This is a genomic window from Pelobacter seleniigenes DSM 18267, from assembly GCF_000711225.1.
In the GTDB taxonomy this organism is placed as follows: Bacteria; Desulfobacterota; Desulfuromonadia; order Desulfuromonadales; family Geopsychrobacteraceae; genus Seleniibacterium; species Seleniibacterium seleniigenes.
The window spans coordinates 70,172-126,395 of the sequence record NZ_JOMG01000002.1 but is presented as its reverse complement, the minus strand read 5'-3'; the positions used below and the strand labels follow the sequence as shown (position 1 = coordinate 126,395).

At 54.3% G+C, this 56,224-nt stretch carries 60 protein-coding genes and 5 tRNA genes (1 of these 65 only partly in view); 56 read left to right on the top strand and 9 right to left on the bottom strand.

The genetic code is table 11. The features are described 5' to 3' along the window. The first annotated feature begins 142 nt into the window (after positions 1-142). Genes proC through N909_RS0103205 form a run of 3 tightly spaced genes read left to right on the top strand, consistent with a single transcriptional unit; the run spans position 143 to position 2,834 of the window. A complete protein-coding gene (gene proC, locus N909_RS0103215) occupies positions 143-955 on the top strand; it encodes a pyrroline-5-carboxylate reductase (protein ID WP_029911274.1) in 813 nt (270 codons plus the stop codon). After that, positions 952-1,593 (top strand): LysE family transporter, encoded by a 642-nt coding sequence (locus N909_RS0103210; protein WP_029911271.1) that lies wholly within the window; start codon positions 952-954, stop codon positions 1,591-1,593. Before proC ends, N909_RS0103210 begins: the two co-directional genes overlap by 4 nt. Further along, entirely contained in the window at positions 1,590-2,834 is a 1,245-nt protein-coding gene (locus N909_RS0103205) for an MFS transporter (protein WP_036682832.1), read from the top strand. The genes N909_RS0103210 and N909_RS0103205 overlap by 4 nt, the downstream gene beginning before the upstream one ends. A gap of 3 nt (positions 2,835-2,837) precedes the next feature. Here the strand turns inward: N909_RS0103205 and N909_RS0103200 are convergent, their stop codons facing one another. The 3 genes from N909_RS0103200 to N909_RS0103190 are packed head-to-tail and all read right to left on the bottom strand — an operon-like array spanning position 2,838 to position 5,294. Next, positions 2,838-3,638 carry an inositol monophosphatase family protein gene (locus N909_RS0103200; RefSeq protein ID WP_036682828.1) on the bottom strand — a complete coding sequence of 267 codons (801 nt, stop codon included), beginning with the start codon at positions 3,636-3,638 and terminating at the stop codon, positions 2,838-2,840. Positions 3,639-3,640: 2 nt separating this feature from the next. Continuing rightward, the gene (locus tag N909_RS0103195; protein ID WP_051689482.1) at positions 3,641-4,771 is read right to left on the bottom strand and encodes an AI-2E family transporter; all 1,131 of its coding nucleotides are present in this window, start codon (positions 4,769-4,771) and stop codon (positions 3,641-3,643) included. Beyond that, positions 4,764-5,294 carry a Crp/Fnr family transcriptional regulator gene (locus N909_RS0103190; RefSeq protein ID WP_051689481.1) on the bottom strand — a complete coding sequence of 177 codons (531 nt, stop codon included), beginning with the start codon at positions 5,292-5,294 and terminating at the stop codon, positions 4,764-4,766. Before N909_RS0103190 ends, N909_RS0103195 begins: the two co-directional genes overlap by 8 nt. A gap of 150 nt (positions 5,295-5,444) precedes the next feature. Here N909_RS0103190 and uvrC point away from each other — a divergent pair, with 150 nt between their 5' ends. Beyond that, entirely contained in the window at positions 5,445-7,292 is a 1,848-nt protein-coding gene (gene uvrC / locus N909_RS0103185; protein ID WP_029911258.1) for an excinuclease ABC subunit UvrC, read from the top strand. A 70-nt stretch (positions 7,293-7,362) separates the two neighbouring features. Here uvrC and N909_RS0103180 read toward each other — a convergent pair whose 3' ends face one another. The 5 genes from N909_RS0103180 to yedF form a co-directional block, all read right to left on the bottom strand. Next, a complete protein-coding gene (locus N909_RS0103180) occupies positions 7,363-9,186 on the bottom strand; it encodes a methyl-accepting chemotaxis protein (protein WP_051689480.1) in 1,824 nt (607 codons plus the stop codon). 130 nt (positions 9,187-9,316) lie between these two features. Next, positions 9,317-9,715: a hypothetical protein gene (locus N909_RS0103175; RefSeq protein WP_029911252.1), complete on the bottom strand. Its 399-nt coding sequence runs from the start codon at positions 9,713-9,715 to the stop codon at positions 9,317-9,319. Positions 9,716-10,089: 374 nt separating this feature from the next. Next, the gene (locus N909_RS25980) at positions 10,090-10,887 is read right to left on the bottom strand and encodes a hypothetical protein (protein ID WP_211253914.1); all 798 of its coding nucleotides are present in this window, start codon (positions 10,885-10,887) and stop codon (positions 10,090-10,092) included. Between the two features lie 91 nt (positions 10,888-10,978). Continuing rightward, positions 10,979-12,487, bottom strand: a complete 1,509-nt coding sequence (gene malQ, locus N909_RS0103165) for a 4-alpha-glucanotransferase (RefSeq protein ID WP_029911245.1) — start codon at positions 12,485-12,487, stop codon at positions 10,979-10,981. Positions 12,488-12,699: 212 nt separating this feature from the next. Further along, positions 12,700-13,293: a sulfurtransferase-like selenium metabolism protein YedF gene (gene yedF / locus N909_RS0103160; protein WP_029911242.1), complete on the bottom strand. Its 594-nt coding sequence runs from the start codon at positions 13,291-13,293 to the stop codon at positions 12,700-12,702. Positions 13,294-13,521: 228 nt separating this feature from the next. On the opposite strand from yedF, the gene N909_RS0103155 reads away from it, so the two are divergent. The 5 genes from N909_RS0103155 to N909_RS0103135 all read left to right on the top strand — a co-directional run bounded on the left by N909_RS0103155 (position 13,522) and on the right by N909_RS0103135 (position 19,700). Then, positions 13,522-14,430 (top strand): LysR family transcriptional regulator, encoded by a 909-nt coding sequence (locus tag N909_RS0103155; protein ID WP_029911240.1) that lies wholly within the window; start codon positions 13,522-13,524, stop codon positions 14,428-14,430. 267 nt (positions 14,431-14,697) lie between these two features. Further along, positions 14,698-15,474: a FadR/GntR family transcriptional regulator gene (locus N909_RS0103150; RefSeq protein ID WP_051689478.1), complete on the top strand. Its 777-nt coding sequence runs from the start codon at positions 14,698-14,700 to the stop codon at positions 15,472-15,474. A 95-nt stretch (positions 15,475-15,569) separates the two neighbouring features. Beyond that, positions 15,570-17,231 carry a choline dehydrogenase gene (gene betA / locus N909_RS0103145; protein WP_029911233.1) on the top strand — a complete coding sequence of 554 codons (1,662 nt, stop codon included), beginning with the start codon at positions 15,570-15,572 and terminating at the stop codon, positions 17,229-17,231. Next, positions 17,224-18,702, top strand: a complete 1,479-nt coding sequence (gene betB, locus N909_RS0103140) for a betaine-aldehyde dehydrogenase (RefSeq protein ID WP_029911231.1) — start codon at positions 17,224-17,226, stop codon at positions 18,700-18,702. Before betA ends, betB begins: the two co-directional genes overlap by 8 nt. Positions 18,703-18,752: 50 nt before the next feature. Beyond that, positions 18,753-19,700: an ABC transporter substrate-binding protein gene (locus N909_RS0103135; protein ID WP_029911229.1), complete on the top strand. Its 948-nt coding sequence runs from the start codon at positions 18,753-18,755 to the stop codon at positions 19,698-19,700. An 85-nt stretch (positions 19,701-19,785) separates the two neighbouring features. Here the strand turns inward: N909_RS0103135 and rlmD are convergent, their stop codons facing one another. Then, positions 19,786-21,225, bottom strand: coding sequence for a 23S rRNA (uracil(1939)-C(5))-methyltransferase RlmD (gene rlmD, locus N909_RS0103130; RefSeq protein WP_029911227.1), 1,440 nt, complete (start codon positions 21,223-21,225; stop codon positions 19,786-19,788). Positions 21,226-21,420: 195 nt separating this feature from the next. Between rlmD and ispG the strand changes: the two genes are divergently transcribed. From ispG to rplO, 47 genes are all read left to right on the top strand, one after another. Then, positions 21,421-22,488, top strand: a complete 1,068-nt coding sequence (ispG, locus tag N909_RS0103125; RefSeq protein WP_029911225.1) for a flavodoxin-dependent (E)-4-hydroxy-3-methylbut-2-enyl-diphosphate synthase — start codon at positions 21,421-21,423, stop codon at positions 22,486-22,488. Continuing rightward, complete coding sequence (locus N909_RS0103120; protein WP_245613566.1) at positions 22,475-23,659, top strand: tRNA-queuosine alpha-mannosyltransferase domain-containing protein; 1,185 nt, start codon at positions 22,475-22,477, stop codon at positions 23,657-23,659. The genes ispG and N909_RS0103120 overlap by 14 nt, the downstream gene beginning before the upstream one ends. Before the next feature lie 255 nt (positions 23,660-23,914). Further along, a complete protein-coding gene (locus N909_RS0103115) occupies positions 23,915-25,645 on the top strand; it encodes a proline--tRNA ligase (protein WP_029911220.1) in 1,731 nt (576 codons plus the stop codon). Between the two features lie 89 nt (positions 25,646-25,734). Then, a complete protein-coding gene (locus tag N909_RS23560; RefSeq protein ID WP_036682822.1) occupies positions 25,735-26,961 on the top strand; it encodes a DUF4388 domain-containing protein in 1,227 nt (408 codons plus the stop codon). Between the two features lie 6 nt (positions 26,962-26,967). Continuing rightward, the gene (gene pyrF / locus N909_RS0103105) at positions 26,968-27,699 is read left to right on the top strand and encodes an orotidine-5'-phosphate decarboxylase (RefSeq protein WP_029911217.1); all 732 of its coding nucleotides are present in this window, start codon (positions 26,968-26,970) and stop codon (positions 27,697-27,699) included. Beyond that, on the top strand, positions 27,699-28,442 hold the full coding sequence (gene rlmB / locus N909_RS0103100) for a 23S rRNA (guanosine(2251)-2'-O)-methyltransferase RlmB (RefSeq protein WP_029911215.1): 744 nt from the start codon (positions 27,699-27,701) through the stop codon (positions 28,440-28,442). The genes pyrF and rlmB overlap by 1 nt, the downstream gene beginning before the upstream one ends. 92 nt (positions 28,443-28,534) lie before the next feature. Continuing rightward, positions 28,535-29,119 (top strand): TetR/AcrR family transcriptional regulator, encoded by a 585-nt coding sequence (locus N909_RS0103095; RefSeq protein WP_051689477.1) that lies wholly within the window; start codon positions 28,535-28,537, stop codon positions 29,117-29,119. A 213-nt stretch (positions 29,120-29,332) separates the two neighbouring features. Then, positions 29,333-29,408 (top strand) — tRNA-Thr (locus N909_RS0103090). Positions 29,409-29,458: 50 nt separating this feature from the next. Further along, positions 29,459-29,543 (top strand) — tRNA-Tyr (locus tag N909_RS0103085). Between the two features lie 120 nt (positions 29,544-29,663). After that, positions 29,664-29,740 (top strand) — tRNA-Gly (locus N909_RS0103080). Between the two features lie 28 nt (positions 29,741-29,768). After that, positions 29,769-29,844: transfer RNA gene (locus N909_RS0103075), tRNA-Thr, on the top strand. A gap of 127 nt (positions 29,845-29,971) precedes the next feature. Then, positions 29,972-31,165 (top strand): elongation factor Tu, encoded by a 1,194-nt coding sequence (tuf, locus tag N909_RS0103070; RefSeq protein ID WP_029911209.1) that lies wholly within the window; start codon positions 29,972-29,974, stop codon positions 31,163-31,165. 64 nt (positions 31,166-31,229) lie between these two features. Continuing rightward, on the top strand, positions 31,230-31,379 hold the full coding sequence (gene rpmG, locus N909_RS25160; RefSeq protein ID WP_084167401.1) for a 50S ribosomal protein L33: 150 nt from the start codon (positions 31,230-31,232) through the stop codon (positions 31,377-31,379). A gap of 34 nt (positions 31,380-31,413) precedes the next feature. Continuing rightward, positions 31,414-31,490 (top strand) — tRNA-Trp (locus tag N909_RS0103065). A 39-nt stretch (positions 31,491-31,529) separates the two neighbouring features. Continuing rightward, entirely contained in the window at positions 31,530-31,715 is a 186-nt protein-coding gene (gene secE, locus N909_RS0103060; RefSeq protein WP_029911207.1) for a preprotein translocase subunit SecE, read from the top strand. 19 nt (positions 31,716-31,734) lie between these two features. Then, a complete protein-coding gene (nusG, locus tag N909_RS0103055) occupies positions 31,735-32,268 on the top strand; it encodes a transcription termination/antitermination protein NusG (protein ID WP_029911204.1) in 534 nt (177 codons plus the stop codon). Positions 32,269-32,305: 37 nt separating this feature from the next. Then, positions 32,306-32,728, top strand: coding sequence for a 50S ribosomal protein L11 (gene rplK / locus N909_RS0103050; protein ID WP_029911201.1), 423 nt, complete (start codon positions 32,306-32,308; stop codon positions 32,726-32,728). Positions 32,729-32,753: 25 nt separating this feature from the next. Continuing rightward, positions 32,754-33,455, top strand: a complete 702-nt coding sequence (gene rplA / locus N909_RS0103045; protein ID WP_029911198.1) for a 50S ribosomal protein L1 — start codon at positions 32,754-32,756, stop codon at positions 33,453-33,455. A 175-nt stretch (positions 33,456-33,630) separates the two neighbouring features. Then, entirely contained in the window at positions 33,631-34,149 is a 519-nt protein-coding gene (rplJ, locus tag N909_RS0103040; RefSeq protein ID WP_029911195.1) for a 50S ribosomal protein L10, read from the top strand. Between the two features lie 45 nt (positions 34,150-34,194). Next, positions 34,195-34,575, top strand: coding sequence for a 50S ribosomal protein L7/L12 (gene rplL / locus N909_RS0103035; RefSeq protein WP_029911193.1), 381 nt, complete (start codon positions 34,195-34,197; stop codon positions 34,573-34,575). A 258-nt stretch (positions 34,576-34,833) separates the two neighbouring features. Continuing rightward, entirely contained in the window at positions 34,834-38,937 is a 4,104-nt protein-coding gene (gene rpoB / locus N909_RS0103030) for a DNA-directed RNA polymerase subunit beta (RefSeq protein ID WP_029911190.1), read from the top strand. Positions 38,938-39,009: 72 nt separating this feature from the next. Continuing rightward, positions 39,010-43,164 carry a DNA-directed RNA polymerase subunit beta' gene (gene rpoC / locus N909_RS0103025; RefSeq protein WP_029911187.1) on the top strand — a complete coding sequence of 1,385 codons (4,155 nt, stop codon included), beginning with the start codon at positions 39,010-39,012 and terminating at the stop codon, positions 43,162-43,164. Positions 43,165-43,338: 174 nt separating this feature from the next. Continuing rightward, on the top strand, positions 43,339-43,710 hold the full coding sequence (gene rpsL / locus N909_RS0103020) for a 30S ribosomal protein S12 (protein ID WP_029911183.1): 372 nt from the start codon (positions 43,339-43,341) through the stop codon (positions 43,708-43,710). Positions 43,711-43,733: 23 nt separating this feature from the next. Beyond that, a complete protein-coding gene (gene rpsG / locus N909_RS0103015; RefSeq protein ID WP_029911180.1) occupies positions 43,734-44,204 on the top strand; it encodes a 30S ribosomal protein S7 in 471 nt (156 codons plus the stop codon). Between the two features lie 27 nt (positions 44,205-44,231). Beyond that, positions 44,232-46,310 carry an elongation factor G gene (fusA, locus tag N909_RS0103010; RefSeq protein WP_029911177.1) on the top strand — a complete coding sequence of 693 codons (2,079 nt, stop codon included), beginning with the start codon at positions 44,232-44,234 and terminating at the stop codon, positions 46,308-46,310. Positions 46,311-46,330: 20 nt separating this feature from the next. Next, positions 46,331-47,524, top strand: a complete 1,194-nt coding sequence (gene tuf, locus N909_RS0103005; protein ID WP_029911174.1) for an elongation factor Tu — start codon at positions 46,331-46,333, stop codon at positions 47,522-47,524. A 14-nt stretch (positions 47,525-47,538) separates the two neighbouring features. Next, on the top strand, positions 47,539-47,847 hold the full coding sequence (rpsJ, locus tag N909_RS0103000; protein ID WP_029911171.1) for a 30S ribosomal protein S10: 309 nt from the start codon (positions 47,539-47,541) through the stop codon (positions 47,845-47,847). Between the two features lie 33 nt (positions 47,848-47,880). After that, positions 47,881-48,504 carry a 50S ribosomal protein L3 gene (gene rplC / locus N909_RS0102995; protein WP_029911168.1) on the top strand — a complete coding sequence of 208 codons (624 nt, stop codon included), beginning with the start codon at positions 47,881-47,883 and terminating at the stop codon, positions 48,502-48,504. Between the two features lie 25 nt (positions 48,505-48,529). Then, positions 48,530-49,153: a 50S ribosomal protein L4 gene (rplD, locus tag N909_RS0102990; RefSeq protein WP_029911164.1), complete on the top strand. Its 624-nt coding sequence runs from the start codon at positions 48,530-48,532 to the stop codon at positions 49,151-49,153. Next, entirely contained in the window at positions 49,150-49,437 is a 288-nt protein-coding gene (locus N909_RS0102985) for a 50S ribosomal protein L23 (protein ID WP_029911153.1), read from the top strand. The genes rplD and N909_RS0102985 overlap by 4 nt, the downstream gene beginning before the upstream one ends. Before the next feature lie 33 nt (positions 49,438-49,470). Further along, positions 49,471-50,298 carry a 50S ribosomal protein L2 gene (gene rplB / locus N909_RS0102980; protein ID WP_029911150.1) on the top strand — a complete coding sequence of 276 codons (828 nt, stop codon included), beginning with the start codon at positions 49,471-49,473 and terminating at the stop codon, positions 50,296-50,298. A gap of 22 nt (positions 50,299-50,320) precedes the next feature. Continuing rightward, positions 50,321-50,599, top strand: a complete 279-nt coding sequence (gene rpsS, locus N909_RS0102975; RefSeq protein WP_029911147.1) for a 30S ribosomal protein S19 — start codon at positions 50,321-50,323, stop codon at positions 50,597-50,599. Positions 50,600-50,630: 31 nt separating this feature from the next. Next, positions 50,631-50,963, top strand: a complete 333-nt coding sequence (gene rplV / locus N909_RS0102970) for a 50S ribosomal protein L22 (RefSeq protein WP_029911144.1) — start codon at positions 50,631-50,633, stop codon at positions 50,961-50,963. Positions 50,964-50,980: 17 nt separating this feature from the next. Further along, complete coding sequence (gene rpsC / locus N909_RS0102965) at positions 50,981-51,631, top strand: 30S ribosomal protein S3 (protein WP_029911141.1); 651 nt, start codon at positions 50,981-50,983, stop codon at positions 51,629-51,631. A 16-nt stretch (positions 51,632-51,647) separates the two neighbouring features. Beyond that, on the top strand, positions 51,648-52,070 hold the full coding sequence (gene rplP / locus N909_RS0102960; RefSeq protein WP_029911139.1) for a 50S ribosomal protein L16: 423 nt from the start codon (positions 51,648-51,650) through the stop codon (positions 52,068-52,070). Further along, complete coding sequence (rpmC, locus tag N909_RS0102955) at positions 52,060-52,251, top strand: 50S ribosomal protein L29 (protein ID WP_029911137.1); 192 nt, start codon at positions 52,060-52,062, stop codon at positions 52,249-52,251. The genes rplP and rpmC overlap by 11 nt, the downstream gene beginning before the upstream one ends. A gap of 15 nt (positions 52,252-52,266) precedes the next feature. Then, positions 52,267-52,533: a 30S ribosomal protein S17 gene (rpsQ, locus tag N909_RS0102950; protein WP_029911135.1), complete on the top strand. Its 267-nt coding sequence runs from the start codon at positions 52,267-52,269 to the stop codon at positions 52,531-52,533. 11 nt (positions 52,534-52,544) lie between these two features. After that, the gene (gene rplN, locus N909_RS0102945; protein WP_029911131.1) at positions 52,545-52,913 is read left to right on the top strand and encodes a 50S ribosomal protein L14; all 369 of its coding nucleotides are present in this window, start codon (positions 52,545-52,547) and stop codon (positions 52,911-52,913) included. Between the two features lie 25 nt (positions 52,914-52,938). Beyond that, a complete protein-coding gene (rplX, locus tag N909_RS0102940; protein WP_029911128.1) occupies positions 52,939-53,268 on the top strand; it encodes a 50S ribosomal protein L24 in 330 nt (109 codons plus the stop codon). Positions 53,269-53,284: 16 nt separating this feature from the next. Continuing rightward, a complete protein-coding gene (gene rplE / locus N909_RS0102935) occupies positions 53,285-53,824 on the top strand; it encodes a 50S ribosomal protein L5 (protein ID WP_029911125.1) in 540 nt (179 codons plus the stop codon). Positions 53,825-53,846: 22 nt separating this feature from the next. Then, complete coding sequence (locus N909_RS25155; RefSeq protein ID WP_084167398.1) at positions 53,847-54,032, top strand: type Z 30S ribosomal protein S14; 186 nt, start codon at positions 53,847-53,849, stop codon at positions 54,030-54,032. A gap of 21 nt (positions 54,033-54,053) precedes the next feature. Continuing rightward, the gene (gene rpsH, locus N909_RS0102930) at positions 54,054-54,452 is read left to right on the top strand and encodes a 30S ribosomal protein S8 (protein WP_029911122.1); all 399 of its coding nucleotides are present in this window, start codon (positions 54,054-54,056) and stop codon (positions 54,450-54,452) included. A 23-nt stretch (positions 54,453-54,475) separates the two neighbouring features. Next, entirely contained in the window at positions 54,476-55,012 is a 537-nt protein-coding gene (rplF, locus tag N909_RS0102925) for a 50S ribosomal protein L6 (RefSeq protein WP_029911119.1), read from the top strand. 25 nt (positions 55,013-55,037) lie between these two features. Continuing rightward, positions 55,038-55,400 carry a 50S ribosomal protein L18 gene (gene rplR / locus N909_RS0102920; RefSeq protein WP_029911116.1) on the top strand — a complete coding sequence of 121 codons (363 nt, stop codon included), beginning with the start codon at positions 55,038-55,040 and terminating at the stop codon, positions 55,398-55,400. 11 nt (positions 55,401-55,411) lie between these two features. Then, positions 55,412-55,903 (top strand): 30S ribosomal protein S5, encoded by a 492-nt coding sequence (gene rpsE / locus N909_RS0102915; RefSeq protein WP_029911112.1) that lies wholly within the window; start codon positions 55,412-55,414, stop codon positions 55,901-55,903. Between the two features lie 27 nt (positions 55,904-55,930). Continuing rightward, a complete protein-coding gene (gene rpmD / locus N909_RS0102910; protein WP_029911110.1) occupies positions 55,931-56,110 on the top strand; it encodes a 50S ribosomal protein L30 in 180 nt (59 codons plus the stop codon). A 21-nt stretch (positions 56,111-56,131) separates the two neighbouring features. Continuing rightward, positions 56,132-56,224: the 5' end (the start) of a 50S ribosomal protein L15 gene (gene rplO / locus N909_RS0102905; RefSeq protein ID WP_029911106.1), read on the top strand. It continues 348 nt past the right edge of the window; 93 of the gene's 441 nt are visible here — the first part of the coding sequence; its start codon is at positions 56,132-56,134; the stop codon falls past the right edge of the window.

Below are 56,224 nucleotides of genomic sequence, written 5' to 3'. Positions count from 1 at the left end.
TTGCTGTGATAAACAAGACGGGGTTATCCTTTGTTACGGAAGTTCCTGCGATCATGTTCCCGGGTCGCAAGTCCGTGCCAAACGGTAACGCAGAGCAAAACTCCATCTACTATAACAAGAGATCTTCGAAAGGATAACCCGTATGACGAATATCCGGAAAATCGGTTTTATCGGTGGTGGCAATATGGCCGAAGCCTTGATCAAAGGGCTGGTCGCAGGATCGTTCCCTGCCACTCAAATTATGGCTTCGGAGCCGAGCGATGAACGCCGCGACCACCTGGTCCAGACCTTTGGTATCGAATTGAGTGAAAATAATCTGGAGTTGATGGAAAAATGCGATCTTATCGTGTTGGCCATCAAACCGCAGATTGCCACTGAAGTGCTGGAAGAGGTCGCCGGAGCTTATCGCGAAAACAAGCTGCTGGTCTCCATTCTGGCCGGGGTCACCTGCCGCACCATTGAAAAGTTTTTCCAGGGCGCACCGCGGGTGGTGCGGGTCATGCCCAATACGCCGGCCCTGGTCGGGGAGGCGGCCAGCGCCATCTGTCGCGGTCACCATGCCAGCCGCGAGGATCTTGGCGTGGTCCGCGAACTGCTGGAAACCGTGGGGCGGGTTCAGGTCATCGATGAGCGGCAGATGGACGCCGCAACCGGCCTGTCAGGCTCCGGGCCGGCCTACATTTACACCGTGATCGAAGCACTGGCGGACGGTGGCGTTCGGGAAGGGCTGCGGCGCGATGTCGCCCACGCTCTGGCCGTACAGACCGTGGTCGGCGCCGCCCTGATGGTCCGTGAAACCGGGGAGCACCCGGCCATTCTCAGGGATCGGGTCTGTTCGCCCGGCGGCACCGCCATTACCGGGGTCAGCACCCTGGAGAAAAACGGCCTGCGGACCACGCTGATGGAAGCGGTCTCTGCGGCGGCGGCCCGTTCCCGGGAGCTTGGTGGCAACTGATGATTGATCAGTTCTGGACTTTTTTTGTGGCCATAACCTTATTGACGCTGTTCCCAGGGGTCGATTCTTTGCTGGTGGTTCGAAACAGCAGCCGCGGCGGGCTGGCTGACGGCCTGCTGACCAGTACCGGTATCTGCTGCGGATTGTTTGTCCATGCCACGGTCTCTGCCCTCGGCATTTCCGCGTTGTTGCTCCATTCGGCGATGGCCTTCGGCCTCCTCAAAATGATCGGCGGCGGTTATCTGCTCTGGCTCGGTTGCGGCAACCTGTGGCAAGCCTGGCGCGGCACCGAGGTAGCGTCGCCGGCACTTAAGGGCTTGCCGCCGAGACTCTTTTGCTGGTACCGGTCGCTGCGCGAAGGGTTTGTCTGTAATGTCTTTAATCCCAAAACATTACTGTTTTATATGGCCTTTTTGCCTCAGTTCATCAATCCGCAGCGGTCGGCCCTGGTCCAGTCGCTGTCCATGGCCGCGATTCATTTTGTCATTGCCATGATCTATCAGGGCGTGCTGGCCGCGTTGGCCTGCCGGATCAGCCGCTGGTTCAAAACCGGGCGCTGCCGGCGCTGGGCGGAAGGTACGGTCGGGCTGCTGTTGGTGACTTTCGGTGTCAGCTTCCTGCTGGAAAGGCGGGCATGACCAAGCCCGGGCTATCCCCGCGCTCTGTGCTGGCCAGGCTCCCCTGTCATTACGGCTGGGTCATTGTCGCTACGGCCTGCCTGACCGTGTTTTCCTGCCTGGGGCTGGCCCGCTTCGCCTTCGGCATGCTGCTGCCGGGAATGCAGGCCGGGCTGGCCATGTCCTATGAGCAGATGGGCTATCTCGGCACGGCAAATTTTGTCGGCTACCTGCTCTCTGTCGCGCTGTTGCCAGCGTTGCTCAAGCGCTTGCGCCCCCGCCTGACCATCGGCAGCGGACTGCTCCTTATTGCCGTCACCATGGCCGTAATGGCACAAGCTGGATCGTTCAAGGAATTGCTGGTGCTTTACGCCTTGACCGGCGCGGGCAGCGGGTTGGCCAATTTAGGTGCCATGCTCCTTATCGCCCACTGGTTCCGCCGCGACAAACGCGGGCAGGCGGCCGGGCTCATGGTCGTGGGGAGCGGGGCCGGGATTATTTTTTCCGGCCAGTTGATCCCCTGGTTGAACCGGCTTTACGGTGTTGCGGGGTGGCGTTACGGCTGGCTGCTGCTGGCCGCTATTGTCCTCGGTGTCGTCGTCATCTGCGCCCTGCTGATTAGAAACGAACCGGCCGATCTCGGTCTCGAACCGGTCGGGCGCAAGCTCGCGGTCAGCGTCGAAGCGGTCGGGGCAGACGTCCGCGCCGGGCGGGCCGTTGTCCTGCTCGGGCTGCTCTATCTCGCTTACGGGGCCACCTATTCGATCTATGGAACCTTTGTCGTCACCAGTATGATCGAAGACTATGGCTTCAGTGAGGCCGCAGCCGGGCAGTTCTGGTCCTGGATTGGATTTTTCAGTCTGTTTTCCGGGGTGCTGTTTGGCAGCCTGTCCGACCGGATCGGGCGCAAAGGCGGATTGATGGCGGTGTTCGCGGTGCAGACCCTGGGCTATCTGTTGGCCGGTAGCGGTGGTGGAACCGTGGCCCTGTTGGCTTCGGTTTTCTTATTCGGCATTGCGGCTTGGGCCATTCCCGCCATCATGACCGCGGCCATCGGCGATTATCTCGGCCTGGCTCGGGCGGCCTGGGGTTATTCACTGATCACCTTCTTTTTCGCCGGCGGGCAGACCGTCGGTCCGGCTGTTGCCGGGGTCCTGGCCGAACATTACGGCAGCTTTGCCCCGGCCTTTCTGTTGGCCGCGGCCATCACCGCCGGAGCTTTTCTGCTGACCCCGGCCCTGCCGCAGCCGGCCCGGCACTAAAGTTCAGCAGTCGGCCGGATAATGCCGGGCGACGATCGTCAGCAACTCGGCGTGGACCGCCGGGCTGCCGCAGACCAGGATCCGATCCCGGTATGGAGAATAGGGCTCACCGCGCTGGTTGGTCGCCAGGCAGCCGGTTTCCGCCAGAAAGAGCCGCGCGGCGGCGACATCGTACGGTTGCAGATCGCTCTCCCAAAATCCCTGCAGAAATCCCCGGGCCACATAACAGAGATCCAAGGCCGCCGAACCAAACCTTCGCAGGCCGCGACTCCGGTAAAGAACCTCTTCGGCGCACGGAAAAAACGCGCCTTTGAGGTCTTCCGAACGGTAGGGGAAGCCGGTGCCCAGCAAGGCCTGGCGTAGGGGGAGGTCGGTTACCCGTGGGCAGTTGTCATTGTTATGCCTGAGCCCTGAGCCGCGGCAGGCGGTAAACCATTCCGCCGAAGCCGGCCGCAGTACCGCACCGAGCACGGCCTGCCCCTGTTCTTCCAGGGCAACGGAAATGGCAAACTGGTCGAGCCCGCTGAGGAAGTTGGTGGTTCCATCCAGGGGATCAATGACCCAGCGCAGTCGTTCGTCGCCGCTGGTCCCGGTTTCTTCGCCGTAGATCCCGGCCTCCGGCACCAGCTGTTGTAGCCCCTCGATCAACCGTTGCTCTGAGTGGACATCCACCGCGGAGACGAATTCCCTTGCCTCTTTTTCGGTTCCGCCACCGGGGGGGAGGGAGCGAAACGCTCGCAACTGGTCGCTGCCGACCTGCTGCATCAGCGCCATGACCTCAGTTAATAAAGGCTGCTCAGTCATAGTCAAAGCAACTTGCCGCGGCTGCTGAAATAACGGCTGTAGGGGTTGAAGGAACGCCGGTACTGGCGAATGCCGATAATGACGATATTGATGATGCTGGCGATGGGCACGCCGATAATCATGCCGAGGATCCCGTACAGCTTGCCGCCCATGACAATGGCCAGGATCACCCAGAGCGGATGCAGGTTGGACACTTTGGAGATCAGGATCGGAATGAGGATGAAGTTGTCGAGAATGATCTGCGCGATCAGCACATAGACGCAGAATATCCACCAGAACTGGGCACCCATGCCGAGGTCGACCAGGGCGATCACCAGACCGGGGATCAGCCCGATAATCGGACCGATATAGGGGACCAGGTTAGTGACTCCGGCTACGGCTGCCAGGATCGGGGCGTAGCGGATGTCGGTCAGGGACAAGCCCATCCAGACCACGATGCCAATGATCAGCGCTTCAATAATCCGGCCGCGGATGAAGTGGGCCAACTGCCAGCTGACATGGGCATAGATATCGAGGACCATTTCAAAGTAGCGGTTGGGGGTCAGCCCGATCAGGCTGCGCATGATGCGGCGGCTGTCGCGGAGGAAAAAAAAGGAGAATAGCGGCACCAGCAGCAGCAGGCTGCCCAGGCGCATGGCCGAGCGCGGGGTTTCCTGGATGATCCAGCCGAAAAAACTCTGTGAAGTGGAGCGCATCCGTTCGGTAAAATCATAATTCTTGATAAAGGGAAAATGTTCCTGGGTGTTCTGCAGCAGGCCGCTGGTATATTCGATGGCGTGACTGATGTAGCGGGGGAAATCGGCTTTTAAGGCCTGCATCATCCCTTTCCAGTTGGGCGGGCCGATAAGGATCATGGCCAGGGCGATGAGGGTTGAGACCAGCAGATAGACGATAAATATACTGCTGGTTCGGCCGATATGCTCATTCTCAAAAAACTGCACCAGCGGGTCGAGCATAAAGGAAACGATCAGGGACAGCAGAATCGGTAAAAACAACCCTGTGGTAGCGGTTTTGAGTAATCCGGTGATGGTGCTGGCCGAAGAATAAATGGCAATCCCCGACGCGATGGCCGTGGTCAGCACCAGGTAAAGCACCGCAACCTGGGCGCGATTGAAGTTCCCTTGCTCACTCATGTTTCCCGCTCTCTGCCAGCGACTGATAGTGTTTTTTCAGCTCCTCGAGCTGGAGGCTGCATTGCAGGAGTCGATCGCTGACAATCCGATTGAGACTGAGCAGAATCTTGCCGGCCGCAATCGGATGACGGCGGACGGTTTCCTGAAAATCGGAGCGGAACAATCCGACCAGGACCGTTGCTTCGACGGCGCGGGCCGCAGCGCCACGCGGGCGGGACGCAGTCAACGCGACTTCGCCAAAGAAATCGCCGGTTTCCAGAACCGCCTGCTCGGTTTCCTGACCATGTTCGCTCTGGGTGAAAATTCGGACTTTGCCGGAACGGATGATATACATCCCGGAGCCGATGTCTGCCTGACTGAAGATCATTTCATCGGCCAGGTAATTGCGGATGTGGACGGTCTGCTCAAGAATTTTGAGTTCACGTTTGTCCAGCTTGTTGAAGACTGGTACAGTGCTGAGGAAATAACTCAGGGTTTGTTCATAACCGCTCATGCGGAAGATATTGTGCCAGAATGGGTTCACGCTGTAACCTTTGCAAGGGAAATGGCCTGAAAAGCAGAGCCTGCGTGGTTTTTTTTCAAGAATCGGGAATTTGCTATTATACCAATATGTTTGCGCAGTGCCAGATAAAAAGCGGGCGCTAGCGACAGGGCTGATGCCACCTATATTTGCATGATGACCATCGATCTCAAAACCTATCCCCAGGCGCCCGGCGTCTATCAGATGTTCGATCAGGACGGCCGGATTCTCTATGTCGGCAAGGCCAAGCGGCTGCGGACCAGGCTGCGCAACTATTTTTCCCCAGGTGGCGACGGCCGCCAGCATATCCCCTTGCTCATGGAAAAGGTCTGTCGGATCGAGGTCATCGTCACCGACACCGAGAAAGAAGCCCTGCTGCTGGAAAACACCCTGATCAAGCAGCATCGGCCGCGCTACAATATCGAATTGCGTGACGACAAGACCTATGTGTCGGTGCGCATCGATCTTAAGGAACCTTTTCCGTTGCTGCAGATCGTGCGCCAGGTGAAGAATGACGGGGCGCAGTATTTCGGCCCCTATTCCTCAGCCGGCGCCATCCGCGAGACCCTGAAGGAGATTTACCGGATTTTCCCTTTGCGGCACGGTTCGCTGGAACGTTGTCGCAAGCGCGGCCGGCCCTGCCTGTTTCACCAGATCGGCCAGTGTAGCGCGCCCTGCCACGGACTGATCAGCCCAGAGGATTATCATAAACTGGTGGAAGGGGTGATCCAACTCCTTGAAGGGCGGGAATCCGAGGTGATCGAACGGCTGCGCGAGCGGATGCAGGCCGCTTCCATGGAACTGCGCTTTGAAGAGGCCGCGCGCTTGCGGGATCAGATCCGTTCCATCGAGAAGAGTGTCGAGAAACAGAAGGTGACGGAATACGGTGGCGGCAATCAGGATGTTATCGGTCTGCATCGGGATGGCGGAGAGGTGGAACTGGCGCTGCTGTTCATCCGGCAGGGGAACCTCATCGGCCGACGGACCTTCCTCCTCGAATGGAAGCTCGACCTGCCGGAATTGCTGGACGGGTTTCTGCAGGAATATTATTCGCGCGAAGTCATCATGCCGGATCAGCTGCTGTTGCCGTTCCCCCTTGAATCGAGTGGCCTGCTGAGTGAATGGCTGAGTGAAAAGCGCGGGCGCAGGGTGCAACTGATTGCACCGCAGCGCGGCGAAAAAAAACGCCTCTGTCTGCTCGCCGAGCGCAACGCTACAGAAGCCTACCGGCAGCGGGGCAAGCGCCAGCAGGCCAGGGACGAGGTTCTCAAGGATCTGGCCCTCAAGTTTCAGCTGGCGGCGCCGCCGCAGCGGATCGAGTGTTTTGATATCTCCAATGTTCAGGGGCATCTTTCTGTCGGCAGCATGGCGGTTCTGGTCGACGGGGAGGCTGCTCCTGCCGAGTATCGGCGCTTCCGCATCAAGACCGTGGTCGGGGCCGATGATTACGCTTCCCTCTACGAAGTGCTCAAGCGCCGTCTGCAGCGTGGGATCGATGAGGACAAACTGCCGGACATGATTCTCATCGACGGCGGTAAGGGGCAACTCGGTGTGTTGACCACGGTGCTGCAGGAATTCAACCTGAGCGGTCGCATCGGCGCGGTGGGGATCGCCAAAAGCCGGGTGGTTGCCAATGTCAAAGGGAAGGTGGTGGAGCGCAGTGAAGAGCGTTTTTTCTTGCCCGGGCGCAAAAACCCGGTCAATTTCAGGCAAGGCGCGGCAGGCTTGTTTATGCTTGAGCGACTGCGGGACGAAGCCCACCGCTTTGCTATCACTTATCATCGTAAGTTGCGCAGTAAAGCGAACCTGCGCTCGTCCCTGGAAGATATCCCGGGAGTCGGGCCAGCCCGGCGCAAGGCGCTGCTGAACTATTTCGGCAGTCTGAAAAAACTCCGCGCCGCGTCCTTGGCCGAGTTGGAGCAGATGCCGGGGCTTCCGGCCAATCTGGCTCAGGCCATCTTCCAGTCCTTACGCGGTGATGCTGCCGAAGAATCCTCCTGAAGCTGGCAGCGAACAAGGCAAGGCCCGCTTTCACTCCCTGAAAACGGGCCTTGCAATCGGCCGAAACGGATCAGAAGCGGCCGAATTCGCTATCGTCCAGAGCAATGGTTGTGGGTGGTGTTGCCCTGCTGAGGGTGTTCCAGTTGTCGTTTTGTCGCGGGCCCTGTTGCGGAACTGGCCGCCGCGGTCTCGCAACCGGTTTCTGGGAAGCCGCGGAAACGGTCGGGTTTTTCAGCCGGAAGAGGCTGAGCATGTTGAGCAATTCCTCCGCCTGACTTGATAACTCCTCGGCCGCGGCCGCACTTTCTTCGGCTGTTGCCGTATTTTGCTGGATCACCTGATCGATTTGCCCCAGACCTTCGTTGATTTGGCCGATTCCTTGAGCCTGTTCATTTGAGGATGCGGCAATTTCTTCGGCCAGTTCTGACACTTTGACAACGCTACTGTAAATTTTCTCAAGTGCGCTTGCCGTCTGGTTGGCAATCTCTGCCCCGTTCGCTGTTTTGCCGACGGATCCGGCGATAAGTTCTGCCGTTTCCGAGGCAGCTTTGGCACTGCGTGCAGCCAGGTTGCGAACCTCTTCAGCGACAACGGCAAAACCCTTGCCGTGTTGTCCGGCGCGAGCCGCCTCGACGGCAGCATTAAGCGCCAATAAATTGGTCTGGAAGGCAATCTCATCAATCACTTTTATTATCTTGTTGATACTCTGGCTGGCATCGCTGATTTCAGCCATGGCGGCAACCATATTCTGCATTTTTGAGTTACCTTCTTCAGCAACCAGCCGCGCTTCCTTGGAGAGCTGGTTGACCTGGGTGGCATTTTCGGCATTCAACTTGGTCTGGCTTGAAAGCTCGTTGAGAGAACTGGTTATTTCTTCCAGGGACGCAGCCGATTCGGTGGCTCCCTGAGAAAGAGACTGGCTGGCGTCAGCAACTTGACCGCTGGCAGAGTTGATTTGTTGGGCTGAACTTTGAATGGTCCCCATGGTGTCATTGAGATTGTCGCTGACCTTCTTCAAGGCCACCTGAGGCCCGTCAAGCTCATCCCGGGGAACCGGGGAAAAGGTAATATCCCCATTGGCAAGCTTGTCAAGCATCGGCAGGATGACAGTTTCAAAGCTATCGGCCAAGCCGTCCATGGCTGAACCCAATTTGCCTATTTCATCGTTGCGATTGAGAGACAGCCGTTGATGGTAGCGGCCCTTTTCTATTTCTTCGATCGTTTTCACGGTTAATGCCATGGGCCGGGAAATCGACCGCGCCAGCAGATAAATAAGCAGAATTGAAATCAGCAGACAAAGCGTGATGACAGACAAAATCGAATAAAAGACCTTATTAACCTGGGCCACGACATCGTCGACATAAACACCCGCACCGATGATCCAGTCCCATTGCTGATGCCTTTTGACGAAGGATATTTTCGGCTGTGGTTGATCTTGACCAGGTTTGTTCCATTGATAGCGTACTGATCCGGCCCCTGTTTTTTGGGTGGCTTTAACCATTTCAACAAACAACCTGACCCCATCAGGGTCCATGGTGTTCGAGACATCTTGCCCCTCCAGTTTGGGGCTGGTCGGATGCATAATCATTTTAGGGCCGGAGTCAGTGATCCAAAAGTAATCGTCTCCTTCGAAGCGCAGATTTCTGACCGTCTCTTTCGCTTGCTGCTGGGCTTCCTGGGTGGACAAGGTCCCGTCGGCTGCCAACCGGCTGTAGTGGTCTATGACGCCCCATGCCGTTTCAACAGAAGCTGCCAGTTTTTTTTCCACTGACTTATAAATCTGCTCCCGGTAATCGCTATAAAGCCAAATTAAACTTGTCACAAAGATAAGCGCAGTGACCGCCGAAACCAGATAGATCTTTTTGCCGATATTGAGGTTGTTGAAAAAATTCATTGAAGGGTTTCCTTTCGAGTTCAGCGGGTCTCTCCGCTCCCCCCTCGTCCGGTATGAAAATGACAGTGCCAAACAAATTGTTAAAAAATCTATCTTTGGGCTCAGCAGGTTGTGACTGCCTGCAATAGCCCTAAATGCTGAGCGACAGCAACTTTTGATTGTCGTCGGTCCCCACCGTGACTTTTGTTAACTGTAAATTGATGCAGTTCAGCATGTTTTCCGGGTGACAAATCGCTATTCTCCGGTCTGTGATCGGTGGCCGGTATTGCCCGTCGCGAAGGACAAAGATGATGGGCAGAGCTGATGCCGTTGTGACTTCATCAAAAAGGTCCTTTCTGCCAGTCAAGTTGGGCCAGGAATTCAACAACAACAAATCAAATCTGGTGGTTTTAAGAGAATCAGTGGCGAGCCAGTTCAAAAGTTCATCTGTAGAATCTGCCAGCGTGCATCTGATATCAGCGACTTTTAGAAGAAATTTGATATGCGGAGCATTGTTCTTATCGGGTTCGTAGACCAGGATGTTCGTCATAAGGGACTCCTTGCTTTGCAATGGCTGCCCAATTGGTTAGCACAAACGATGCCAATAATGTATATTTTTATAACTACTTGATTTTATTTAAGTAGTTTGACGATTCCTAGATTTTGCTCTGCTCCGGGGTGTGCAAATTATTTTTAAATAGGGTTGCTAAAAAGAGGGATATGTTTGCAATTCAAGGGGGTTATCTGTTTTGCAAGGTCTCTTGCATCTGCAATAAAAGTTGCAGATTAATGGCTGTTCCCCAAAGGGATTGTCCGCGCCACAGATTTGGAAAAAGGGATATCGGATTGAAAAGAACGCAAAACAAGGCTTCCGGAGGTTGATCCGGAAGCCTTGTCGGATAAACTAGGTTGCTTTGAAAAGGATTACTCAGTGGTGACTTCGGCGTTTTCCATGATCAGGTTGTATTTATAACCGTAACCGAAGTCCTTGTCCAAAGTCAGCGGGCCTTTGACGGTCACGGTATCGCCGACTTTAACTTCAGTCTTGCTGGTGACAGTCAAATCATTGGTACCGGCGGCTTTATCACCGCTGCCATCCTGAACGTGAATCCAGTTGGTGCCCATGATCTGTGGAGTGAACTTGACCACTTTGCCACGCAGAGTGATGCTTTTGTCAGCCAGGTCGGCTTTGCTGGCATAGACTTCGCCAACGGTCATGCCGTCTGCAGGTTTAACGATATCTGAAAAATTGATATCGTCCGGTGTCGGAGCCCCGCCGATTGCGGGATGGCCTTCCGGAATTTTCGCATTGCTGGCCGTTTGCGGCATGGTCGGGCTGCTGGCGTTGAGGATCGATTCAACAAAATAGACCACCGGGAAATCGCGATTCAGAGTCTGGCTGTGATAATTGTTCATGGCCATGCCTTGGGGAACGATGACCTGATCGCCGACCTTGACGGCAAACTTCGGGGCAGCCGCCCAGATTTTCTCTTGACCGCTGTCGACCTGAACATAGGTGTAACCGCCTGCATCCATAGTTTCCATAACGGTTCCGGAGGTTCCGCTCGGATTGGCTGCTGGCGCGGCTGTAGGTTGAGTCGGTGTTGAAGGTTGGGTGGGTGCTGCTGCGGGTGCTTCGGCGGTTGGGGCTTCTTCTTTGTTGCAAGCCCCTAAAAACAGTAGGACGGTTCCGGCGAATAACAGAATGGTAAGTTTTTTCACGAACATCCTCCAACGCAAATTAGTGTTATGAACAAGCTCGGCGCAAGATAGCACAGGCTTGAATCTACAGACAAGCGGAGAACCCGGGAACTCAAATTTCTGTGGGATTGCACAGATTACGTCCGTATAAATGAGAAGCCTGCTTCAGGCGGTCGGCGATAGCCGGTGTCAATTCTGCACTTTGGTAGCGCCATTGCCAGTTATTCTCTGCGGTCCCGGGAGTGTTCATGCGGTGTTCCTCAGCTAACGACAAGATGTCCTGCAATGGGATTATGGCGAGGCGGGCGACGCTGGACAACGCGGTTTGCACCAGCAACCAGGGCATTTGGACCTGCTCCTGCAGGAGATAGTCGGCGATCCGCTGGCGCGCGGCCGGTTCCAGATGATTCCACCAGCCGAGGCTGGTGTTGTTGTCATGCGTACCGGTGTAGATGACCGAATTCGGAACGTGGTTGTGGGGGAGGTAAGGGTTGTTGGCATCGGAGTCAAAGGCAAACTGCAGAATTTTCATGCCGGGAAATTCAAACTGATCACGTAACTGTTCGACATCCGGGGTGATAATGCCGAGATCCTCGGCAACGATTGGCAGTTTTCCCTGGGTGTCGCGCAGGGTGCTGAACAATTGCCGGCCGGGGGTTTCAACCCAGTAGCCGTGCTCGGCTGTGGGTTGGTCCGCCGGGATGGTCCAGCAGGCGGAGAAGCCGCGAAAATGGTCGACTCTGATCAGATCGAACAGGCTGAAGTTCCACTGGAAACGGGACAACCACCAGGCATAGTTGTCGGTGGCCATCTGTTCCCAGTTATAGAGCGGATTTCCCCAGCGTTGGCCGGTTTGGCTGAAGTAATCGGGGGGCACTCCGGCAACGACGGTGGGGCGGTCATTGTCATCCAGCAGATACTGCTCGCGGTGGGCCCAGAGGTCGGCGGAATTTTCGGCGACAAAAATGGGCAGGTCGCCATAAATATAGATTCCTTTGCTGTTGGCATACTTCTTCAGCGCGAACCATTGCTCAAAAAAGACGAACTGCAGGTATTGCTGCTCAAAAATGGCCTCCTGCAGGCGCGTGGCTTCCTGTTGCAGGGCCGCTGCTTCGCGCTGACGGAGCGGCTGCGGCCAGTCTTGCCAGGGGACAAAATTACGGTCTCGGCGGATAGCCTCGAAAAGCGCATAATCATCCAGCCACCAGCGTTGCCGGGCGCAGAAGTCGGCAAAAGCCTGGCGGCGCGTCTCGTTGGCCCCGGCTTTGAAGTTCCGGCTGGCTTGCTTCAATAACGGCAGCTGCTGTTTAACCGCCGTATCGTAGTCAGCACCGACGAATTCGCTGGGCACCGCCTGCGGAATGATCTGGTCGAGGTCCCCGGCTTCCGCCAGGAGTTCCAGATTGATGAGTAATGGGTTGCCGGCAAAGGCTGAAAACGAACTGTAGGGGCAGTTGCCGAAGCCGGTCGGACCAAGGGGCAGCAACTGCCAGACCGATTGGCCCGCGGCGATGAGAAAGTCTATGAATTGATACGCTTCCCGGCCCAGCGAGCCGACGGCCTGGGAGCCGGGGAGCGAAGTCGGATGAAGCAGGATACCGCTGCGACGTTGGCTGAGCATGAATTTCTTCCTGTCCTGGCTTAAATCGTGCTGAAGCGGAGAATATTAGTACCCTGATCAGGTTGTTGAGAAAATCCGTCCCGGACATTCTCAAGCGGGACTGGGAAAAGGAGTTTTCCCGACCTCACCCAGGCAATGACTTGACGAACCGCCATTACTTGGAGTGCAACCCTCAACGGGCTCGGCATGCTGTTGCGCAACAGACCGGCTGGTTAAGGAGTAATAACCCGGGCTGCTTTGGTTTGGGCTTCGACCATCTCATACATGTTGGTGACCCGGCCGACCTTGAGGTGTTCCTTTTTCTGATAATAATCGAGACAAAGTCCACAACTGGCCAGGTCAACCCCTTTATCGGCAAGCTTTTTCAGAGCTTCCAGGGCTTCTGACTCGGTGGTGGTCAGCTGAATGCCGCTATTGACGAACAGCACCAGATCCGGCAACGGGTCCATTTCAAGCAGGGTCATGAGGAAATTCTTCATGAGCACCCGACCAAATTCATCAGCGCCACTGCCCATGCGGTCGCTGCCGCAGTAAATGACGGTTTTCCCTTTTTGCGAGGCGACAACCGGGATTTCCCCAACCGATTCGGTTGCTGCCGCCGGAGTGAGAGTCAGGCGAAACCCCTCTGTGGCTGTTTCCGCGCTGGCTTGATAACCCATTTTTTCAGCGAGGCGGGAGACGTTGTCGCGACCGGCCTGATCGCCAACCAGGACTTCCAGGGAAATTCCCGGGTGGGCAAGGATCTGTTTGCGGGTCTCAATGACCGGATAGGGGCATTTTTGCTGACTGTAGTCGAGTTTGATCATCGGGTTGTCCTTCTGTGGTTACTGTCTTCAGGTGAAAGGCTCTGCCCATTCACTCTAGAACATCACCCCCGAGAATTCAATCGGTCGGGTAATATTTACCGATAATGGTCTGCAGGGAAAAACTTTTCCCGCAGGCTGGGGGCGGGCGATAATTCTGTTGAAGCAAATCATTTTAATGGTTATATTAGGACAACTAATAGGGTTGTTTCTTTATATTTGGATTTCCGAATGGATACGCGCTACCTGAAAACCCTGGTGACCGTGGTCGAGACGGGCAGCTTTTCCAAAGCCGCCAAGAGTTTGCACCTGACTCAATCGGCAGTGTCCCAACGTATCAAATATCTTGAGGACGCGTTCGGTTATGTCCTGCTGGAGCGTTCCGGGGTGGCGTTGCGGGTGACTTCTCCCGGCGGAATCGTGCTGGAAGAAGCCCGTCGGATGCTCGATATCGAAGCGTCCATGCTGCGCAAGCTGAAACGCATCAAGGAGCGACAGAAGGTCTCCTTTTGCTGTACGCCGACCTTTGGCACCGTCTATCTGCCCGGGGTTTTGAACCGCTTTATGCTGGAAAGCGGCTCTCCGGCGGATTTGAAATTTCTGCTGCACAGCCCCGACCAGGCCCTGGAAGGGATCATGCGTCAGGAGTTTGATATCGCCATTGTCGAACACTGCGAAGGGGCGGACCTGAGTCTTTTTAAAACCTATCCTTTGCCTCAGGATGAACTGGTCTTTGTCAGTGCTCCCAAACTGGGGCTGCCCGCTCCTGAAATCGACCTGAATCTGCTCTTCGGCATGTGCCTGTTTGCCCGTAAGGAAGGCTGCAGTTCCCGACAGTTGATCACCCGGGGCTTGACCGAGCGCGGCAGAAAGCTCGATGATTTTGCCGGAGTTATTACCTCCGACGATCTGCGCCTGACCTGCCAGACCATCCTCTCCGGCGGCGGTATTTCCTTTTTATCCAAAAGCCTGGTCTGTGAGTACCTGCAAACCGGGCAGATGGTTGCTCACTACGTCAAGGATTTCCCGCAAACACGCAAGCGCACCATCGTGCTTGAAAAAGGGCGCGAGGAGGAACCGCTGTTGCAGGATTTTGTGCGCTGCATTTTCAATGTGATGGATGTTCCGTCCCCGTTCTAGTCAAAATTCGCCTGAATATCGACCTTTTCCCCGTTCCGCAAGCCGCTGCCCAAACCCGAGCTTACTCTGCCGATAAGGGCTCTTTTTCCGAGTTTAGAGCACCAACCGGTTGGTCGACTCTGTACCCTGACCGGCAAAATTTCCCCCCTGAGGTTGACAAGTCAGAAAATAACGCTTAGTTTGGTCCTACCATTTAAGCGGAATTTTGTTTTTTTTTTGGCATAAAACCCATGATAAGCCAGCAATGGTAGGACCAATGAAATTTGTATGGATGATAAATATTTATTCAGCCCGGCCCAGGTCGGTCGCGCCGGCGAAGATGTCGCTTTGCAGATAGAAGCAGCCATTCTGGGTGAGAAAATTCTGCCGGGAGAGAGTCTGCCCAGCGAGCGGGAATTGCAGGCCCAGTTCCAGACCGGCCGCGGAGTGATTAGAGAGGCGATTCGGGCGCTGAAGCAGAAGGGCCTGATCGAGATTCGCAAAGGCGCCCGCGGCGGGGCTTACGTGAAGAAGATCGAAGTGGCTAATGTCAGTGAGTCGCTGGCCTTGTTTCTCAAACAGAATCATATCGGCACCGCACATATCGCCGAATTTCGGGAAAGCCTGGATCGCACGATCACGATGCTGGCCATTGCCCGCGGCAGTGCCGGGGACAAGCAGCAACTGGTTGCCAAAACCGAACAGTTGCGGGAATTCATCGAGGCTTCGCATCCCGCTATGGAAATGCTCGCGGAGATCGATCGTGAACTCAATATCCGGCTCGCCAGGATGACTGGCAACCCGATTTTCGAGTGGATCATGAGCGCGTTGCAACTCGGTTTCAGCTCTCATGACTATGCACTTTATGACGACCTGGAATTCCGCCGGAAAACCATTCTCAACTGGTGTGAAACCGCACATCACATCGCTGCCAACGAACCGCTGCGAGCCCTGGCATCGGTCAGTTCTCACTACGCCCTGCTGCGCGACTGTGTCGAAGTGCACCACGGACGGCAGCCCAAGGGCTCGGAATTAATGGACGCTATTTCCCCCGCGACAGATTAACCCCGGGCTGCCGGGGAAGGCGCGGACCGGTCACCACCAAACGGAGAACCGTCAAGGATCTTCACATGTTTAAAAGTAAAGGTAGGGAGCAACAGATGAAGAATGCAACATATGATTACATTATTGTCGGCGGCGGATCAGCCGGAAGTGTCCTGGCCAATCGGCTGAGCGCCAATCCGAAAACCCGAGTACTGGTTCTGGAAGCGGGTAAACCGGATTACCGGCTTGATTTCCGCATCCATATGCCGGCCGCGCTGACTTATCTGCTGACCGACAAGACCTATAACTGGCTTTACGAGTCGGCCCCCGAGCCCCACATGCACAATCGCCGCATTGCTCAGCCGCGGGGCAAAGTCCTCGGCGGTTCCAGCTGCATCAACGGGATGATCTATATCCGTGGCAATGCCCTGGATTATGAAAAATGGGGAGCTAACGAAGGATTGGAAAACTGGGATTACGCCCACTGTTTGCCCTATTTCCGCAAATTCGAAACCCGCTTGCAGGGGGCCGATGCCTATCACGGCTCCAACGGCCCCCTCAACATCTCGACCCCGGAATGCGACAATCCGCTGTTCAAAGCCTTTTTCGAGGCCGTGCAGCAGGCCGGTTATCCGTTGACCGAAGACGTTAACGGTTTTCAGCAGGAAGGGTTCGGCAAGTTCGATCAGAATATTTACCGGGGCAGACGCCACAATGCCGCGCGGGCCTATGTCCATCCGGTCAAAAACCGGGCTAACCTCCAGGTCCAGTGCCATGCCCTGGGCAGCAAGGTGCTGTTTGACGGCAAGAAGGCGATCGGGGTCGAATATAAGAAGGGGAACAGTCTCTGCCGCGCCTATGGCGGCGAGGTGATCTGTTGCGGTGGTGCCATCAACTCACCGCAATTACTGCAACTGTCCGGAATCGGCAACGGCGCCGAGCTGAGCGAGCTGGGCATCGATGTGGTGGCGGATCTGCCCGGGGTCGGCCAGAACCTTCAGGATCACCTGGAACTCTACGTCCAATACGCCTGCACCCAGCCGGTCAGCATGTACCCGGCCCTGAAGTGGTACAATCAACCGAAGATCGGTTTCGACTGGCTGTTCCGGCGCAAAGGGGATGCTGCCACCAATCACTTCGAAGCCGGGGGTTTTATTCGCGGCAACGACCGGGCTGCATATCCGAATCTGCAGTTTCACTTTTTGCCCATCGCCATTCGCTACGACGGTTCGGCGCCAGCCCAGGGGCACGGCTTCCAACTACACGTCGGGCCTATGAATTCGGATGTACGCGGTCACGTCAAAATCAAGTCAACCCAGCCGTCCCAGTATCCGGAAATCTTCTTCAACTACCTGTCCACCGAACAGGAACGGCGGGAATGGGTTGAGGCGATTCGCTGCTCGCGAGACATCATCAACCAGCCGGCCTTCGATCATCTGCGCGGTGCGGAGCTGGCTCCCGGCGCACAGGTCGAGACCGATGAAGAGATTCTTGATTTCGTCGCCCGCGAAGGGGAGAGTGCCTACCATCCGAGCTGTACCTGCAAAATGGGGGTGGATGAGATGGCGGTGGTCGATCCGGAGCTCCGCGTGCATGGCGTCGGAAACCTGCGGGTGGTCGATGCTTCGATCTTCCCCTCCATCACCAACGGCAACATCTATGCCCCGGTGATGATGGTTGCCGAAAAGGCCGCCGACCTAATTCTCGGCAATACCCCGGAAGCTCCTTCTGCCGCAGGGTTCTATACGCATCAGAGCGAGGGGGCGACTCATGACTGAACTCAAGCGCATGTATATCGGTGGCGCCTGGGTGGCTGCGGCTTCCGGTCAAACCCGGCAGATTATCAACCCGGCCAACCAGAAGGTCATCGCAACGGTGGCGGAAGGCGACCGGCGCGATGCCATTGCGGCCATTGCGGCTGCGCGGCAGGCCTTTGATCACACGGACTGGCCCACGCGGCCGGCGGTGGAACGGGCCGCACTGCTGGTGCGGCTGGCGGGCCTGATCGAGGCTGAGAGAGAGCAGCTTGCCACCCTGGAGAGCCTCGATACCGGCAAGACCCTGGAAGAGAGTCGCTGGGACATGGACGATATCGCCGGGATCTTCCGCTATTTCGCCGGTCTTGCAGACAAGGACGGCGGCGAGGTGATCAGTTCACCGCTGCCGGCTACGGAGAGCCTGCTGGTGCGCGAACCGGTCGGGGTCTGCGGGCAAATATCGCCTTGGAATTATCCGCTGTTGCAGGCCGCCTGGAAGCTTGCGCCGGCTTTGGCCGCTGGCTGCACCGTGGTGGTCAAACCGAGTGAGATTACTCCCCTGACCACCCTGCGGGTCACCGAGCTGGCCATTACGGCGGGCTTCCCGCCGGGAGTGATCAATACGGTGCTCGGACCCGGCGCAACGGTCGGCGCCGAACTGGCCGAGCATCATGATGTCGATCTGATCTCCTTTACCGGCGGGATTGCCACCGGCAAGAAGATCATTCAGGCCGCCAGTGGCAATGTCAAAAAAATCTGCCTGGAACTGGGCGGTAAAAATCCCAACATCATCTTTGCCGATGCCGACCTTGAGGTAGCCGTGGACCAGGCGCTGAACGGGGTCTTTTTCCATGCCGGCCAGATCTGTTCGGCCGGGGCCCGGCTGATGGTGGAGGAGCCTGTTCACGACGAGTTTGTGACCCGCCTCAAGGCGCGGATGGCCAACATCAAAATTGGTGACGGCTTTGCTGAGCAGACCCAGATGGGGCCGCTGATTTCCGCGGAACACCGTGCCAAGGTGGAGGGCTATGTCGCCATCGGTCTGGCCGAAGGCGCACAGCTGGAACTGGGTGGCCATCGTCCGGAGGATGCGGAACTGCAAGCCGGTTTTTTCTACGCCCCGACCCTGTTCAGCGGTTGCCGTAACGATATGCGTATTGTCCAGGAGGAAGTGTTCGGGCCGGTCGTCACGGTCGAGTCCTTCCGCAGCGAAGCCGAAGCCGTGGAACGCGCAAACAGCACCATTTACGGTCTGGCCGCAGGATTCTGGACGAGCGATGCAGGGCGGATGCAGCGGGTAGCAAAGGCCCTGCGTTTCGGCACGGTCTGGATCAACGATTTCAATGTCTATTTCACCCAGGCGCCCTGGGGCGGCTTTAAACAGTCGGGACTCGGCCGTGAGCTCGGTCGGCTCGGCCTGGAAGAGTATACCGAAGTGAAGCATATTTTCCGGAATCAGCGGCCCGCGGCCATGAACTGGTTCGGAAGCTGACCAAATGTCCGGATTTTCCGGACTGCAATTTCAATTGAATGGAGGATGTCATGTGTCACCCGTCTCTTAAGAGACTCATTGTTTTGTTTGCTGCTATCTCCCTGTCCCTGTCGGGAACAGCCCTGGCCGCAGAGCAGATTCGCTTTGCCAATGTCAGCTGGACCGGCGTCACCGTGAAAACCGAACTGGGTAAGCTGGTTCTGAAAAGCCTCGGCTATAAAGTCAAGAGCAGCAATCTTTCCGTCCCCATCGCTTACCAGGCCATGGATTCCGGGGACGCTGATATTTTCCTCGGCAACTGGATGCCGTCCATGGAGACAATTGCCAACAAATTTTTCAAACGGGGAACCGTTGAGCAGCTGGTGGCCAATATGCAAGGCGCCAAATATACCCTGGCGGTTCCCTCCTATGTGGCGGCCGGCGGGCTGAAGGATTTTGCCGATATCGCTAAATTTACCGATAAGCTCGACCATAAGATTTATGGAATCGAGCCGGGTAACGACGGCAACCAGATCATTCAACATATGATCGATGAGGATATGTTCGGCCTCGGCGATTTCAAGGTGGTTGCGACCAGCGAGCCGATCATGCTGACCGAAGTGCAGAATTTTGTGCGCGAAGGGAAGTGGATCGTATTCCTGGGCTGGTCACCCCACTATATGAATCAGCTCATCGATATGACTTACCTGACTGGCAGTACCGCGGACACTTTTGGCAAGAATAATGGAACCGCGACCGTTTATACGAATGTCCGTAAAGGGTTTGCCGAGGACCATCCGAATGTGACCAGGTTTTTGAAAAACTTTGTCTTTCCCATCGACATGATGAATGAAATTTCCCAACTGCTCCATGATGACCACGGTTTTAATCATGCTTCAGCCGGGCTGGCCTGGATCAAGCAGCATCCAGACGTTTATCGCGGTTGGCTACAAGGGGTCACCACCAGCGACGGCCGACCGGGTCTGCCTGCCTTGGAAAAATATCTGCAAGAGCATTAACTTGGTGAAAACAGCAACGGGGCGGCCGGAGAGGAACCGGACCGCCCCGTCGGGCTGACTGTTTAACCTTGGGTGCGAAGCGTGCTCAGCTGTTCAGCTCTACCACGGTTTCGATGTGAGCGGTCTGCGGGAACATGTCGACCGGCTGGATCCTTTTGATTCGGAAGCCGTGGGCTGTTAGAAAACGCAGATCGCGGGCCAGCGTGTCGGGATCGCAGGAGACGTAAATCAGTTTCGGCGGTTTGACCTGGCAGATGGCCCGCAGTAACTCTTCCGTACAGCCTTTGCGCGGTGGGTTGACGGTGACCAGGGTTGGCTGGCGGACGCCACCGGTCAGCTTCTGAAACTCAAGGGCGGCGTCGCCGGCGTAGAACCGGCAGTGGGCCATGCTGTTCAGCCGGGCATTCTCCTCCGCATTCCGTACTGCTTCCGCAACAAACTCGATGCCGTCAATCTGCCCGGCGTCCTGCCCCAGGTGCAGGGCGATCCCGCCGATGCCGCAAAACAGATCGATGGCATAATCCTGGCGGGTCAACCCGGCCCACTCGCGGACCAGGGCATACAGCCGCGCAGCCTGGCGGGTGTTGACTTGAAAAAATGCCTCCGGAGCGATTCGCAGCCTGATGTCGCCGACCTGTTCGATGAGATCGGGCATGCCATGCAACTGGTAGGTCTCGGTCCCGAGAATGACATTGCCGGTCGAACTGTTGACGTTCTGGTGGATGCCGATGACTTCAGGGGCTCTGCGGGTCAGCCATTTGCCGAGCTTGGGCAGTTGCTGGAGATCGCGATGACTGCAGACAAAGGTGACCAGGGCCTTGTTGCCGGTCGGGCTGACCCGGATAATAAGGTAGCGTAACAGACCGTTCTGATGCTGCGGGCTGTAGACGGAAATTTTCTGGCGCTGGACTTCGTCCCTGACAATGGCGGCGATCTTGTTGATCAGCGGGTGGTGAACCGGACAGTCCGGGCAATCAATGACGTCATGGCTGCCCCGCTGGTAGAGGCCAATCATGATTTTTTCCCGTTTTCGCGCAAAGACCAGCTTGGCGCTGGCTCGGTAGCCGAAGGGTTCCGGGGCCTCAAGCACCGCTGGGACAACGATTTCCTCCCCCAGCCCGACCTGCTGTAGTGCTGTCGCCAACCGCTGCTGTTTGAAATCCAGTTGGGCGGCATATTTCATACTGATCAGGGCACAGCCGAGACAGGCCGCTTCTTTGTGGCAAGTGATCTTGGCAGTGCGCTCCGGGGCGTTGCGCAGCACTCGCTGCAGTTTGGTGAAAATATGGGTACGGCCGCTATGCTCGACCTGGGCCACCACGGTTTCGCCGGGAAATGCCCCCTGCACCAGAGCGGTTTTGTTTTCGTATGGGGCAACCCCGATCCCCTCGCTGTCGAGCCGTTCGATGGTGAGTTTAAGAGTCTGGGGCGCCGGACGCTGTTGCTCCGCCTTGCTGGACTTGGGGGTGGTTTGTTTGGCCGCCCTGGGTTTGTTGCCCGGTTTGGCTCGGTTGCTTTTGACCATGGTTGCTATCGACTCCTTGTGCAATGCATAAGTGCAGCAATTTACCCTTGCTGCCGGCTCCGTGTCAAACATTGTCGGGCTTGTCTGGAACGGATAAGTTGGATAGACTGCGCAACGACTCTCAACTTACTCTGACAGCATGTCCGGGAAAGCTAAAAACGGGCAGCTGTCATTGTCTATATATGGAGCGATAAATTGCGACATTCAACTCGGCAAATCAAACTGGGGAACCTCGCGGTCGGTGGCGCGGCCCCGGTCAGTGTACAATCGATGTGTAATACCGATACCCGCGATGTTGCGGCCACTCTCCGGCAGATCGAGGCCCTGGCCAGTGCCGGCTGTGAGATCGTCCGTTGTGCGGTGCCGGATCAGGCCGCTGCCGCCGCCCTGGCTGAGATCAGCAACGGCTGCACACTGCCGCTGATTGCGGACATCCATTTCGATTATCGCCTGGCCCTGACCGCCGTTGTCAACGGCGTAGCCGGTCTCAGGCTGAACCCGGGGAATATTGGTGCGGCCTGGAAAGTGAAGGAAGTGGTCACTGCCTGTGCCGAACGCGGGGTGCCGATTCGCATCGGCGTTAACGCCGGGTCCCTGGAACCGGAGCTGCTGCGCAAATATGGTCATCCGACCGCCGCGGCCATGGTCGAAAGCGCCCTCGGGCATGTGCGGATTCTGGAAGACCTGGGTTTTTACGAAATCAAGATCAGCATGAAGGCCTCTGATATCGCCAGGACGGTCGACGCTTATCGCATGCTCGCCCGGCAGGTTGACTACCCTCTGCATATCGGCATTACCGAGGCCGGCACCACCTGGGGCGGGACCATCAAAAGTGCCATCGGCATCGGCGCCCTGCTTTATGATGGCATCGGCGATACCCTGCGGGTCTCCCTGACCGGCGATCCCGTGGAAGAGGTGAAGGTCGGCTGGGAAATTTTGAAATGCCTGCGGTTGCGCGAACGCGGGCCGATGTTTATCAGTTGCCCGACCTGCGGCCGTTGCCAGATCGATCTGATTGCCACGGCCGAGGAGGTCGAGCAACGCCTGCAGAACCTGCCCCTGCCGCTGACCATTGCGGTCATGGGCTGTGTCGTCAATGGTCCCGGGGAGGCGCGCGAAGCGGACTTGGGCATCGCCGGCGGACAAGGCCAGGGGATCCTTTTCAAACAGGGCGAGGTTGTGCGCAAAGTTCCGCAGGCGGAGCTCGCCGACGCCTTAGTCGAAGAAGCCTGGCGCCTGGTTGAGGAACGTGGCAAAAGCTGACTTGCGGATGAAGATCGCTCTGCTCGAGCCCTTTCTGACCGGTTCTCACGCCGCCTGGGCCGAAGAGTATGCCCGCCACAGCCGGCATGAGGTGAGGATTTTCGGCTTGGCCGGGCGCAACTGGAAATGGCGGATGCATGGCGGCGCCGTGACCCTGGCCGGGGATTTCCTGGCCCAGGGCTGGCCGGCGGATCTGTTGCTGGCCAGCGACATGCTCGATCTGACCACCTTTCTGGCGCTGACCCGGGCGGTCACGGCAACAACTCCGGCGGCCATGTACTGTCACGAAAACCAGCTCACTTACCCCTGGTCGCCAGCGGATGCCGACCCGGCGTTACAGCGGGATATGCATTACGGCTTTATCAACTATGCTTCAGCGTTGGCCGCCGATGCCGTGCTCTTCAATTCCGCTTATCACCGGCGCGCCTTTCTGGCAGCGCTGCCCGGTTTTCTGGGGAAATTCCCCACCCCCAACGGGCTGGAGACCCTGCCGGCGATCGGCGCCAAAAGTTCCACCCTGGCGCTGGGGCTCGACCTGCGGCGCCTGGATCGTTGGCATCCGGAGCGGGCGGCAACGGAGTGCGCAGCGGAGCGGCCGCCGCTGATACTCTGGAATCACCGCTGGGAGTATGACAAGAACCCGGAGGAGTTTTTCCAGGCACTGCTGACGCTGCAGGAACGGGGGATCGCTTTCGAATTGGCCGTGCTGGGAGAGTCTTATCGTGAGGTGCCGGCGGTCTTTGCGCTGGCCAGAGACCGGCTCGCGGAACAGATTGTTCACTGGGGTTATGTCGAGAGCCAGGCGGACTATGCCGGCTGGTTGTGGCGGGCGGATATCCTGCCGGTCACGTCGATCCACGATTTTTTCGGGATCAGTGTGGTTGAGGCGATGTATTGCGGCTGTCTGCCCCTGTTGCCGGAACGCCTGGCCTATCCCGAGCACCTGGATGCCCGTCTCGGCCGGTGCTGTCTGTATCGCGATTTTGCCGACCTGGTCGAACGCCTGAGCGCAGCCTGCCAGAACCCTCGGCCAGTGACTGGCGTTGATTTACAGAATCAGGTCAGGCACTATGACTGGCAATATCGGAGCGCAGAGTATGATGACTTTTTCGTCCAACTGATTCTTAAGGGCAGGGAAGAACCGGCGGTTTCGGGATCCCGGCGCTGTTAGCACCTTGCTTTTCTTAAAAAATCGGGTTAGTTTTCGCTACTCCTGCCAGATCTTTCCGGATCAGGGTGCCGATCCTATCAGATTGTTGAAAAAGAGCGTCCCTGTCCTCGGCAGGCTGGCTTTCAATGGTCTGCTATATTAAATAATAGACTCACGATCGGCGGGTTTCGCAGTTGGCCGCCAGGCAATTTATGAGCACGGCAACCTGCCGTCTTTGAACGATAACCAGATTAATAATCAGGAACAGGATTCCCCATGCGTTATTCCCAATACCTTTTGCCGACCCTCAAGGAAACTCCGGCTGATGCGGAAGTCATCAGTCACCAATTGATGATGCGAACCGGTATGATCCGCAAAGCCGCAGCCGGGGTTTACAGCTATCTGCCTTTCGGCCTGCGCTCCATCCGCAAGATGGAGCAGATTATCCGCGAGGAGATGAACCGGGCCGGTGCCATCGAATGCCTGATGCCGATGGCCAATCCAGCGGAGCTGTGGCAGGAATCGGGGCGCTGGGAGAAGTACGGCAAGGAACTGCTGCGCTTCAAGGATCGCAAAAATGCCGATTTCTGCATGGGTCCGACTCATGAGGAAGTGGTTACGGACATCATTCGTAACACGGTCAGCTCTTATCGGCAGCTGCCCTTGAACCTGTATCAGATCCAGACCAAGTTCCGCGATGAAATCCGCCCCCGCTTCGGGTTGATGAGAGGGCGGGAATTTATTATGAAGGACGCCTATTCCTTCGATCTGGAGGATGCCGGGGCGGATCAGTCTTACCAGAAGATGTATCAGGCTTACCGGAATATTTTCAATCGCTGCGGGTTGAAGTTCCGGGCCGTGGAAGCGGACAGCGGAGCCATTGGCGGTAACTTCTCCCATGAATTCATGGTTCTGGCTGAATCGGGCGAGGACGCCATTGTCTCCTGCAGTCATTGTGAATACGCCGCCAATGTCGAAAAAGCCGAACTGGTTTACCGCCAGCAGACGCCGGCTAGAGCCACGGCCGAGCTGCAGCGGATCGACACTCCCGGCCAGCGTACCATTGAGGATGTCGCCGATTTCCTCGACCTCGCGCCCAGCCAGGTGGTCAAGACCCTGATTGTTCAGACCTCGGCAGATGAGGTGGTTGCCGTGCTGTTGCGCGGGGATCGGGAGTTGAACAGCATCAAATTGGCCAATGTCCTCGGCGTCGACTGGGCGCTGCTGGCTGAAGACGAAGTGGTCAGGACCGCTACGGGCGCGCCGGTCGGTTTTGCCGGCCCGGTCGGCCTGCAGTTGAGAGTCATTGCCGATGCGGAGATCGAGGGCATGGCCGATTTCGTTGTCGGGGGCAACGCTGAGGATGTCCACTATCTCGGGGCCAATCATGGTCGGGATTTCCCAGTCAGCTGTTTTGCCGATATCCGTCAAGCGGTGGCCGGCGATCCCTGCCCCCGTTGCGAAGCCGGGGCTTTTGAGAGCTGGCGTGGTATCGAAGTGGGGCATGTCTTTAAGCTCGGCATTAAATATTCGGAAGCTATGAACGCCACCGTGCTTGACGCTCATGGCAAGGCTCAACTGCTGGTCATGGGCTGCTATGGCATCGGTGTCGGCCGGACCGTGGCGGCGGCCATCGAACAGAATCACGATGAAAACGGGATGATGCTGCCGATGCCGCTGGCGCCGTTCCAGGTGCTGGTGACCATGCTCAACCCCAAAGACGCCGAGGTTTGTGAGGCCGCCGAAAAAATTTATGCTGAGTTGCAGGAGCTGGGGGTCGAAGTCCTTCTTGATGATCGTGACGAGCGGCCGGGGATCAAGTTCAAAGATGCGGACCTGATCGGAATCCCGCTGCGGATCACCGTCGGTGCCCGCCACCTCAAGGAAGGCAACGTCGAACTCAAGCGCCGTGCCGGCGGTGAGCAGGATATCGTGCCTCTGGCCGACATCACCAGCCGGGTTCACCAACTGGTCGTTGAGGCACTTAAGGTCACCACCAAATCGTGATCATGAGATAAGCCGCAAGGCTGAATTTATCCCCGGAGAACGCCAGGTCTTCTCCGGGCTCTGAAGTACCCCTGAACTGGTTATTCTAAATGGAAAAGTTGAAAATTGATAAAACGGGAATCGTGAAGCTGCCGGGCCGTCTGGTTCAGGCGCTGGGGACGGAACCGCTGTGTCCGGTCTCTGGATCTTCGGAGCATGTTTTTCTTGCTCGCCCGGAGGCTAAGAACCCGGTCCTTTTTGCCGGTATTCTGGAAGCGGGAGCCGTCGCTGATTTGCTCTCTTTCTTCAATATGTTTCGCAAGACTGGGCTGTTGAACATTGAACTTGAAGGCGGCCAGAAGTCCCTCTATTTCCAGCAGGGGGAAATTGTTTTTGCGACCAGTACCTTTACCAGTGAGGATATCGGCGAAGTCCTGTTTTCGCTGGGCAAAATTGAGCGCGACACCCTGAACCTGGTGCGCTCCCAGGTCACGGAGCATCAGACCCTGGGCAAGCTGCTGGTCGAACAGGCGGCGGTTTCGCCCAAGGACCTCTGGCTGGCCGCCCGCAGCCAGGTCGAGAACATCGTTTATGCCTTGTTTGCAGCAGGTTGTGGCGGTTTCTCCTTCCAGGTACGGGCGATTGACCAGGAACAGATTTTGCGCCTGTCCATGAGTACCCAGAACCTGATCATGGAAGGGTTGCGCAGACAGGATGAAAAGGCCCTGTTCATGCGCAAGATTGTTTCTCTGGACAGTTTTCCCAAAGAGACCGGTCGGGAAGGGGTCGACCTGAGCCAGGGCGAGGCGCGCTTGTTGAGCGCGGCGCAGGCGGGGCAGCTGTCGGCCAAGGAGCTCTTCCGTCGGGTCGGTTTGCATGAGTTCGACGGGCTGCGTATTCTCTATGGCCTGATCGAGAAAAAGCTGTTGCGGATGGAAGACACCCCGGCAGTGGAAGTCGCTGGCGAACTCGGGGAAATTCTGGCGATCTATAATAAATTGTTTCAATCCCTTTTCAGCAGTGTCGACAGCAACGGATCCGGTTTTCTCGCAGAGATGAAAGAGTCTTTGCGCGAACTGCCACAGCCCTACTCCTTTGTCCTTCGGGATGTCGAGCTGTTGGCGGATGGGACCCTGGACGGACAGCGGATCGTCGGCAATCTGGTCGGGCTGGAAGAAGGGGACAGAGAAAAATTGCTGGCTGACTCACTCTGTGAAGTCGCCTATATGGAAACTATGCTGCTGCGCCGTGAACTGGCTGCAGATCAAGCCCGGCCGCTGATTTCAAAGGTTCAGGAAGTCACCGGCAAGGTGCGTCATCTGGTAGGGAGACACTGATTCATAATGACTGCTCGAGAAAAGCTCATATTTGCTCTTGATGTTGATGACTTCGAAACCGCTTGCCAATGGGTGGACCAACTGCACCGGGATGTCGGGTTGTTCAAAGTCGGCAAACAATTATTTACCCGCTGCGGGCCGGAGGTGGTCAGGATGATCAACACCCGGGGCTGTAAGGTGTTTCTTGACCTCAAATATCACGATATCCCGAACACCGTCGCCAAAGCCTCGGTGGAAGCCTGTCGGCTCGGAGTCGGCATGTTCAATGTGCACGCCCTCGGCGGTTCGGAGATGATGCGGCAAGCCGTTGCCGAGGTTAACGAGTACTGCCGGGCGGCAGGGGTTGTCCGGCCGATCATGTTGGCGGTGACGATCCTTACCTCATCTACTGAAGCAACTCTTCGCGAAATCGGGATTACCGACCCGGTTGAGGTGATGGTGCCACGCTTGGCCAAGCTGGCAAAGGAGGCGGGTTTTGACGGGGTTGTCGCCTCGCCGCGGGAAATTGAGCTGATCCGTGCCGCATGTGGTGCTGATTTCGCCATTGTAACTCCCGGGGTGCGGCCAGCAACTGCGGCCCTGGACGATCAAAAACGAGTCATGACCCCGGGCGCTGCCATTCAGGCCGGGGCGACGGCACTGGTGATCGGTCGACCGATTTCCGCTGCTGCGGACCCGCAAGCAGCCGCTGCAGCGATCCTCGCCGAAATCGAGGCGGCCCTGCCGGCTGAGTGTTGATGAGTGACCTGATCTACGGAATCAATCCGGTCCGCGAGGCCCTGCATGGCGGTAGTCGTTCCCCCCTCGAACTTATGGTCGTGCGCGAGAGTCGTAATGCCCGTCTTGAAGAGCTGATCACCCTGGCCCGCAGTTGCACTTTAAAGGTCACTTTCAGCGAGCGCCGACAACTCGACCAGTTGGCCGGGCATGCTCACCATCAGGGGGTTTTGCTGCGGGTGACCGCGTTTGCTTACCGGGATTTCGATGACCTGTTGAGCGCTTGGCGGGCCAGTGGACAACGGGCCTTCTTTCTGCTTCTCGACGGGATTACCGATCCACATAATTTTGGCGCCATTCTGCGTAGTGCCGAAATTGCCGGGTGCAGCGGGGTTGTCGTGGCCAAAGATCGGTCCTGTCCGGTGACCCCGGTGGTTGAGAAGACCGCAGCCGGAGCTCTGGCCCACTTGCCTCTCTGTCAGGTCACCAATTTGGCCCGGACTGTAGAGGAACTGAAAAAACATGCTATCTGGTGTTATGGATTGGCCGGCGAGGACACCGCGGAAGAAATCTATAAGACCGATCTGCGCGGCCATATTGCCATTGTGGTTGGCAGCGAGGGGAGTGGCTTGCGGCCGAATATCCGTAACCACTGCGACGGGTTGCTGGCCATTCCCATGAAGGGGTCGCTCTCCTCCCTGAATGCGTCGGTCGCAGCCGGGATCGCTTTGTTCGAGGTCGTCCGGCAGAACGATCATGCCTGAGGGCAGACGAGGGCGGAGCAGGCAAGGCAGTTGACAACTCGGCGCAGTTTGCTTAAAAAGAATGAACGAACATTCTTTCTCGGGAGGGCCAGGTGAAAAAACGGACAATAAATCCGGATGAGAAAATTGACAAGGTTATCGAAACTGCGCGGCGGCTATTTGTTGAAAAGGGCTACTGTGGGGTGTCGATTCCGACCATAGTCAAGGAGTCCGGGGTCAGCACTGGTGCTATCTACAGTTATTTTGCCGACAAAGAGGCTTTGGCCCGAGAGATTCATCGGCGGACGGTAGCGGAGTTCAGCGAGATGTTTCGAGATCGTCTGGAAGGTCGGACGTCCATCTATGAGGTTTTGAAAACTTTTACCAAGCTGATCTGCGAGTTAACGGAACAGCGACCGAATATGATGAAGTACATGCTGTTCATGCAGCATGGCGGAATTGTCTATAACCTCCCCCCTGTGTGTTCGACGGAGCCGTTTCGGCTTTTGCAGGAGCATCTTAAGCAGGCCATCGCGGCTGGAGAAATCCGGGTTAAGGATTTTATGATTGCCGGATTGTCCTATACCGGGGTGACGTTGCGCGCTGCGGAGTTGCGATTTGAAGGAGTCTTGCCGCAGCCGTTGCCGGAAATTTGCGATATTCTTGTGGAGATCGGCTGGCGGGCAATTTGTGTCTGAATATAAGGGGGTTGGCTACGCCTGTCGGAATTGCTGTTCTCCGGCTTTCAAAAGAAAAGATCAGTTCTGCTCAAAGAGGGCCTTTTCTGTGTTGACACTGCTATGCCGATGCTTTATAACACGGCGCTGTTGTTCGAAAAAAACAAACGGGAAAAACACAGTATTTTTTTTCCTTGCTTTTGCCGAATGGCTAGGTTATAAAGCCCGTCTTGTGCTGGCGTAGCTCAATAGGCAGAGCAACTGACTTGTAATCAGTAGGTTGGGGGTTCAATTCCTCTCGCCAGCTCCAGTTGCTTGAACGGGTTTGCCCGATACAATAGAATAGAAGCAAGTTCCCCTGGAGGGGTTCCCGAGCGGCCAAAGGGAGCAGACTGTAAATCTGCCGTCAGAGACTTCGGAGGTTCGAATCCTCCCCCCTCCACCATTAAAAGCTTGCCGGACAAAGCCCGGCTGCTGGATTTCAGGAGGCGGACGCCGTAAGTACTGGACCAGGGGCTGGTGGTTGAGTCTTAGACCACACAATTGAATAAGCGGTAGAGTTTGGGCGGGAGTAGCTCAGTTGGCTAGAGCATCAGCCTTCCAAGCTGAGGGTCGCGGGTTCGAGTCCCGTTTCCCGCTCCATTTACCTCTCCGTCAGAAAAGAATGTATGCCCACATAGCTCAGTCGGTAGAGCGCATCCTTGGTAAGGATGAGGTCACCAGTTCAAATCTGGTTGTGGGCTCCATTTTCTTTCTGCGGATTTTTGTGTTTCGTTTTTTTTGTGGGTTCTTTTACAGGTTTTGTAAACAACAATTTGTCGCTAAGCGAAAAAGTACTAAGTAGACGTAAAGACAACAGAGGGAGGTTCTACGATGTCCAAGGAAAAATTTGAGAGGACAAAGCCGCACGTCAACATCGGGACCATCGGTCACGTTGACCACGGCAAGACCACGCTGACCGCAGCGATTACCACCGTGCTCGCAGAAAAGATGGGCCGCGGTGAAGTCAAGGCTTTCGATCAGATCGACAATGCACCGGAAGAGCGTGAGCGTGGTATCACCATTGCAACCGCCCACGTCGAATATGAGACCGAAAAGCGTCACTATGCACACGTTGACTGCCCGGGTCACGCCGACTATGTCAAGAACATGATCACCGGAGCTGCCCAGATGGACGGCGCTATTCTGGTGGTCTCGGCTGCTGACGGCCCGATGCCGCAGACCCGTGAGCACATCCTGCTCGCTCGTCAGGTTGGTGTTCCGGCCATGGTCGTGTTCCTGAACAAGGCCGACATGGTTGACGACGAAGAACTGCTTGAGCTGGTCGACATGGAAATCCGTGAGCTGCTGTCGAGCTATGATTTCCCAGGTGACGATATTCCGATCATTGCCGGGTCCGCTCTGGCCGCTCTGGAAGGTCGCGATGACGAGATCGGCAAGAACAAAGTTCTCGAACTGATGGACGCTGTTGACAGCTACATCCCCGAGCCGGAGCGTGCTGTTGACAAGCCGTTCCTGATGCCTGTTGAAGACGTCTTCTCCATCTCCGGTCGTGGTACTGTTGCCACCGGTCGGGTTGAGAGCGGCGTGGTCAAAGTTCAGGAAGAAGTCGAAATCGTCGGCATGAAAGCTACGACCAAAACGGTCGTGACCGGTGTCGAAATGTTCCGCAAGCTGCTGGATCAGGGTCAGGCCGGCGACAACGTCGGTATTCTGCTGCGTGGTGTCAAGCGTGAAGACATCGAGCGTGGTCAGGTTCTGGCTAAGCCGGGCAGCATCACCCCGCATACCAAGTTCAAAGCCGAGGCTTATATTCTGACCAAGGAAGAGGGTGGTCGTCATACCCCGTTCTTCAAAGGGTATCGTCCGCAGTTCTACTTCCGGACCACGGATGTGACCGGGATTGTCGAGCTTCCGGAAGGCACCGAAATGGTTATGCCTGGTGATAATATTGCAATGACGGTTGATCTGATCACCCCGATTGCAATGGACAAGGAACTGCGCTTTGCAATCCGCGAAGGCGGCCGTACTGTCGGCGCCGGCGTGGTCAGTGAAGTTATTGCGTAATCAGGTCTCTTAGTGAAAAGCTCCCTCCCGGTGCAAGCCGGGAGGGCTTTATGAGGTAAGCGTCATGCGTGACATTGTCACTCTTGCCTGCACCGAGTGCAAGCAGCGGAACTACACGACTACAAAGAATAAGAAAAATACTCCGGACAAGTTGGAGTTCAGTAAATATTGTCGCTTCTGTAAAAAACACACGCCGCACAAGGAAACCAAGTAACGACGTGTCTGGAAGTGGCCAAGGTTAACCATGTAGGCCAGTAGCTCTAACGGCTAGAGCACCGGACTCCAAATCCGGGTGTTGGGGGTTCGAATCCCTCCTGGCCTGCCAATCTTTGCGAATAACACCATTTATGGGGCCGATAGATCGATGATTGGAAAAGTTAACGAGTTTTTAGCCAACGTCAAAGCAGAGCTCAAGAAGGTCACTTGGCCGACGAAAAAAGATACCTACGCATCGACGACTGTCGTTATCGTACTGGTTTTGCTCTGTGCGGTCTTTCTCGGAGGTGTTGATATAGTTCTTTCGCGCCTGATCCGTCTGATCCTCGGCTGAGGAGGAAGAGTCTGTTGTTATGGCGATGAAATGGTACGGTGTTCATACCTATTCCGGGTATGAAAATAAAGTCAAGCTCAATCTCGAAGAGCGGATTCGCTCCATGGAGGTTGAGGACTTGTTTGAGGAAATTTTGATTCCCTCAGAAACCGTCGTCGAGATGCGTAAGGGGGAGCGCAAAACCTCCACCCGAAAATTTTTTCCGGGATATATCCTGGTCAAGATGGAGCTTAACGATGAGACCTGGCATGTCGTCACGGGCACTGCCAAGGTAACAGGTTTCGTTGGCGGCGGACAGAATCCGCCGGCTATTCCGGCGGAGGAAGTCGATAAGATTACCAACCGGATGGAAGAAGGGGTCGAGAAGCCCAAGCCCAAGGTTGAGTTTGAGGTTGGTGAAACGGTCAGGGTCGTTGATGGTCCTTTTCTCAATTTTACTGGTGTGGTTGAGGATGTTCGTCCAGATCGGGGCACGCTCAAGGTTATGGTCAGTATATTCGGTCGGGTGACACCGGTTGAATTGGAATTTATACAGGTCGAAAAAACCAGCTAGGCTGGAATGAACGTTTCGTTCGCTTAAGGAGTCAGTAATGGCCAAGAAAGTTACCGGACAGATTAAATTGCAGATCCCTGCCGGCCAGGCGAATCCATCGCCGCCGGTCGGCCCCGCGCTCGGTCAGCACGGGGTCAATATTATGGAATTCTGCAAGGCTTTTAATGCAAAAACCCAGGAGCAGGCAGGACTGATAATTCCCGTTGTGATCACTGTTTATGCTGATCGTTCCTTTTCTTTTATCACGAAAACTCCGCCAGCAGCGGTTCTGTTGTTGCGTGCAGCCAACCTGAAAAAGGGTTCCGGGGTTCCGAATAAAGACAAGGTCGGCAAGGTGACGGCAGACCAGGTGCTTGAGATTGCGCGTTTGAAAATGCCGGATCTCAATGCTTTCTCTGAGGAAGCAGCCGTGCGGATTATCGAGGGTACCGCCCGCAGCATGGGAATTGAAGTCGCCTGATTCGGCGTAAAAGTGGAGATAAAAGATGGCAACAGGTAAAAACATCAAAAACGCAAAAGCGGTGGTCGATCGTTCCCGTCTGTATGGGCTTGACGAGGCTCTCGAACTGCTTAAGAAAAGCGCCTTTGCGAAATTCGATGAAACGGTAGACGTGAGTGTCCGCCTTGGCGTCGACCCGCGTAAAGCAGACCAAATGGTCCGTGGTGCTGTTGTGCTCCCCAATGGATTGGGTAAATCAGTCCGTGTCCTGGTTTTTGCCAAAGGCGAAAAAGCTCAGGAAGCAGAAGCTGCCGGTGCTGATTTTGTCGGTGCTGAAGATCTTGCGGAAAAAATTCAGGGCGGCTGGTTTGATTTCGATACCGCAATCGCTTCACCGGATATGATGGGTGTTGTCGGTAAGATCGGTCGGGTCCTTGGGCCGCGTGGCTTGATGCCTAACCCGAAAGTTGGCACCGTGACCATGGATATTGCCCGTGCTGTCCAGGAAGCCAAATCCGGTAAAATCGAATACCGGGTAGAAAAAGCCGGGATCATTCATGCCCCGGTTGGGAAGGTTTCCTTTGAGGCAGATAAGCTGAAAGAAAATATTATCTCTTTGCTGGATGTGTTGGTCAAGGCCAAACCCTCCACCGCCAAAGGGACGTACCTGAGAAAAATCTCGTTGTCGAGTACAATGGGTGCGGGGATCACTCTTGATATTCCGCAGATTCAAGCTTTAATCAAGTAATTCGTTACTTGATCGATTTTTTTGCTCTAAGTCAAAGACAGCAGGCACACAACGTTTAATGGCGAAGCCACCTGCCGAGGCTCGAAGGGTGTATAGACGACTTGCTCGCTCTCTCCCTGACGTTGACTTGGGCGGGATATGATATCCCAAGATTCTAACGAAAGGAGGAGAGTATATGAACAGAACCGAAAAAGAACAGGTTGTTCAGGAGTTGGCACAACGGCTGGCCGATATTCCTGCTGCTTTTCTGGCAGATTATCGCGGTATTAACGTTGAGCAGGCAACTAATCTCCGGCGTGAACTGACCAAAGCCGGTGTTGAGTATCGGGTTGTTAAAAACAAACTGCTGAAGCTGGCAGCCCAAGGTACTCCGGCTGAAGAACTGCAGGCTTTTTGTGCAGGGCCTACCGCAATTGCGCTGGCTGGCGATGATCCGGTTGCTCCGGCAAAGATTCTCAGTAAGTTCGCCAAGGACGTCGAAGCCTTTGAATTGAAGGCTGGTGTGCTGAGCGGTAAACTGATCAGTGTTGCCGAGATCAATGCTTTGGCTGAACTGCCGAGCCGCGAAGAGCTGTTGGCTAAAGCTCTTAGCTGCATGAATGCACCATTGACCAACTTTGTCGGTACCATGGCTGCTATTCCGCGCAGTTTGGTTCAGGTTTTGAATGCCATTGGGCAATCTAAAGCTGCTTAATTAATTTAACCAATAGAAATAATTCGAAATATATCGGAGGAAAAAATGGCAGAAATTACTAAAGAGCAAGTTGTTGAGTTTCTTGAAAAAATGACCGTGCTGGAAATGTCGGAATTTGTTAAGGAACTGGAAGAAAAATTCGGCGTCTCCGCTGCTGCACCGGTTGCCGTTGCTGCCGGCCCCGCCGCTGGCGCTGCTGAAGCAGCTGAAGAAAAGGATGAGTTTGATGTTATCCTTGCCAGCGTTGGTGACAAAAAAATCAACGTTATTAAGGTTGTTCGTGCGATTACCGGTCTTGGCCTCAAAGAAGCCAAAGAGATGGTGGATGGTGCTCCGAGCACCGTCAAGGAAGCTGCTTCCAAAGCCGAAGCCGAGGACATCAAAAAGCAGCTTGAAGAAGCTGGCGCTGGTGTGGAGCTGAAATAGCGGCCCTAGCCAATAGCAGGTTACTAGCCAAGGTCACCTTGTGTGGCCTTGGCTATTCTCGTTGACAGCTCAGGTCTTGACTCCTGGGCGGACTTTTTACTGCAGGACCAGGCGCTGGAGATTGTCTTCAGTGCCGGTAGGTGTTGAGCGCTGGATCACAGTCATTTTCGTCGGTCGCGTTCGTAGAGCCTACATGAGTGGTGTCGTGTTTGCCAGGGCCTGTTAGCCGGGCCACGATCCTGACCCAAAGGAGAAACCATGGCGTATTCGTTTGCGAATAATCCGCTCCTCAGGAAGCACTTCGCAAAGGTTTCGAATATCATTGATATTCCTAACCTCATAGATATTCAGAAAACTTCTTATAAAAGATTTTTACAGGCTGAAACTCCTGTTTCGGAGCGTAAACAGAGCGGACTTGAGGCGGTTTTTCGTTCTGTTTTCCCGATTCGCGATTTCAGTGATACCTGCTCCATGGAGTATGTATCATACGGATTGGGGACTCCTAAATATGATGTAGAAGAATGCCATCAGCGTGGCATGACCTATGCTGCTCCAATTAAGGTTAAGGTGCGGCTGGTGACCTGGGATGTGGATAAAGATTCCGGGGCGCAGTCCATTCGCGACATCAAAGAGCAGGAAGTCTACTTCGGTGAGATTCCACTGATGACCGAAAACGGTACCTTTATCATTAACGGTACGGAGCGGGTCATCGTCAGCCAGCTGCATCGTTCTCCTGGGGTTTTCTTCTCGCACGATAAAGGGAAGACCCACTCCAGCGGCAAGGTTCTTTATAATGCGCGGATAATCCCTTACCGCGGTTCTTGGCTTGATTTTGATTTTGATCACAAGGACCTGCTCTGGGTGCGAATCGATCGGCGCCGGAAATTGCCTGCAACAGTACTGCTGAAAGCTCTCGGCTACACGACCGAAGAGCTTCTGAAGTATTATTACGATGTCGAAGAGATCTGCTGGGACGGGCAGGGGTATTCCAAAAAGGTTAACCTGGATCTGCTCGCAGGCCAGCGTGCCACCGCGGACGTGCTTGACGATGGTGGTGAAGTGATCGTCAAGGCGAACCGTAAATTTACCCGGGCGGCGATCCGTAAATTGAAAGAGATCGGCTTGGAGACCATTCCGGTCCTGGCTGAGGGGCTGGTCGGACAGGTCGTGGCGACAGATATCGTCGACGAAACCACCGGCGAAGTCATTCTTGAGTGTAACGCTGAGCTGACCGAAGGAAAACTCGAAGAGTTTAAAGAGAAGGGGATCAATGAATTCCCCATCCTGTTCATCGACCACCTGTATGTCGGCTCTTATTTGAGCGATACCCTGAGAGGGGACAAGGTCGAAACCGCGGAAGATGCGATTATCGAGATTTTCCGGCGGCTGCGGCCCGGCGATCCGCCGACCATCAAAACCGCTAACAGTTTGTTTGAGAGCCTGTTTTTCAGTGAGGATCGTTATGATATCTCGGCGGTTGGCCGGCTCAAACTGAATCACAAGCTTGGTGTTGACAGCCCGATTGAGCAATCGACCCTGACCAAAGAAGATATTCTTCAGGTCGTTCGTTATTTGATCGACTTGAGAAACGGTAAAGGCGGCATCGATGATATCGATCACCTTGGCAACCGTCGGGTTCGTGCTGTCGGCGAGCTGCTCGAAAACCAGTACCGGGTCGGTTTGGTCAGAATGGAGCGGGCCATCAAGGAACGCATGAGCCTGCAGGATGTCGACAGCCTGATGCCCCATGACCTGATCAATTCCAAACCGGTTTCCGCGGTGGTCAAGGAATTTTTCGGCTCCTCGCAGCTGTCGCAATTCATGGACCAGACCAATCCGCTTTCCGAGGTCACTCATAAACGGCGTCTGTCCGCCCTGGGACCTGGCGGTCTGACTCGTGAGCGTGCTGGTTTCGAGGTGCGTGACGTCCATCCGACCCACTATGGCCGGGTGTGTCCGATCGAAACCCCGGAAGGCCCGAACATCGGCCTCATCGCCTCCCTCTCGACCTATGCCCGGATTAACGAGTACGGCTTTGTCGAAACACCTTACCGGATCGTCCGGGACGGGCAGGTGACCAACGAGATCAAATATTTCTCCGCTCTGGAAGAGGAAGGACACGCCATCGCCCAGGCCAATGCGCCTATCGACGATAACGGGGTGTTCATCAATGAGCTGGTCAACGTCCGTAAAAACGGCGAATTCATGCTGTTGCCACCGGATCAGATCAATCTGATGGATGTTTCACCCAAGCAGATCGTGTCGGTTGCTGCGGCGTTGATTCCGTTTTTGGAGAACGATGATGCCAACCGTGCGCTGATGGGATCCAACATGCAGCGCCAGGCCGTGCCGTTGCTGCGGACCGATGCTCCGTTGGTGGGTACCGGGATGGAGCGGGTGGTTGCCCACGATTCCGGTAACTCGGTTGTCGCCCGCCATGACGGTGTCGTGGAAAGCGTGGATGCCGATCGGGTTGTTATCCAGATCTCCGAGAAGGAGATGGATGAAACTGGCACCGGGGTCGATATCTATAACTTGCTGAAGTTCAGTCGTTCGAACCAGAATACCTGCATCAACCAGAAACCGATCGTCAAGGTCGGGGATCGGGTCAAGCGCGGCGATGTCATTGCCGACGGCCCGTCCACCCAGTGGGGTGAGCTGGCGCTGGGACAGAATGTCCTGGTTGCGTTCATGCCCTGGCATGGTTACAACTTTGAAGATTCGATCCTGATTTCCGAGAAATTGGTGCAGGATGACCGCTATACCTCTATTCACATCGAAGAATTCGAATGTGTTGCCCGGGATACCAAGCTGGGTAAAGAGGAGATTACCGATGATATCCCTAATCTTGGTGAAGACGCACTGCGTGACCTGGATGAGTCGGGGATTATCCGGATTGGCGCCAGTGTCAAGCCTGGTGATATCCTGGTTGGGAAAATCACGCCCAAAGGTGAGACTCAGTTGTCGCCGGAAGAAAAACTACTGCGGGCGATTTTCGGTGAAAAAGCGGGTGATGTTCGTGACACCTCTTTGAGGGTTCCGCCAGGTGAAGAAGGGGTTGTTATCGGCGCCAGGGTCTTCTCTCGGAAAGGGTCTGACAAGGATGCCCGGACCGAGCAGATTGAGGCTCGTGAAATCGAAAAACTGCGCAAGGACCAGGATGACGAAATCCGCATCCTGCGCAAATCGACCCGCAACAAGATTCGTTCCCTCCTGGTCGGCACGACAGCAGCTGTTGCCCTGCTTGACGAGGATGGCGGTGAAATTCTTCCCGCTGGGAAAAAGATCACCGAGCAGGCCTTTGAAAAGGTGGCGTTCGGACAGATTCAGGATATCTCCGTTTCCGGGGCGCCTGAAGTGGAAGAAAAAATTGCCAACCTGCTCAATCGTCTCGCAGAGCGGGAGCAGATCATCACGGCTGTTTTTGAAGATAAAATCGATAAATGCAAGCGTGGCGACGATCTGCCACCGGGCGTTATCAAAATGGTCAAAGTTTATATCGCCATCAAGCGGAAGCTTCAAGTCGGTGATAAAATGGCCGGACGGCACGGGAACAAGGGTGTTCTTTCCCGCATTTTGCCGCAGGAAGACATGCCTTATATGGCCGACGGAACGCCGGTGGAAATCGTGCTGAATCCGCTCGGGGTTCCCTCGCGTATGAACGTTGGGCAGATTCTTGAAACCCATTTGGGACTCGCCGCCCGCGGTCTGGGCAATCAGATCCGGAAAGTGTTTGAAGAACAGTACAGTGTCGAAGCATTGAAGGGGCAAATCAAAACCGCTTATGGCGATGAGGAGCTTAACGGCTTTATCGACGGCCTTGAGGAAGAAGATCTTAAGGTCCTGGCCCGTCGCCTGATGCATGGCGTGCCGATGGCTTCACCTGTCTTTGAGGGGGTCAACGAAGACCAGATCAAGTCCGAGTTGGACCGTTCCGGGTTCAGCACCAGCGGACAGATGACCTTGTACGATGGTAAAACCGGTAATGCTTTCAAGGAAAAAGTTACCGTCGGCATCATGTACATGCTGAAACTGCACCACTTGGTTGATGATAAAATCCATGCCCGGTCCATCGGTCCCTACAGCCTTGTTACCCAGCAGCCGCTTGGTGGTAAAGCACAGTTCGGCGGCCAGCGTCTGGGTGAGATGGAGGTCTGGGCAATGGAGGCTTACGGTGCAGCCCATGCGTTGCAGGAATTCCTGACCGTTAAGTCCGATGACGTTGCCGGACGAACCAGGATGTATGAGGCCATTGTTAAAGGGAAGCATACCCTTGAGGCGGGTCTGCCCGAGTCCTTCAATGTTTTGATTAAGGAATTGCAGGCGCTTTGCCTTGATGTTGATCTGCTGGAAGAGGACTAAGCTTTCCCCTTCCTGGCACTTGGTTAAGTTTTGTTGAAAAGCTGAACACTCATCCTACAAGGAGGATGCGTTTTGGAAGATATATTCAGTCTCTTTGAACGCCCGAAAGATCCGTTGAGTTTTAACTCTATCCAGCTTTCACTGGCGTCACCGGAGAAGATCCGGGAACGGTCCTTCGGCGAGGTTAAAAAGCCGGAGACCATTAATTACCGTACATTCAAACCGGAGCGGGATGGTTTGTTCTGCGCCAAAATCTTTGGTCCGACCAAGGATTATGAATGTAACTGTGGAAAATATAAAAGAATGAAGCACCGCGGCATTGTCTGCGAGAAGTGCGGTGTTGAAGTTATCCCCAGTAAGGTTCGCCGGGAGCGCCTCGGGCATATCGATCTTGCTTGCCCGGTCGCGCACATCTGGTTCCTGAAGTCTTTGCCTTCAAGAATCGGTGCATTGCTGGATATGACCCTCAAGGATCTCGAAAAGGTTCTCTATTTTGAAGCCTATGTGGTTCTTGATCCGGGTGAAACTTCCCTGGAGAAAGGGCAATTGCTGCCCGAGGACAAGTACAGCGAGGCCATGGACGAGTGGGCCGGACAGTTTGTTGCCGGGATGGGCGCTGAGGCGGTCCGTGAATTGTTGGCTGAACTCGATCTGGAAGGGGTTGGCGAGCAACTGCGGATCGAAATGAAAGAAGCGACCAGCGAAGCCAAGAAGAAAAAGGTTTCCAAACGGCTCAAGGTTATCAACGCGTTTCGGCAAAGCGGTAATCGCCCAGAATGGATGATACTCGAAACCATTCCGGTCCTGCCGCCCGAACTGCGGCCGTTGGTGCCTCTTGATGGCGGTCGTTTCGCCACTTCCGACCTGAACGATCTGTATCGCCGGGTTATCAACCGGAATAATCGTCTCAAGCGGTTGATGGAGCTGCGTGCGCCGGAAGTTATCATTCGTAATGAAAAACGGATGCTGCAGGAGTCGGTTGATGCCCTGTTCGATAATGGCCGGCGTGGTCGCGCCATTACCGGGCCGAGCAAACGGCCTCTGAAGTCTCTTTCCGATATGCTTAAAGGGAAGGGCGGTCGTTTCCGGCAGAACCTGCTCGGTAAGCGGGTCGATTATTCGGGTCGTTCGGTTATTGTCGTCGGTCCGGAATTGAAACTGCACCAGTGTGGGTTGCCCAAGAAAATGGCTCTCGAACTGTTCAAACCATTCATCTATCAGAAGCTTGAGGAGAAAGGTTTCTCGACAACCGTCAAGAGCGCCAAGAAGATGGTTGAAAAAGAGAAGTCCGAGGTCTGGGACGTCCTGGAAGAGGTCATCAAGGAGCACCCGGTCATGCTCAACCGGGCGCCGACTCTGCACCGCCTGGGTATTCAGGCCTTTGAACCGGTGCTGATCGAAGGTAAAGCTATTCAGCTGCACCCGCTGGTTTGTACCGCCTTCAACGCCGACTTTGACGGTGACCAGATGGCGGTGCATCTGCCGCTCTCCATTGAGAGCCAGATCGAAGCTCGGGTGTTGATGATGTCGACCAATAACATCCTCTCACCAGCCAGTGGTAAACCGATTATCGTGCCGTCGCAGGATATGGTTCTGGGTCTTTATTACATGACCCGTGAGCGTCCTTTCGTCAGCGGTACCGGGAAGATCTTTGCTTCACCTGCTGAAGTACGGATGGCCTTCGATGCTGAAGAAGCCGATCTGCAGGCCGCTATCAAGGTGCGCATGATTCAGGTTGCCGGTGGTGAAACCGAGTTGGTGGAAACCACGGTCGGACGGATTCTGCTGCGTGAGGTCGTGCCGGATACCATCCCCTTCAAGCATGTCAACAAAGTGATGGGTAAAAAACAGGTCGCCGATCTTATCGACGTCAGTTTCCGGCTCGCCGGCAACAAGGAGACCGTTATCCTGGCTGACAAGCTCAAGGAAACCGGTTTCCGCTATTCAAGTCTGGCCGGGGTTTCGATCTGTCTTGATGACATGGAGATCCCCGCTACCAAGGAAGAGCGGATCAAGGTTGCCGCTGATGAGGTGAAAGATATCCAGCAGCAGTACACTGAAGGTCTTATCACTGACGGTGAACGCTATAATAAGGTCATCGACATCTGGGCCAAGTGTACTGAAGATATCGCCGGTACCATGCTCGGCAATATCGCCGTCGATAAGATTAAATCAGCCGATGGCGAGGAGGTTGAGGTTTCCTCCTTCAATGCGATCCACATGATGGCTGACTCCGGTGCCCGGGGTAGCGCCCAGCAGATCAGGCAGCTGGCTGGTATGCGCGGGTTGATGGCCAAGCCTGACGGATCCATTATCGAAACGCCGATCACCGCCAACTTCCGTGAGGGGTTGACCGTTCTGCAGTACTTTATCTCGACCCACGGTGCGCGGAAAGGTCTGGCCGATACCGCGTTGAAAACCGCTAACTCCGGTTATCTGACCCGGCGGCTGGTGGATGTGGCGCAGGATGCCATCATTACCGAGCAGGATTGCGATACCCTTGATGGTATTGAGGTCTCCTCCCTGACTGAAGGGGGCGAGGTTATCGAGCGGTTAGGCGACCGGATTCTCGGTCGGGTTGCGCTGGACGATATCTTTGATCCGGTGACTGACGATCTGCTGGTGGAAGCCAATCAGCTGATCGATGAAGACCTGGTGACCAAAATCGAGGAAGCCGGGATTGAAAAGATCAAAATCCGCTCGGTGCTGACGTGTAAAAGCAAACGCGGCATCTGCGCCCTCTGTTATGGTCGAGATCTGGCCCGGGGGCACCTGGTCAATCTTGGGGAGGCGGTCGGCGTCATTGCTGCCCAGTCCATTGGTGAGCCGGGGACCCAGTTGACCATGCGGACCTTCCACATTGGTGGTACCGCTTCGCGGCGGGCTGAACAGACCGCTTTGGAAGCACGTTTTGACGGTACTCTTAAGTTCATCAACCTGACCACTGTCGACAATGTCGATGGTTTCCCGGTTGTCATGAATCGGAAAGGGGAGGTCGCGGTTGTCGATGAAACCGGCCGTGAACGGGAACGCTATTCCGTTGTCTATGGTGCACGGTTAACCCGGCAAGAAGGGGCTCCGGTCAGCGCTGGTGAGATGCTGGCGGAATGGGACCCCTATACGGTTCCAATCATCACCGAGGTCGGCGGGGTGGTTCATTTCGGTGATATCACCGAGGGTCTGACTATGGAGGAGCAGGTCGACGAAGTTACCGGTCTGTCACGGAAGGTCGTCACCGAAGCCAAGACCGCTGATAAACGGCCGCGGATTACCCTCAAAAATGAAGAGGGGAAAACGGTCAAACTGCCCAACGGTTCTCCGGCTCGCTATATGTTGCCGGTGGGAGCAAACATCTCGGTCGAAGAGGGTAGCGAGATTTATGCCGGGGCAATCCTGGCCAAAATCCCGCGTGAAACGACCAAGACCAAGGATATCACCGGTGGTCTGCCACGGGTTGCCGAGTTGTTCGAGGCGCGTAAACCCAAAGAGGTGGCGGTTATTTCGGAAATTGACGGTGTGGTTTCCTTTGGGAAAGATTCCAAAGGCAAGCGCAAGATCGTGGTAACCCCGGAAATCGGTGATCCGGTGGAATACCTGATCCCTAAAGGGAAGCATATCTCGGTGCATGAAGGTGACTACTTGCATGCCGGGGAAGAACTGGTGGATGGTTCAAGCAATCCACATGATATCCTCCGGGTTCTGGGCAGCAAGGAGCTCTCCAAGTATCTGGTCGATGAGGTGCAGGAGGTCTACCGTCTGCAGGGCGTCAAGATCAATGATAAGCATATTGAAACCATTGTCCGGCAGATGCTCAGACGGGTGCAGATACGAGAGGTCGGGGATACCAACTTCCTGACCGATGATCAGGTCGATCGCTGGATCTTCGAAGAGGAAAACGATCGGGTGCAGGCTGAAGATGGCCAGCCGGCTATCGGTGAACCGATTATGCTCGGGATTACCAAGGCGTCACTGTCGACCGAGTCGTTCATCTCCGCCGCATCCTTCCAGGAGACCACCAAGGTGCTCACCCAGGCGGCCATTCAAGGGAAGGTCGATTCCCTGCGTGGGCTTAAAGAAAACGTCATTATGGGGCGTTTGATTCCTGCAGGAACCGGAGTCGCAAAATATCGTGCAGTTGAATTGAAAATACCTGAACCAGAGGTTAAAATGGAAGATCCGCTCGAGATTGATGAGTCGGATACAGAGATGCCGGAAGAGATAGATTGAATGGTTTTGAAGGCTCCGATTGCGGAGCCTTCAAACTCTGTAAATACTAATTTTTAAATAAGAAAAAATAGCTTGACAAAGGGTAGGTCGATTGATAATCTCTGCGGGTTTTTCCCCACAGAAAGGCTGTTGTTCGGCCGTATGAAACACTGATAAGGATTTGGGAGAATCTAGATGCCAACGATTAACCAACTGATTCGCAGCGGGCGCAAAAAGAAAGTCGTCAAGTCGACGGCGCCTGCGTTGAAATCTTGTCCGCAAAGACGCGGGGTATGTACGCGTGTTTACACAACGACCCCGAAAAAGCCGAACTCTGCGCTGCGGAAAGTTGCCCGGGTGCGTTTGACTAACGGAATTGTTGTGACCTCGTATATTCCTGGCGTGGGACACAATCTGCAAGAGCACTCCGTGGTGCTGATTCGTGGTGGCCGGGTTAAGGATTTGCCTGGTGTCCGCTACCATATTGTCCGTGGTACTCTTGACCTTGCCGGAGTTAAGGATCGCAAGCAGGGTCGTTCGAAATATGGCGCTAAGCGCCCTAAGTGATTTAGTCTGAGGAAGAGGACGTTATGCCCAGAAGAAGAGAAGTCCCAAAGCGGGTCATTCTGCCGGATCCTAAGTATGGGGATCTGCTGGTTGCGAAATTTGTCAACAATGTCATGGTTGACGGAAAAAAGAGTACTGCTGAGCACATTGTTTACGGTGCTTTTGATCTGGTCGCCGAGCGGACCGGGAATAACCCGCTGGAAGTGTTCAAGACTGCCATGGATAACGTGCGCCCGGTTCTTGAGGTTAAGTCACGTCGTGTTGGTGGGTCCACCTACCAGGTTCCTGTCGAGGTTGCTCCTTCACGGCGCACTGCGCTGGCAATGCGTTGGTTGGCTATTTATGCGAAGGCTCGTAGCGAGAAGACCATGCGCGAGCGGTTGGCGGGTGAGTTTGTAGATGCCTTCAACAACCGTGGTGCTGCCGTTAAGAAGCGCGAAGATACGCACCGTATGGCAGAAGCTAACAAGGCTTTTGCGCATTATCGCTGGTAGATCAGTCGTTCAGGTTAGGAGAAAAACGTGGCTCGCAAGGTTGCTCTAGAAAAAACTCGTAATATCGGTATTATGGCTCACATTGATGCCGGTAAGACCACAACGACTGAACGTATCCTGTTCTATACGGGGATCTCACATAAAATTGGTGAGGTGCATGACGGTGCAGCGACTATGGACTGGATGGAGCAGGAGCAGGAGCGTGGTATTACCATCACCTCAGCTGCGACGACCTGTTTCTGGAAGGACCATCGGGTCAATATTATTGACACTCCTGGCCACGTAGATTTTACCATCGAAGTCGAACGCTCGCTGAAGGTTCTTGATGGGGCTGTTGCTGTCTTCTGTTCTGTTGGTGGTGTTGAGCCGCAGTCGGAAACGGTTTGGCGGCAGGCTGACAAGTATCATGTTCCGCGGATCGCCTTTATTAATAAGATGGATCGTATTGGCGCCAACTTTAATCGCGGTGTTGATATGATTCGTGAGCGATTGGGTGCCAATCCGCTGCCGTTGCAGTTGCCGATTGGTGCCGAAGAGAACTTCCGTGGGCTTGTCGATCTGGTGACCATGGAAGCGATTGTCTGGGACGATGAGTCGATGGGTGCCAAATTTGAAGTCATCGATATCCCCGAAGATATGGTTGATGATGTCGAGATGGCGCGCGAGGCCCTGCTGGAAGAGATTTCTGGCAACGACGAAGAGTTGATGGAGAAATATCTTGGTGGTGAAGAGCTGACCGTCGACGAGATCAAGGCGGCGATTCGCCGGGGGACGAAGAATATTGAGTTCTGTCCCGTACTTTGTGGTAGCGCTTTTAAAAATAAAGGTGTGCAGACGCTGTTGGATGCGGTGGTTGATTATATGCCCTCTCCGCTGGACGTTCCTGCTATTAAAGGGGTTAATCCTGATAACGGCGAAGAGCTTGAGCGGCCCGCTTCCGATAGCGAACCCTTTGCTGCTTTGGCCTTTAAGATTATGACCGACCCCTTTGTTGGTCAGCTGAGCTTCTTTCGGGTGTATTCGGGGGTTGCCGAGTCTGGAACGTCTGTCCTCAACTCGACCAAAGGTAAGAAGGAGCGTTTCGGTCGTTTGTTGAAGATGCACGCTAATAAGCGTGAAGAGATCAAGCAGGTTTATGCTGGTGATATCGCTGCTGCGGTCGGTTTGAAGCACACTACTACTGGTGATACTTTGTGTGACCCGGATAAGCCGTCGCTGCTTGAGTCGATGGAATTCCCTGAACCGGTTATTCACTTGTCGGTTGAGCCGAAGACCAAAAGCGATCAGGAAAAGATGGGTGTTGCTCTGGGTAAGTTGCTGTCTGAGGATCCGTCCTTGAGGGTGCGGACCGATGAAGAAACTGGTCAGACCATTCTTTCCGGGATGGGCGAGCTGCATCTTGAGATCATTGTTGACCGGATGAAGCGCGAGTTCAAGGTTGAGTGTAATGTTGGCGCTCCGCAGGTTGCTTATCGTGAATCGATCACTAAATCGGTCGAAGTGCAAGGCAAGTTTGTCCGCCAGTCCGGTGGCCGTGGTCAGTATGGCGATTGTTGGTTGCGTCTTGAGCCGGGCGAACCTGGTGAAGGCTTCAGTTTTATTGATGAGATTAAGGGTGGCGTTATTCCGCGCGAATATATCCCTGCAGTTGGGAAGGGTGCTGAAGAGGCCGCTGAAAACGGGGTTCTTGCCGGTTTCCCGATTGTTGATGTTCGGGTCGCTTGTTACGACGGTTCGTATCACGATGTTGACTCTTCCGAGATGGCCTTTAAGATTGCCGGTTCAATGGGCTTCAAGGAAGGGGCAAGAAAAGCTTCTCCCGTTCTGCTCGAGCCGATTATGGCGGTCGAAGTTGTTGTCCCTGAGGAATACATGGGAGATGTTATCGGCGATTTGAATAGCCGTCGCGGCCGTATCATGGGGATGGATTCCCGCGGCGGTGCGCAGGTTGTTAATGCTCACGTTCCACTTTCCAGTATGTTTGGTTACGCAACCGATCTACGCAGTTCAACGCAGGGTCGGGCAACATATACGATGGTATTTGATCATTACGAGCAGGTACCTAAGGCAATTAGTGAAGAGATTATCGCCAAGGTCAATGGTTAGGCCGAGGAGAGGAGATAGTTATGTCCAAGGAAAAATTTGAGAGGACAAAGCCGCACGTCAACATCGGGACCATCGGTCACGTTGACCACGGCAAGACCACGCTGACCGCAGCGATTACCACCGTGCTCGCAGAAAAGATGGGCCGCGGTGAAGTCAAGGCTTTCGATCAGATCGACAATGCACCGGAAGAGCGTGAGCGTGGTATCACCATTGCAACCGCCCACGTCGAATATGAGACCGAAAAGCGTCACTATGCACACGTTGACTGCCCGGGTCACGCCGACTATGTCAAGAACATGATCACCGGAGCTGCCCAGATGGACGGCGCTATTCTGGTGGTCTCGGCTGCTGACGGCCCGATGCCGCAGACCCGTGAGCACATCCTGCTCGCTCGTCAGGTTGGTGTTCCGGCCATGGTCGTGTTCCTGAACAAGGCCGACATGGTTGACGACGAAGAACTGCTCGAGCTGGTCGACATGGAAATCCGTGAGCTGCTGTCGAGCTATGATTTCCCGGGTGACGATATTCCGATCATTGCCGGGTCCGCTCTGGCCGCTCTGGAAGGTCGCGATGACGAGATCGGCAAGAACAAAGTTCTCGAACTGATGGACGCTGTTGACAGCTACATCCCCGAGCCGGAGCGTGCTGTTGACAAGCCGTTCCTGATGCCTGTTGAAGACGTCTTCTCCATCTCCGGTCGTGGTACTGTTGCCACCGGTCGGGTTGAGAGCGGCGTGGTCAAAGTTCAGGAAGAAGTCGAAATCGTCGGCATGAAAGCTACGACCAAAACGGTCGTGACCGGTGTCGAAATGTTCCGCAAGCTGCTGGATCAGGGTCAGGCCGGCGACAACGTCGGTATTCTGCTGCGTGGTGTCAAGCGTGAAGACATCGAGCGTGGTCAGGTTCTGGCTAAGCCGGGCAGCATCACCCCGCATACCAAGTTCAAAGCCGAGGCTTATATTCTGACCAAGGAAGAGGGTGGTCGTCATACCCCGTTCTTCAAAGGGTATCGTCCGCAGTTCTACTTCCGGACCACGGATGTGACCGGGATTGTTGAGCTTCCGGAAGGCACCGAAATGGTTATGCCTGGTGACAATATTGCAATGACGGTTGATTTGATCACCCCGATTGCAATGGACAAGGAACTGCGCTTTGCAATCCGCGAAGGCGGCCGTACTGTCGGCGCCGGCGTGGTCAGTGAAGTTATCGAGTAATACGAGGAAAACACATGTCTACACAGAAGATCAGAATTCGTCTGAAAGCTTATGATCACAGCCTGCTCGACCAGGCTGTTGCGGAAATTGTAGATACAACGAAACGTACCGGTTCACGTTTGGTCGGCCCCATTCCGTTGCCGACTGTGATCAATAAATACTGTGTGCTGCGCGGTCCGCACGTCGACAAAAAGAGTCGAGAGCAGTTTGAGATTCGTACGCATAAGCGTCTCTTGGATATTATGGAGCCGACTCAGCAGACCGTGGATGCTTTGATGAAGCTGGACTTGTCTGCTGGCGTAGACGTTGAGATCAAGCTTTAATTTTTGGTTTAATCGCAATTTAAGGGCACGACTATGACCAACGGATTGTTAGGAAAAAAGATAGGCATGAGCCAGGTTTATGCTGCTGATGGGCAGCGGATTCCTGTGACTGTGCTGGAAGCGGGGCCATGTACGGTTCTGCAGAAGAAGACAGCGGCAACTGATGGCTATGAAGCTGTACAGATTGGTTTCAAGGCGATTGGTGCACAGCGCGCGAACAAGCCGGAAATGGGACACTTCAAAAAGGCCGGCAAGGGTGCCTTTGCTCATGTTCGCGAATTTTCAACCGTCGGGGACTGCGCCGTTGGTGATATCGTTTCCTGCGAAATGTTCAAGCCCGGTGACCGGATCGATATAACCGGTACCAGTAAGGGTAAGGGATTTCAGGGCGTTATGAAGCGGTGGGGTTTTTCCGGTGGCCGGGCGACTCACGGTTCCATGTTTAAACGTCGGCCTGGGGGCATCAGTGCTTCGGCTTGGCCGTCCCGAGTGTTCAAGGGTAAGAAAATGCCTGGACAATTGGGTAATGTGCGGGTTACAACACAAAACCTCATTGTTGTCGACGTTCGGCCCGAAGAGAATTTAATCCTTGTACGTGGTGCCGTTCCTGGACCGAAAAACGGTCTGGTCGAGATCCGTAAAGGGATCAAGGTTTAAGTGCTGCGGATTTAGGAGTGGATAAATGGCAACTGTAGCAATTTATGATCAGGACAAGAAACAGGTTGGAGAGCGTGAGCTCGCGGACACTGTTTTTAATACTGAAGTAAAAGAATATCTTTTGCATGACATGGTTCGTTATCAACTTGCGGCTCGGCGTCAGGGGACGGCAGCGGTCAAGAACAGAAGCGCGGTTGCCGGTGGTGCAAAGAAGCCTTATCGTCAGAAAGGTACCGGTAATGCACGGCAGGGTACTATTCGCGCACCCCATTTCGTTGGTGGTGGTGTTGCGTTTGGACCTCAGCCCCGCTCCTATTCCTTCAAGCTGAATCGGAAGGTCAAGAAAGCGGCGCTTTGCAGCGCATTGTCCGCTCGCTTTCAAGGCGAAAAACTGGTGGTCGTGAAAGATCTGGCCCTGGATGATATCAGTACCAAACGGTTCAGTCAGGTTATTGAGCGGTTTGCGCTGGATGGTGCGTTGGTCGTTATCGACCAGGCCGATGTCAAGGTTGAGCTTTCAGCCAGAAATCTGCGCAATGTAAAAGTCCTGCGCGCAGAAGGGGTGAATGTATACGACGTTCTTAAATACCCTTATCTGGTGCTGACTGATGCCGCGGTTACTGAGATCGAAGGAGCTTTGGAAAAATGAAACCTCTTCACGAGATTATTCGCAAACCGCTGATTACTGAAAAAGCAAACCTGCTGAAGGACGAAGCGCAAGTTGTTGCATTTGAAGTTGCGCGCTCGGCCAACAAAATCGAAATCAAGCAGGCGGTTGAAAAAGCTTTTGATGTCAAGGTCAAGTCGGTTAATACTATCCAGTTGCGCGGTAAAATGAAGCGGGTCGGTGCTTCTTTCGGGCAACGGAACAACTGGAAAAAAGCATATGTTACCCTGCAACAGGGGCATAATATCGATTTTTATGGCGTTTAAGGCCGTGTATTTGGCAGGTATGGAGCAGTTGTCATGGGTATAAAAAAATATAATCCAACCTCGGACGGTCGGCGTCATATGACCTCCTCGACTTTCGAGGAAGTAACTAAAGCCAGACCGGAAAAATCTCTTCTTGTACCGCTGAAGCGGTCCGGCGGACGAAACAACTCCGGTCGGATCACCAAGCGTCATACTGGCGGTGGCCACAAGAGGCAATATCGGATTGTGGATTTTCGACGGGACAAGCTTGAGGTTCCTGCTAAGGTTGCTTCCATCGAATATGATCCCAACCGTAGTGCTCGCATCGCACTGTTGTTCTATGCTGACGGTGAGAAGCGTTACATTCTGGCTCCCAACGGTCTGTCGGTCGGCGATGCGGTGGTTGCCAGCGATTCCGCTGATATTCGACCGGGCAATGCGTTGTCGATCAAGGCCATTCCGTTGGGCACCTGGGTGCACAATGTTGAGCTTAAGGTTGGCAAAGGCGGCCAGTTGGCCCGTAGTGCAGGTGCCTACGCGATGATCGCTGCGAAAGAAGGTCGCTATGCCCAGTTGCGACTCCCTTCCGGTGAAGTTCGCCTGGTGATGCAGGAATGCCGTGCTACTGTTGGTCAGGTTGGCAATCTTGATTATGAAAAAATCAAGATCGGTAAAGCCGGTCGTAACCGTTGGCTGGGGAAACGTCCGCAGTCGCGTGGTGTGGCCATGAACCCGGTCGATCACCCGCATGGTGGTGGTGAAGGTAAGAGTTCCGGTGGTCGTCATCCGGTTACCCCATGGGGTATCCCGACCAAAGGTTACAAAACCAGAACGAATAAACGTACGGACAAATTTATCGTACGTCGTAGAAATAAGAAGTAATTCAAGCCTTTAGGAGAAGATCGTGGCAAGATCAATTAAAAAAGGGCCATACGTCCAGGACAGCCTGCTACGCAAAGTAGATCTGGAAGGTGACACTAACCGTAACAAAGTTATCAAGACCTGGTCGCGGCGTTCGACCATCATTCCTGAGTTTGTCGGGCTGACCTTTGCTGTTCATAACGGGAAGAAATTTGTCCCGGTTTTTGTCAGTGAAAATATGGTTGGTCACAAGCTGGGTGAATTTGCTCCGACGAGGACTTACTTCGGTCACGGCAGTGACAAGAAGAGCAAGGTCAGATAGCTTACCGCGATTTTAACAGGAGTTCCGAGCAATGGAAGCACAAGCAAAACTGAGGAACGTTCGCCTTTCTCCGCGTAAGGCGCGACTCGTTGTCGATCTGGTCCGCGGTAAGGGGATTCAGGATGCTATGAACATTCTGCAATTTTCTCCGCAGAAAACTGCACCAGTTCTTTCTAAATTATTGAAATCAGCTGTAGCAAACGCCGAACAGAAAGGTGTTTCTGATGTTGATCAGTTGTTTGTTAAAACAATTATGGTCGATCAGGGCCCCGTGTTAAGGCGCTTTATGCCTCGCGCACAAGGGCGAGCCAGCCGGATTCGCAAACCGACCAGCCACATTACTGTGGTTCTGGATGTTAAGTAAAACGAGGAGGTATCCCTTTGGGCCAGAAAGTTCATCCGATAGGATTTCGTCTTGGAGTTAACCGGACATGGGAATCCCGCTGGTACGCAGATTCAGACTATGCCGAAAAACTTCATGCCGATCTCAAACTTCGTAATTTCCTGAAGAAGAGATTGTACCATGCAGGAATTTCGAAAATCGAGCTTGAGAGAGCAGCTAATAAAGTAAAGATCAACATCTTTGCCGCAAGACCCGGAATTATCATCGGCAAAAAAGGTTCCGAGGTTGAGGTATTGAAAAAAGATCTGGCCAAGATTACCGATGATGAATGTTTTATCAACATTCAAGAGGTGCGTAAGCCGGAAGTTGATGCCCAGTTGGTTGCAGAAAATGTTGTGTTGCAGCTGGAAAGGCGCGTCGCTTTCAGAAGAGCCATGAAGCGTAGTGTCAGTATGGCCCTCAAATTCGGTGCAAAGGGAATCAAAATCAATTGTTCCGGGCGTTTGGGCGGTGCCGAGATGAGCCGTACTGAATGGTATCGTGAAGGGCGTGTTCCTTTGCATACTTTGCGAGCTGATATCGATTATGGTTTTGCCGAAGCAAAGACGACCTACGGAATCATTGGTGTCAAAGTCCTCATCTTCAAGGGTGAGGTGCTTGGAAAAGAACAAGAACAGCCGGTTGGCTGATCAGGAGTAATTAACCATGTTAATGCCGAAGAAAGTTAAGCGTAGAAAGCAGTTTACCGGTCGCATGACTGGACAGGCCTCCCGTGGTACTGAAGTTAGTTTCGGTGATTACGGTCTGCAGGCCCTTGAGTGCGGCTGGCTTTCGTCACGTCAGATTGAAGCTGCTCGTCGCGCCATGACGCGCTATATCAAGCGTGGTGGGAAGATCTGGATTCGCACATTTCCGCATAAGCCCCTTACCAGTAAGCCGGCCGAAACCCGGATGGGTAAAGGAAAAGGGTCGCCCGAGAAGTGGGTTGCTGTGGTAAAGCCAGGCCATATGATTTATGAAATGCAGGGAGTTACCGAGGAAATTGCACGTGAGGCTTTCCGGCTTGGTGCTCATAAGTTACCGATGCGGACCAAATTTGTGAAAAGAGAGGCTGGCGATGAAGGCTAGTGAAATTATCGATCTCAGCGTAGAGGAATTGGAAGCGAAGACGCGTGAGCTTCAGCAGGAGCTTTTCAATCTGAGATTTCAATTGCATACCGGTCATCTGGAAAACACTGCTAAGATATCTGCTGTACGTAAAGACGTGGCACGAGTCAAGACAGTCCTGTCCAGTAAGCTGAATGCCTAGTGTGTGTGAGGAAAAATGAGTCAAGAACGAGGTAGCAGAAGAACCCGGATCGGCGTTGTTGTCAGTGACAAAATGGATAAAACTGTTGTTGTCAGGGTCGATGACCTGGTTAAGCACAGCATTTATAAAAAATTCATCAAGCGGAAAGTTAGCTGTAAAGCTCATGATGAGCTGAACAGTTGCGCTCTTGGTGATAAAGTCCTTATTGTCGAAACCAGACCCTTGTCCAAAGACAAGCGCTGGCGTGTGCGCCAGATTCTGGAGAAGGCCGTTACCGCGTAGGAGAGTAAGTCATGATCCAGATGCAATCCATGCTGAGCGTCGCAGATAATTCCGGCGCGAAGAAGCTTTGCTGTATTAAGGTCCCGGGTGGATCGAAGCGTAAATATGCCGGAATCGGCGATATCATCATTTGCAGTGTTAAAGAAGCGTTGCCGAATTCCAAAGTTAAAAAAGGTGATGTTGTTCGTGCTGTGATTGTGCGTACTGCGAAGGAAATTCCGCGTCCGGACGGGTCGTTTATTCGTTTTGACAACAATTCAGCTGTTGTCGTTAACGCTGGTAACGAACCTATCGGCACCCGTATTTTCGGCCCAGTCGCGAGAGAGTTGCGAGCCCGTCACTTTATGAAAATTGTTTCGCTGGCTCCTGAAGTTTTATAAACCGGACTGTTGGAGAAAATAAGCAATGGCTAGTATCAAAGTACATGTCAAAAAAGATGACATGGTGAAAATTATTGCTGGTAAGGAGCGCGGTAAAACCGGTAAGGTTCTGCGGGTTTTCCCAGCCAAAGGACGTGTTGTCGTTGAGAACCTCAACGTGGTGAAACGACACACCCGCCCTAATCAGCTCAATCCCGAGGGTGGTATCGTCGAGAAAGAGGCGGCAATCAGCATGTCCAATGTCATGTTGATCTGCGGTTCTTGTAACGAGGCGACTCGTACCGGCGTCAAAACTCTTGAGGACGGTAGCAAGACTCGTTATTGCAAAAAATGTAACGCGAGCGTTGATAAATAAGTAAACGGAGATTTCAATGGCCAGGTTAAAAGAGGCATATATTCAGGAGCAGATTCCTGCCCTGATGAAGGAATTCCAATACCGTAACGTAATGGAAGTTCCCAAAATAGAGAAGGTCGTTCTGAATATGGGTCTCGGTGAGGCCATTCAGAATCCCAAGCTGCTCGAATCCGCAGTTGAAGAGCTGGAACGGATTTCCGGCCAAAAACCGGTGGTGACCAAATCCAAAAAGTCGATCGCCGGATTCAAGCTGCGTGAAAACATGTCTATCGGTGCCTGTGTAACGTTGCGGCACGATCGGGCATGGGAATTCATTGATCGCTTGGTCAATGTTGCGCTGCCTCGGGTTCGCGATTTTAAGGGCGTTTCTCCCAAAGCGTTTGACGGCCGGGGTAATTATACCCTTGGTATCCGCGAGCAGTTGATCTTTCCTGAGATTGACCTCGATAAGATCGCCAAGGTTTCCGGGTTGAACGTTACGATTGTAACAACGGCAAAAACCGACGAAGAGGGCCGTGCATTGCTGGCCGGTCTCGGTATGCCGTTCAGAAAATAGAGCTTTAAGAGCGGAGGATGATGTGGCGAAGAAATCAATGATTGCCAAAGCTAAACGGCCCCAAAAGTTCGCGGTTCGTACATACAATCGCTGTCCGATTTGTGGTCGTCCGCGCGCTTATTATCGTAAGTTTGATATGTGCAGAATTTGTTTAAGGAAACTGGCCTCCGAAGGGAAAGTCCCCGGGGTTGTCAAGTCCAGCTGGTAACAGCGAGAAGGAGTACCATTCATGTCGATGACTGATCCAATGGCGGACATGTTGACCCGCATCCGTAATGCCGGTATGGCGTCCCATGCGAAAGTTGATGTTCCCTCCAGCAACGTCAAAGCTGCAGTCGCTGCAGTTTTGAAAGATCTTGGCTTTATAAAAAACTTTAAAATCGTAACTGACGGTAAGCAAGGGCTGCTGCGTATTTATCTGAAATACGATGACAACCAGTCTCCCGTCATTCACGAGATCAAGCGGGTGTCTACACCAGGTTGTCGGGTTTATGTCGGCAAAGAGGATATCCCCCGGATCAAGAACGGTCTCGGTGCTTCGATTCTCTCGACCTCCAAAGGCGTTCTTGACGATGTGTCAGCACGCAAGGCACAGGTTGGCGGCGAAGTTATCTGCAGCGTTTGGTAACAGAAGATCGAGGAGTTTCAAAAATGTCACGTATCGGTAAATTGCCAATAGCTATACCAGCAGGTGTCAAAGTTGCACTTGATGGAAATACCATGACCGTCACCGGGCCCAAAGGGGCACTGACCCAAGAGTTGCATGCGCGGATGACCATCGCCGTTGAAACGGAACAGATTATCGTCTCACGCCCGACTGAGGAAAAATCTGATTGTGCTCTGCATGGCCTGACCCGTTCCCTGATCAATAACATGGTGGTCGGTGTGACGGTTGGATTTCAGAAAAAGCTTGAAATCAACGGGGTCGGTTATCGTGCTGAAATCAGCGGAAACACATTGACCCTTTCACTCGGTTATTCCCACCCGGTTGTCTACGAATTGCCTGAGGGGATTTCGGTAGAGGTGGAAAAACAAACCAAGTTGTCGGTAAATGGTATCGATAAGCAGCTTGTCGGATCCGCTGCGGCGAAGATCCGCTCATTCCGTGCTCCGGAACCGTACAAGGGCAAAGGAATCAAGTATGCTGACGAGAAGATTTTGCGTAAAGCTGGTAAGGCCGGCAAGTAATTAGATTGATATAAGGAGCATAACTGTGAACGTTTCCCAAAAAAGACGTGTTGCCAGGCTCAAGCGTCAGGCGCGGGTTAGAAGAAAAATTCGTGGGACCACTGAATGCCCCCGGCTCTCTGTCTTCCGCAGTACCAAGCATATTTACGCCCAGATTATCGAAGATACAACCGGCAGAACTTTGGTTGCGGCTTCATCAGTCGGCAAAGATGTGGACTTGAATAACGGCGGTAATGTAGAGGCGGCTAAGGCAGTCGGGAGTGCTATCGCTCAAAAAGCACTTGCCCAGAATATCACCCAAGTTGTTTTCGACCGTAACGGTTTCCTGTATCAGGGGCGCGTTCAGGCGCTGGCTGATGCTGCACGGGAAGCCGGATTGAAGCTGTAGAGGAGAAGGTAGTGCTGCGCATTGATCCCAATGAACTGGAATTGACCGATAGAGTCATTCATATCAACCGTAATGCCAAAGTTGTCAAAGGTGGCCGGCGCTTCAGCTTTTCTGCACTGGTTGTTGTCGGTGACGGAGAAGGGCATGTCGGTTACGGACTTGGTAAAGCCAAGGAAGTTCCTGAAGCCATCAGAAAGGGCGTTGAACAGGCTAAAAAAAGCCTGATCAAGGTGCCAATTCAGGATGGGCGGACCATTCCTTACGATGTTATCGGTAAGTACGGAGCAGGTAAGGTTCTGCTCAAACCTGCTTCCGCAGGTACCGGTGTGATCGCCGGCGGTGCTGTCCGGCCTATCCTGGAGTCGGTCGGGATTGGTAACATTCTGACCAAATGTCTCGGCTCCAACAACCCGCATAACGTTGTCAAAGCGACAATGAATGCGCTCAAGATGCTTAAAAGCCCGGATGAGGTTCTTGCTCGTCGCGGTCTTGTCAAAGAATAAGGGTCGCAGACCCAGGAGGATGTCATAATGGCTGCGGAAGTAAAAGTTACCCTGAAGAAAAGCCCGATCGGACGAAAAGAGTATTTCGCCAAGGTTCTGAAAGGTCTGGGCCTTAAGCGCCTGCATCAAACTGTCACTTTGCAGGACACTCCGGAGATTCGGGGTATGATCCGTAAAGTTGAGCATATGGTTGCAGTCGAAGACTGAAAACAATATAGAGGATAAATGATGGATCTCAGTAATCTGAAACCGGCACCCGGTTCGACTAAAAATAGGAAGCGCATCGGTCGTGGCCCCGGCTCTGGAACCGGAAAAACTTCC

What these genes read in the sequence shown, in the direction of transcription:
- proC (WP_029911274.1), top strand. Translation starts at nt 143, where the DNA reads ATGACGAATATCCGGAAAATCGGTTTTATCGGTGGTGGCAATATGGCC.
- N909_RS0103205 (WP_036682832.1), top strand. Translation starts at nt 1,590, where the DNA reads ATGACCAAGCCCGGGCTATCCCCGCGCTCTGTGCTGGCCAGGCTCCCC.
- N909_RS0103200 (WP_036682828.1), bottom strand. Translation starts at nt 3,638, where the DNA reads ATGACTGAGCAGCCTTTATTAACTGAGGTCATGGCGCTGATGCAGCAG.
- N909_RS0103195 (WP_051689482.1), bottom strand. Translation starts at nt 4,771, where the DNA reads ATGAGTGAGCAAGGGAACTTCAATCGCGCCCAGGTTGCGGTGCTTTAC.
- uvrC (WP_029911258.1), top strand. Translation starts at nt 5,445, where the DNA reads ATGATGACCATCGATCTCAAAACCTATCCCCAGGCGCCCGGCGTCTAT.
- N909_RS0103180 (WP_051689480.1), bottom strand. Translation starts at nt 9,186, where the DNA reads ATGAATTTTTTCAACAACCTCAATATCGGCAAAAAGATCTATCTGGTT.
- N909_RS0103175 (WP_029911252.1), bottom strand. Translation starts at nt 9,715, where the DNA reads ATGACGAACATCCTGGTCTACGAACCCGATAAGAACAATGCTCCGCAT.
- malQ (WP_029911245.1), bottom strand. Translation starts at nt 12,487, where the DNA reads ATGCTCAGCCAACGTCGCAGCGGTATCCTGCTTCATCCGACTTCGCTC.
- yedF (WP_029911242.1), bottom strand. Translation starts at nt 13,293, where the DNA reads ATGATCAAACTCGACTACAGTCAGCAAAAATGCCCCTATCCGGTCATT.
- N909_RS0103155 (WP_029911240.1), top strand. Translation starts at nt 13,522, where the DNA reads ATGGATACGCGCTACCTGAAAACCCTGGTGACCGTGGTCGAGACGGGC.
- N909_RS0103150 (WP_051689478.1), top strand. Translation starts at nt 14,698, where the DNA reads ATGGATGATAAATATTTATTCAGCCCGGCCCAGGTCGGTCGCGCCGGC.
- betA (WP_029911233.1), top strand. Translation starts at nt 15,570, where the DNA reads ATGAAGAATGCAACATATGATTACATTATTGTCGGCGGCGGATCAGCC.
- betB (WP_029911231.1), top strand. Translation starts at nt 17,224, where the DNA reads ATGACTGAACTCAAGCGCATGTATATCGGTGGCGCCTGGGTGGCTGCG.
- N909_RS0103135 (WP_029911229.1), top strand. Translation starts at nt 18,753, where the DNA reads ATGTGTCACCCGTCTCTTAAGAGACTCATTGTTTTGTTTGCTGCTATC.
- rlmD (WP_029911227.1), bottom strand. Translation starts at nt 21,225, where the DNA reads ATGGTCAAAAGCAACCGAGCCAAACCGGGCAACAAACCCAGGGCGGCC.
- N909_RS0103115 (WP_029911220.1), top strand. Translation starts at nt 23,915, where the DNA reads ATGCGTTATTCCCAATACCTTTTGCCGACCCTCAAGGAAACTCCGGCT.
- N909_RS23560 (WP_036682822.1), top strand. Translation starts at nt 25,735, where the DNA reads ATGGAAAAGTTGAAAATTGATAAAACGGGAATCGTGAAGCTGCCGGGC.
- pyrF (WP_029911217.1), top strand. Translation starts at nt 26,968, where the DNA reads ATGACTGCTCGAGAAAAGCTCATATTTGCTCTTGATGTTGATGACTTC.
- rlmB (WP_029911215.1), top strand. Translation starts at nt 27,699, where the DNA reads ATGAGTGACCTGATCTACGGAATCAATCCGGTCCGCGAGGCCCTGCAT.
- tuf (WP_029911209.1), top strand. Translation starts at nt 29,972, where the DNA reads ATGTCCAAGGAAAAATTTGAGAGGACAAAGCCGCACGTCAACATCGGG.
- rpmG (WP_084167401.1), top strand. Translation starts at nt 31,230, where the DNA reads ATGCGTGACATTGTCACTCTTGCCTGCACCGAGTGCAAGCAGCGGAAC.
- secE (WP_029911207.1), top strand. Translation starts at nt 31,530, where the DNA reads ATGATTGGAAAAGTTAACGAGTTTTTAGCCAACGTCAAAGCAGAGCTC.
- nusG (WP_029911204.1), top strand. Translation starts at nt 31,735, where the DNA reads ATGGCGATGAAATGGTACGGTGTTCATACCTATTCCGGGTATGAAAAT.
- rplK (WP_029911201.1), top strand. Translation starts at nt 32,306, where the DNA reads ATGGCCAAGAAAGTTACCGGACAGATTAAATTGCAGATCCCTGCCGGC.
- rplA (WP_029911198.1), top strand. Translation starts at nt 32,754, where the DNA reads ATGGCAACAGGTAAAAACATCAAAAACGCAAAAGCGGTGGTCGATCGT.
- rplJ (WP_029911195.1), top strand. Translation starts at nt 33,631, where the DNA reads ATGAACAGAACCGAAAAAGAACAGGTTGTTCAGGAGTTGGCACAACGG.
- rplL (WP_029911193.1), top strand. Translation starts at nt 34,195, where the DNA reads ATGGCAGAAATTACTAAAGAGCAAGTTGTTGAGTTTCTTGAAAAAATG.
- rpoB (WP_029911190.1), top strand. Translation starts at nt 34,834, where the DNA reads ATGGCGTATTCGTTTGCGAATAATCCGCTCCTCAGGAAGCACTTCGCA.
- rpsL (WP_029911183.1), top strand. Translation starts at nt 43,339, where the DNA reads ATGCCAACGATTAACCAACTGATTCGCAGCGGGCGCAAAAAGAAAGTC.
- rpsG (WP_029911180.1), top strand. Translation starts at nt 43,734, where the DNA reads ATGCCCAGAAGAAGAGAAGTCCCAAAGCGGGTCATTCTGCCGGATCCT.
- tuf (WP_029911174.1), top strand. Translation starts at nt 46,331, where the DNA reads ATGTCCAAGGAAAAATTTGAGAGGACAAAGCCGCACGTCAACATCGGG.
- rpsJ (WP_029911171.1), top strand. Translation starts at nt 47,539, where the DNA reads ATGTCTACACAGAAGATCAGAATTCGTCTGAAAGCTTATGATCACAGC.
- rplC (WP_029911168.1), top strand. Translation starts at nt 47,881, where the DNA reads ATGACCAACGGATTGTTAGGAAAAAAGATAGGCATGAGCCAGGTTTAT.
- rplD (WP_029911164.1), top strand. Translation starts at nt 48,530, where the DNA reads ATGGCAACTGTAGCAATTTATGATCAGGACAAGAAACAGGTTGGAGAG.
- N909_RS0102985 (WP_029911153.1), top strand. Translation starts at nt 49,150, where the DNA reads ATGAAACCTCTTCACGAGATTATTCGCAAACCGCTGATTACTGAAAAA.
- rplB (WP_029911150.1), top strand. Translation starts at nt 49,471, where the DNA reads ATGGGTATAAAAAAATATAATCCAACCTCGGACGGTCGGCGTCATATG.
- rplV (WP_029911144.1), top strand. Translation starts at nt 50,631, where the DNA reads ATGGAAGCACAAGCAAAACTGAGGAACGTTCGCCTTTCTCCGCGTAAG.
- rplP (WP_029911139.1), top strand. Translation starts at nt 51,648, where the DNA reads ATGTTAATGCCGAAGAAAGTTAAGCGTAGAAAGCAGTTTACCGGTCGC.
- rpmC (WP_029911137.1), top strand. Translation starts at nt 52,060, where the DNA reads ATGAAGGCTAGTGAAATTATCGATCTCAGCGTAGAGGAATTGGAAGCG.
- rpsQ (WP_029911135.1), top strand. Translation starts at nt 52,267, where the DNA reads ATGAGTCAAGAACGAGGTAGCAGAAGAACCCGGATCGGCGTTGTTGTC.
- rplN (WP_029911131.1), top strand. Translation starts at nt 52,545, where the DNA reads ATGATCCAGATGCAATCCATGCTGAGCGTCGCAGATAATTCCGGCGCG.
- rplX (WP_029911128.1), top strand. Translation starts at nt 52,939, where the DNA reads ATGGCTAGTATCAAAGTACATGTCAAAAAAGATGACATGGTGAAAATT.
- rplE (WP_029911125.1), top strand. Translation starts at nt 53,285, where the DNA reads ATGGCCAGGTTAAAAGAGGCATATATTCAGGAGCAGATTCCTGCCCTG.
- rpsH (WP_029911122.1), top strand. Translation starts at nt 54,054, where the DNA reads ATGTCGATGACTGATCCAATGGCGGACATGTTGACCCGCATCCGTAAT.
- rplF (WP_029911119.1), top strand. Translation starts at nt 54,476, where the DNA reads ATGTCACGTATCGGTAAATTGCCAATAGCTATACCAGCAGGTGTCAAA.
- rpmD (WP_029911110.1), top strand. Translation starts at nt 55,931, where the DNA reads ATGGCTGCGGAAGTAAAAGTTACCCTGAAGAAAAGCCCGATCGGACGA.